This window comes from Massilia atriviolacea, from assembly GCF_003953935.1.
GTDB lineage: Bacteria > Pseudomonadota > Gammaproteobacteria > Burkholderiales > Burkholderiaceae_D > Telluria_A > Telluria_A atriviolacea.
Window position 1 is genome coordinate 1 of sequence record NZ_RXLQ01000028.1, and the last position, 56,604, is coordinate 56,604.

The 56,604-nt window shown below is 63.0% G+C and carries 51 protein-coding genes and 1 pseudogene (1 of these 52 only partly in view); 28 read left to right on the forward strand and 24 right to left on the reverse strand.

Annotation, left to right across the window (positions count from 1 at the left end; genetic code table 11):
- Positions 1–229: 229 nt before the first annotated feature.
- Complete coding sequence (locus tag EJB06_RS29920; RefSeq protein ID WP_126077681.1) at positions 230–826, forward strand: hypothetical protein; 597 nt, start codon at positions 230–232, stop codon at positions 824–826.
- Here the strand turns inward: EJB06_RS29920 and EJB06_RS29925 are convergent.
- On the reverse strand, positions 823–2,184 hold the full coding sequence (locus EJB06_RS29925; protein ID WP_126077729.1) for a sodium-dependent transporter: 1,362 nt from the start codon (positions 2,182–2,184) through the stop codon (positions 823–825). The two genes, EJB06_RS29920 and EJB06_RS29925, sit on opposite strands and share 4 nt — an antisense overlap.
- 116 nt (positions 2,185–2,300) lie before the next feature.
- Between EJB06_RS29925 and EJB06_RS29930 the strand changes: the two genes are divergently transcribed.
- The 4 genes from EJB06_RS29930 (at position 2,301) to EJB06_RS29945 (ending at position 6,804) form a co-directional block, all read left to right on the forward strand.
- On the forward strand, positions 2,301–2,990 hold the full coding sequence (locus EJB06_RS29930; protein WP_126077682.1) for a response regulator transcription factor: 690 nt from the start codon (positions 2,301–2,303) through the stop codon (positions 2,988–2,990).
- Positions 2,977–4,221 carry a sensor histidine kinase gene (locus EJB06_RS29935; protein ID WP_126077683.1) on the forward strand — a complete coding sequence of 415 codons (1,245 nt, stop codon included), beginning with the start codon at positions 2,977–2,979 and terminating at the stop codon, positions 4,219–4,221. Before EJB06_RS29930 ends, EJB06_RS29935 begins: the two co-directional genes overlap by 14 nt.
- Before the next feature lie 91 nt (positions 4,222–4,312).
- The gene (locus EJB06_RS29940; protein ID WP_229427353.1) at positions 4,313–5,932 is read left to right on the forward strand and encodes a phosphoethanolamine transferase; all 1,620 of its coding nucleotides are present in this window, start codon (positions 4,313–4,315) and stop codon (positions 5,930–5,932) included.
- A 359-nt stretch (positions 5,933–6,291) separates the two neighbouring features.
- Positions 6,292–6,804 (forward strand): DUF3455 domain-containing protein, encoded by a 513-nt coding sequence (locus tag EJB06_RS29945; RefSeq protein ID WP_126077684.1) that lies wholly within the window; start codon positions 6,292–6,294, stop codon positions 6,802–6,804.
- Here the strand turns inward: EJB06_RS29945 and EJB06_RS29950 are convergent.
- The 8 genes from EJB06_RS29950 to EJB06_RS29985 all read right to left on the reverse strand — a co-directional run bounded on the left by EJB06_RS29950 (position 6,789) and on the right by EJB06_RS29985 (position 14,018).
- Positions 6,789–7,634 carry an alpha/beta hydrolase gene (locus EJB06_RS29950; RefSeq protein ID WP_126077685.1) on the reverse strand — a complete coding sequence of 282 codons (846 nt, stop codon included), beginning with the start codon at positions 7,632–7,634 and terminating at the stop codon, positions 6,789–6,791. The genes EJB06_RS29945 and EJB06_RS29950 overlap by 16 nt on opposite strands.
- A complete protein-coding gene (locus tag EJB06_RS29955; RefSeq protein ID WP_126077686.1) occupies positions 7,634–7,978 on the reverse strand; it encodes a DUF1840 domain-containing protein in 345 nt (114 codons plus the stop codon). The genes EJB06_RS29950 and EJB06_RS29955 overlap by 1 nt, the downstream gene beginning before the upstream one ends.
- Before the next feature lie 86 nt (positions 7,979–8,064).
- Complete coding sequence (locus EJB06_RS29960) at positions 8,065–9,618, reverse strand: hypothetical protein (RefSeq protein WP_126077687.1); 1,554 nt, start codon at positions 9,616–9,618, stop codon at positions 8,065–8,067.
- Complete coding sequence (locus EJB06_RS29965; protein WP_126077688.1) at positions 9,618–10,355, reverse strand: ABC transporter ATP-binding protein; 738 nt, start codon at positions 10,353–10,355, stop codon at positions 9,618–9,620. Before EJB06_RS29965 ends, EJB06_RS29960 begins: the two co-directional genes overlap by 1 nt.
- Positions 10,352–11,644, reverse strand: coding sequence for an MFS transporter (locus EJB06_RS29970; protein ID WP_126077689.1), 1,293 nt, complete (start codon positions 11,642–11,644; stop codon positions 10,352–10,354). Before EJB06_RS29970 ends, EJB06_RS29965 begins: the two co-directional genes overlap by 4 nt.
- Positions 11,613–12,158 (reverse strand): hypothetical protein, encoded by a 546-nt coding sequence (locus EJB06_RS29975; protein WP_126077690.1) that lies wholly within the window; start codon positions 12,156–12,158, stop codon positions 11,613–11,615. The genes EJB06_RS29970 and EJB06_RS29975 overlap by 32 nt, the downstream gene beginning before the upstream one ends.
- Before the next feature lie 37 nt (positions 12,159–12,195).
- Positions 12,196–13,059: a class I SAM-dependent methyltransferase gene (locus EJB06_RS29980; RefSeq protein ID WP_126077691.1), complete on the reverse strand. Its 864-nt coding sequence runs from the start codon at positions 13,057–13,059 to the stop codon at positions 12,196–12,198.
- A gap of 149 nt (positions 13,060–13,208) precedes the next feature.
- Positions 13,209–14,018: a metallophosphoesterase gene (locus tag EJB06_RS29985; protein ID WP_126077692.1), complete on the reverse strand. Its 810-nt coding sequence runs from the start codon at positions 14,016–14,018 to the stop codon at positions 13,209–13,211.
- Positions 14,019–14,733: 715 nt separating this feature from the next.
- Here EJB06_RS29985 and EJB06_RS29990 point away from each other — a divergent pair.
- The gene (locus EJB06_RS29990; protein WP_126077693.1) at positions 14,734–17,466 is read left to right on the forward strand and encodes a TonB-dependent receptor; all 2,733 of its coding nucleotides are present in this window, start codon (positions 14,734–14,736) and stop codon (positions 17,464–17,466) included.
- Positions 17,467–17,564: 98 nt separating this feature from the next.
- On the forward strand, positions 17,565–18,098 hold the full coding sequence (locus EJB06_RS29995) for a hypothetical protein (RefSeq protein WP_126077694.1): 534 nt from the start codon (positions 17,565–17,567) through the stop codon (positions 18,096–18,098).
- Here the strand turns inward: EJB06_RS29995 and EJB06_RS30000 are convergent.
- The 3 genes from EJB06_RS30000 to EJB06_RS30010 form a co-directional block, all read right to left on the reverse strand.
- On the reverse strand, positions 18,037–19,551 hold the full coding sequence (locus EJB06_RS30000) for a YifB family Mg chelatase-like AAA ATPase (protein ID WP_126077695.1): 1,515 nt from the start codon (positions 19,549–19,551) through the stop codon (positions 18,037–18,039). The genes EJB06_RS29995 and EJB06_RS30000 overlap by 62 nt on opposite strands.
- 434 nt (positions 19,552–19,985) lie before the next feature.
- Positions 19,986–21,941 carry a UvrD-helicase domain-containing protein gene (locus EJB06_RS30005; protein WP_126077696.1) on the reverse strand — a complete coding sequence of 652 codons (1,956 nt, stop codon included), beginning with the start codon at positions 21,939–21,941 and terminating at the stop codon, positions 19,986–19,988.
- Complete coding sequence (locus EJB06_RS30010; protein WP_126077697.1) at positions 21,934–24,240, reverse strand: ATP-dependent nuclease; 2,307 nt, start codon at positions 24,238–24,240, stop codon at positions 21,934–21,936. The genes EJB06_RS30005 and EJB06_RS30010 overlap by 8 nt, the downstream gene beginning before the upstream one ends.
- 646 nt (positions 24,241–24,886) lie before the next feature.
- Between EJB06_RS30010 and EJB06_RS30015 the strand changes: the two genes are divergently transcribed.
- Positions 24,887–25,105 carry a hypothetical protein gene (locus EJB06_RS30015; protein WP_126077698.1) on the forward strand — a complete coding sequence of 73 codons (219 nt, stop codon included), beginning with the start codon at positions 24,887–24,889 and terminating at the stop codon, positions 25,103–25,105.
- A 70-nt stretch (positions 25,106–25,175) separates the two neighbouring features.
- Positions 25,176–25,691 (forward strand): SRPBCC family protein, encoded by a 516-nt coding sequence (locus EJB06_RS30020; RefSeq protein ID WP_126077699.1) that lies wholly within the window; start codon positions 25,176–25,178, stop codon positions 25,689–25,691.
- Positions 25,692–25,759: 68 nt separating this feature from the next.
- Here EJB06_RS30020 and EJB06_RS30025 read toward each other — a convergent pair whose 3' ends face one another.
- Together EJB06_RS30025 and EJB06_RS30030 are read right to left on the reverse strand one after the other, a co-directional pair.
- Positions 25,760–26,725 (reverse strand): TerC family protein, encoded by a 966-nt coding sequence (locus EJB06_RS30025; protein ID WP_126077700.1) that lies wholly within the window; start codon positions 26,723–26,725, stop codon positions 25,760–25,762.
- 27 nt (positions 26,726–26,752) lie between these two features.
- On the reverse strand, positions 26,753–27,148 hold the full coding sequence (locus EJB06_RS30030) for an HPF/RaiA family ribosome-associated protein (protein WP_126077701.1): 396 nt from the start codon (positions 27,146–27,148) through the stop codon (positions 26,753–26,755).
- A 109-nt stretch (positions 27,149–27,257) separates the two neighbouring features.
- On the opposite strand from EJB06_RS30030, the gene nhaR reads away from it, so the two are divergent.
- Together nhaR and EJB06_RS30040 are read left to right on the forward strand one after the other, a co-directional pair.
- Positions 27,258–28,166: a transcriptional activator NhaR gene (gene nhaR / locus EJB06_RS30035; RefSeq protein ID WP_126077702.1), complete on the forward strand. Its 909-nt coding sequence runs from the start codon at positions 27,258–27,260 to the stop codon at positions 28,164–28,166.
- A 735-nt stretch (positions 28,167–28,901) separates the two neighbouring features.
- Positions 28,902–29,837 carry a hypothetical protein gene (locus tag EJB06_RS30040; RefSeq protein ID WP_126077703.1) on the forward strand — a complete coding sequence of 312 codons (936 nt, stop codon included), beginning with the start codon at positions 28,902–28,904 and terminating at the stop codon, positions 29,835–29,837.
- Positions 29,838–29,847: 10 nt separating this feature from the next.
- On the opposite strand, the gene fes is transcribed toward EJB06_RS30040, so the two are convergent.
- Both fes and EJB06_RS30050 read right to left on the reverse strand, forming a co-directional pair.
- The gene (gene fes / locus EJB06_RS30045) at positions 29,848–31,449 is read right to left on the reverse strand and encodes an enterochelin esterase (protein ID WP_126077704.1); all 1,602 of its coding nucleotides are present in this window, start codon (positions 31,447–31,449) and stop codon (positions 29,848–29,850) included.
- 1 nt (position 31,450) lies between these two features.
- The gene (locus EJB06_RS30050) at positions 31,451–33,448 is read right to left on the reverse strand and encodes a TonB-dependent receptor domain-containing protein (protein WP_126077705.1); all 1,998 of its coding nucleotides are present in this window, start codon (positions 33,446–33,448) and stop codon (positions 31,451–31,453) included.
- A gap of 135 nt (positions 33,449–33,583) precedes the next feature.
- Between EJB06_RS30050 and EJB06_RS30055 the strand changes: the two genes are divergently transcribed.
- Entirely contained in the window at positions 33,584–34,576 is a 993-nt protein-coding gene (locus EJB06_RS30055) for a helix-turn-helix transcriptional regulator (RefSeq protein ID WP_164558076.1), read from the forward strand.
- Positions 34,577–34,813: 237 nt separating this feature from the next.
- Here the strand turns inward: EJB06_RS30055 and EJB06_RS30060 are convergent, their stop codons facing one another.
- Entirely contained in the window at positions 34,814–35,068 is a 255-nt protein-coding gene (locus EJB06_RS30060; protein WP_126077707.1) for an accessory factor UbiK family protein, read from the reverse strand.
- Between the two features lie 267 nt (positions 35,069–35,335).
- Here EJB06_RS30060 and EJB06_RS30065 point away from each other — a divergent pair, with 267 nt between their 5' ends.
- From EJB06_RS30065 to EJB06_RS30130, 14 genes are all read left to right on the forward strand, one after another.
- Positions 35,336–36,088, forward strand: coding sequence for a TorF family putative porin (locus EJB06_RS30065; protein ID WP_126077708.1), 753 nt, complete (start codon positions 35,336–35,338; stop codon positions 36,086–36,088).
- Positions 36,089–36,098: 10 nt separating this feature from the next.
- Positions 36,099–36,437, forward strand: coding sequence for a P-II family nitrogen regulator (locus tag EJB06_RS30070; RefSeq protein WP_054266216.1), 339 nt, complete (start codon positions 36,099–36,101; stop codon positions 36,435–36,437).
- 15 nt (positions 36,438–36,452) lie between these two features.
- Entirely contained in the window at positions 36,453–37,994 is a 1,542-nt protein-coding gene (locus EJB06_RS30075; RefSeq protein ID WP_126077709.1) for an ammonium transporter, read from the forward strand.
- 258 nt (positions 37,995–38,252) lie between these two features.
- A complete protein-coding gene (locus EJB06_RS30080) occupies positions 38,253–39,359 on the forward strand; it encodes a hypothetical protein (protein ID WP_126077710.1) in 1,107 nt (368 codons plus the stop codon).
- A 200-nt stretch (positions 39,360–39,559) separates the two neighbouring features.
- Positions 39,560–40,861, forward strand: a complete 1,302-nt coding sequence (gene gshA / locus EJB06_RS30085) for a glutamate--cysteine ligase (RefSeq protein WP_126077711.1) — start codon at positions 39,560–39,562, stop codon at positions 40,859–40,861.
- 280 nt (positions 40,862–41,141) lie between these two features.
- Entirely contained in the window at positions 41,142–41,669 is a 528-nt protein-coding gene (locus EJB06_RS30090; RefSeq protein WP_229427354.1) for a PEP-CTERM sorting domain-containing protein, read from the forward strand.
- 103 nt (positions 41,670–41,772) lie between these two features.
- A complete protein-coding gene (gene gshB / locus EJB06_RS30095; protein ID WP_126077712.1) occupies positions 41,773–42,720 on the forward strand; it encodes a glutathione synthase in 948 nt (315 codons plus the stop codon).
- Positions 42,721–42,732: 12 nt separating this feature from the next.
- Positions 42,733–43,140 (forward strand): PTS sugar transporter subunit IIA, encoded by a 408-nt coding sequence (locus EJB06_RS30100; RefSeq protein ID WP_126077713.1) that lies wholly within the window; start codon positions 42,733–42,735, stop codon positions 43,138–43,140.
- A gap of 63 nt (positions 43,141–43,203) precedes the next feature.
- Positions 43,204–43,473, forward strand: coding sequence for an HPr family phosphocarrier protein (locus EJB06_RS30105; RefSeq protein ID WP_126077714.1), 270 nt, complete (start codon positions 43,204–43,206; stop codon positions 43,471–43,473).
- A gap of 32 nt (positions 43,474–43,505) precedes the next feature.
- Complete coding sequence (gene ptsP / locus EJB06_RS30110; protein WP_126077715.1) at positions 43,506–45,257, forward strand: phosphoenolpyruvate--protein phosphotransferase; 1,752 nt, start codon at positions 43,506–43,508, stop codon at positions 45,255–45,257.
- Between the two features lie 142 nt (positions 45,258–45,399).
- Positions 45,400–46,521, forward strand: coding sequence for a homoserine O-succinyltransferase MetX (gene metX, locus EJB06_RS30115; protein WP_229427355.1), 1,122 nt, complete (start codon positions 45,400–45,402; stop codon positions 46,519–46,521).
- Positions 46,518–47,132: a methionine biosynthesis protein MetW gene (gene metW / locus EJB06_RS30120; RefSeq protein ID WP_126077717.1), complete on the forward strand. Its 615-nt coding sequence runs from the start codon at positions 46,518–46,520 to the stop codon at positions 47,130–47,132. The genes metX and metW overlap by 4 nt, the downstream gene beginning before the upstream one ends.
- Before the next feature lie 89 nt (positions 47,133–47,221).
- Positions 47,222–48,127: a M48 family metallopeptidase gene (locus EJB06_RS30125; protein ID WP_126077718.1), complete on the forward strand. Its 906-nt coding sequence runs from the start codon at positions 47,222–47,224 to the stop codon at positions 48,125–48,127.
- Positions 48,128–49,036, forward strand: coding sequence for an RluA family pseudouridine synthase (locus EJB06_RS30130; RefSeq protein WP_126077719.1), 909 nt, complete (start codon positions 48,128–48,130; stop codon positions 49,034–49,036).
- 147 nt (positions 49,037–49,183) lie between these two features.
- Here the strand turns inward: EJB06_RS30130 and EJB06_RS30135 are convergent.
- A pseudogene (locus EJB06_RS30135) lies at positions 49,184–49,945 on the reverse strand (exodeoxyribonuclease III); the annotation flags it as partial.
- Positions 49,946–50,012: 67 nt separating this feature from the next.
- Here EJB06_RS30135 and pyrE point away from each other — a divergent pair.
- Complete coding sequence (pyrE, locus tag EJB06_RS30140; protein WP_126077720.1) at positions 50,013–50,675, forward strand: orotate phosphoribosyltransferase; 663 nt, start codon at positions 50,013–50,015, stop codon at positions 50,673–50,675.
- A 39-nt stretch (positions 50,676–50,714) separates the two neighbouring features.
- Here the strand turns inward: pyrE and EJB06_RS30145 are convergent, their stop codons facing one another.
- The 6 genes from EJB06_RS30145 to gatC all read right to left on the reverse strand — a co-directional run bounded on the left by EJB06_RS30145 (position 50,715) and on the right by gatC (position 55,601).
- Positions 50,715–51,101 (reverse strand): hypothetical protein, encoded by a 387-nt coding sequence (locus EJB06_RS30145; protein ID WP_126077721.1) that lies wholly within the window; start codon positions 51,099–51,101, stop codon positions 50,715–50,717.
- A complete protein-coding gene (locus EJB06_RS30150) occupies positions 51,098–51,493 on the reverse strand; it encodes a hypothetical protein (RefSeq protein ID WP_126077722.1) in 396 nt (131 codons plus the stop codon). Before EJB06_RS30150 ends, EJB06_RS30145 begins: the two co-directional genes overlap by 4 nt.
- Positions 51,494–51,572: 79 nt before the next feature.
- A complete protein-coding gene (locus tag EJB06_RS30155) occupies positions 51,573–52,115 on the reverse strand; it encodes an endonuclease V (RefSeq protein WP_126077723.1) in 543 nt (180 codons plus the stop codon).
- 124 nt (positions 52,116–52,239) lie between these two features.
- On the reverse strand, positions 52,240–53,700 hold the full coding sequence (gene gatB / locus EJB06_RS30160; protein ID WP_126077724.1) for an Asp-tRNA(Asn)/Glu-tRNA(Gln) amidotransferase subunit GatB: 1,461 nt from the start codon (positions 53,698–53,700) through the stop codon (positions 52,240–52,242).
- A gap of 57 nt (positions 53,701–53,757) precedes the next feature.
- Positions 53,758–55,233 (reverse strand): Asp-tRNA(Asn)/Glu-tRNA(Gln) amidotransferase subunit GatA, encoded by a 1,476-nt coding sequence (gatA, locus tag EJB06_RS30165; protein WP_126077725.1) that lies wholly within the window; start codon positions 55,231–55,233, stop codon positions 53,758–53,760.
- A 65-nt stretch (positions 55,234–55,298) separates the two neighbouring features.
- Complete coding sequence (gene gatC, locus EJB06_RS30170) at positions 55,299–55,601, reverse strand: Asp-tRNA(Asn)/Glu-tRNA(Gln) amidotransferase subunit GatC (RefSeq protein WP_126077726.1); 303 nt, start codon at positions 55,599–55,601, stop codon at positions 55,299–55,301.
- Between the two features lie 327 nt (positions 55,602–55,928).
- Here gatC and EJB06_RS30175 point away from each other — a divergent pair, with 327 nt between their 5' ends.
- A protein-coding gene (locus tag EJB06_RS30175; RefSeq protein WP_126077727.1) for a rod shape-determining protein crosses the window boundary here: on the forward strand, positions 55,929–56,604 show its 5' portion. 368 nt of this gene lie beyond the right edge of the window; the window shows 676 of its 1,044 coding nt (coding positions 1–676); its start codon is at positions 55,929–55,931; its stop codon lies beyond the right edge, outside the window.

Sequence of the window (56,604 nt, forward strand, 5' to 3'; positions counted from 1 at the left end):
CGCTTGGTGCAAACCGGGGTTTTTTTTCGTCCGCGTTTTTGCATCAATCCCGATTTTTTCTGCGACCGGATGCAGGATGTTGATCCAGATGAGATCATGGCCGGCTGGAGCGCCTTCACACACGCGATGGGGCAGTCTCGCTAGCGAGAACAGCTGAAAGAAGAGACACGTGCATTCCAGAAAATCACATCAGATCGCCCCCCTTCTGCACTGTTCCGTTGCGGAACTCATGCGCATCTATATCGAAGAGGGACTGGTAACGCGCCCGGCACTGTTCGGCTTGCCTGATTTTTCCAGCGCGACCCTGATCGAACATGGTTTCGACTGCGTCGGCGATAGCGACGACCAACTGTACGAAAAGCCTTACCGTTTCGCGGGCTGCGCCATCGAGCTCGGCTTCAAGGTGTATGTCGAGAATGGCGCGATCGATTCCAACGGCGTCGAGCTGGGGGGAAATATGCGATTGGAAACTGAATTGCAGCGGCTGGCATCCCTGCTTGCCCCGGACGCGGTCCGCTCCATCGAGTTGCTGGTCTTCGACAACTTGCGTGAAGCAACGCTGCTGATCAACGACAGCGTCAACCTCCATCTCCATCGTTACGGCAAAAAACACGGGCGCAGCAAGTTCAGCATCGGTGCAATCTCGACCGATGCCGGCTTCCGGCCCGCGTCGGAGGAACGCAAGGTGAACACGCGCTTCGCGCGTGCGATGTGCGACGGCACCGTCGGCCCGCAGCCGCGCGGCAAGTACGCGCGCAATCCCGCCCTTTGCAGCTTGAGCGCATGCCTGGTACGCTTGTTCGGCAGCGCTTTTCGCGCCGCTTAAAAGACGTTCAAGCCTTTGAGCATGACCAGCAAAATCAGCAAGGGCGACACGTAGCGCAGCAAAAACAGCACCACGCGCGCGGTCGCCGCGTTCGACAGCGTGCCTTTGTTGGAGATGGCATCGTTGAACCGATCCGCACCCCATACCCAGCCGGCAAACAGCGCGAGCAGGATGCCTCCCGCCGGCAGCAGGATATTCGACGATACGAAATCGAAGAGGTCGAACAGATTCAGGCCGAACACCTTGACGCCGGCCAGCACGTTATTCGTCAGCGCGCACGTGGAGCCGAGCAGCATCAGGCAGGCAATCGTGATCAAGGTCGCTTTCGGACGGCTCATGCCAAGGCGCTCATGCAAAATCACCACCGGCACTTCCATGAGCGAAAGCATCGCTCCGGTCGCCGCGACCGCCGCCAGCACAAAGAAAACGATCATCAGCAGGTGGCCACCCGGAATCTGCGAGAACACGGCGGGAATCGTCATGAACACCAGCGCGGGACCGGCCGACGGTTCGAATCCGAAGGTGAAGACGGCCGGGAAGATCGCGATCCCCGCCAGCATGGAAACGCACAGATCGGCGGCCATGACCCGCAAGGCTGTTTGCGGAATATTCTGATCGTCGCGAAAATACGAACCGTAGGTCATCATCGTTCCCATCCCCAGCGACAGCTTGAAAAACGCCAGGCCCATTGCAGTCAACACCACGCCAGCACTGATTTTGCTGAACTCCGGGCGCAGCAGGAACGCCAGGCCGTCGGCGGCCTTGTCCAGCGACAGGCTGACCCCGCACAGCAACAGCAGCAGTACGAACAGGACCGGCATTAATTTCTTGGTCAGCCCTTCAATGCCCTTGGTCACGCCCAGCAGCAAAATGCCGCCGATAAAAGCCAGCACAAACCATTGCCACAGCAGCGATTGCACCGGATCGCCGATCAGCGCGCCGAAGGCGCTTTCCGCCACGCGCCGCTCGCTGCTGAGAATGGAACCGTCGATGGCCTTGATGACATACGCAAACACCCATGCGACCACTTCCGAATAGAACGACAGGATCAGGAAAGCCGCAGCCATGCCTGCCACGCCAATCAGCCACCACGGCGCTTTGCCGGGATTTAACCGCTGCAGCGCGGTGATCGGATTGGCCTTTGCCGCGCGCCCCATCGTGATTTCCGCGATCATGACGGGGATGCCGACCACCAGGGTGGCGAGCACATAGATCAGCAAAAAGCCGGCGCCGCCGTTCGCGCCCGTCAGATAGGGGAATTTCCAGATATTGCCCAGTCCAACGGCCGAGCCGAGTGTTGCCGCCAATACCCCGAAACTGGAACTGAAGCCGCCGCGCTTGATGGAATCCTGAGTCATTGCTGCAATCTGCCAAATCGAAAAAGGCAGTGATTGTAGCAGTTGGCAACATACTGTCGCCGCAGCCGCCGCCGGCCGGTCCCGCCGCAACCGGCGCAGTGCACTAGAATAGTCCCATGCGCATCCTCATCATCGAAGACAATCCCGACATCGTGGCCAACCTCTACGGTTTCCTGGAACCCAAGGGATACATCCTCGACTCGGCCGCCAACGGCTATGCCGGCCTGGCGCTGGCCGCGCAAAACACCTATGACGTCGTGGTCCTCGACGTCATGCTGCCCGGCCTGACCGGCCTGGAACTCTGCCAGAAACTTCGTGGCGAACTCAACAGCAACATTCCGGTCCTGATGCTGACCGCGCGCGACACGCTGCAGGACAAGGTCGCCGGCTTCGACAGCGGCGCCGACGATTACCTGGTCAAGCCATTTTCCCTGGTCGAGCTCGACATCCGCCTGAAAGCCCTGCTGCGCCGCGCCAGCGGTGCCGTCGCCGGGGCCGCCATCCTGCGCGTGGGTGAACTCAGCTTTAATACGGGCACCTACGAAGCCGCGCGCGCCGGCCTCCCGCTGGCCCTGACCAAAACCGGCTACACCATCCTCACCTGCCTGATGCGCGCCTCGCCCAGGGTCGTGCCGCGCGCCGTGATCGAGCAAGCCGTCTGGGGCGACGACCGGCCCGACAGCGATGCCTTGCGCACCCACATCCATGCCCTGCGCCAGGCCCTGGACAAACCCTTTCCGGTCCCCATGCTGCGCACCGTGCCCGGCCTCGGCTTCAAACTGGTGAGCACAGATGACCCCGCCTGATTCCCTGCGCCGCCGCATCGCCGTCGCCTACCTGCTGTTCGCGCTCGGCTCCTCCGTGTTCCTGGCGGCCATCGCCATCGCGGCGGTCGAAGGGATCGAGGTGCAACTGGTCGATAACCGCTTGGCCGAGGCCGCCGCCTGGGCGGTACCGCGCCATGCCGCCGGCCTGCCGGTCGCCATGCCCGCCGGCCTGAGCTTCCACCACGGCGACGCCATTCCGCTGCCGCTGCGCACGCTGCCGCAAGGCGTCGGCGAAGTGCACGTCGACGGCGTCGGCCTGCACGTCCTCGCCGGCAAGGACGATACCGGTCCCTACGTCGTGGTCGACCACGAAAGCGATTACGAGAAGATCGAACTGGTCGTATATTCGATGTTCGGCCTCGGTTTCCTCGGCATCATGTTGTTTTCCCTGTTTTTGGGCGGCTTCATCGGGCGCCGCTTCGTCACCCCGATTACCGCTTTGGCAACGGCGGTGCGCGAAAGTTCCGTCGAATTGCCGCTGCTGGAGCGCGGCGACGAACTCGGCGTGCTGGCGCGCGCCTTTGCCGCCCACACCAGCGAACTGCGCACCTATCTCGAACGCGAGCGCCTGTTCACCGGCGACGTCAGCCACGAATTGCGCACGCCGCTGACCGTCATCACGGGCGCCGCCGAGATCATCGTCGCCCAGCACGATGCCAATCCCGCCACCGCCGCCGCGGCCGAGCGCATCCTGCGCGCCGCCAACGAAGCGTCGGCCTGCGTCAACGTGCTGCTGACCCTGGCGCGCTCGCGCGACCGCATCGCCCATCCCGTCACCAGCGTCGAGCAGCTGGCGCGCGCCGAAACCGAACGCTGCCAGTCGCTGGTGGCCGGCAAGCCGGTCGCGCTGCGTTTCCTCGGCGGCCCCGCCTTTTCCCTTGCCGCCCCGCCCGAACTGCTGGTCGCCGCCATCGGCAACCTGATCCGCAATGCCTGCCAGTACACGGCGCAGGGCGACGTCGTGGTCCGGCTCGGCGCTGGCGCGGTGCTGGTGGAAGATACCGGCCCCGGCCTGCCCCTGGCGGTGCGCGCCAGCTTCGATCCGCAGCAGGGCGCGGCGGCGGGCAAGGGTTCCGCAGGCGCGGGCCTCGGCCTGGCCCTGGTGCGGCGCATCTGCGAGTACCTCGGCGCCACGCTGGTGTTCAGCGAACGCGCGGGCGGCGGCAGCATCGTCGAAATCCGCTTCCATCGCGCTTTAACAGAATCTTAACGCCCGCTTGACGCGGGCTTGATGTCCAGGCCGGTATCTTCGCCAGCGTGTGCCGCCTTGCCGCGCGGCGCCGCCGACCCTGGAGATTCTGTTGAGATTGAACACCGCACCGCGCATCCACGCTTCCCTGCTCATCCTGGGCGCCTCGGTCTTCCTGCTGGCGGCCTATAACGGCAACTTCTGGCGCACGTTCTTCAGCGCCACCGGCGGCCTCGGCCTGTCGCAGCTGCCGCTGCACCTGGGCAGTTTCGCCTTGCTGGTGCTCCTGTTCAATGCCTGCCTGAACCTGATCAATTTTCGCTTGATCGTCAAACCGGTGCTGGTGGTGCTGTTCATGGCGACCTCGGCCACGTACTACTTCATGAACGAGTACGGCACCGCGATCGACAAGTCGATGATCCAGAACCTGCTGGAAACCGACGTCCACGAAGCCTTCGAACTGCTCAACTGGAAGCTGATCCTGACCATCGGTTTATTGGGAATCGTGCCTTCGGTGCTGGTCTGCCGCGCCCAGGTCCGCTTTTGCGCGGGCAAGCGCGGGCTGGTGCTGCAGGCCGCCAATATCGGCGGCTCTTTGCTGGCGGCCGCGATCCTGCTGTTCCTGTTCTTCAAAAGCCTGGCGCCCGCCCTGCGCGAACACCGCGAACTGCGTTACCTGCTGGCGCCGACGAATTACATCCAGGCCATCAACGGCTACGTCAAACAGAAGCGCGCGCAGGCGCTGGTGGTCGCGCCGCTGGGCATGGATGCCACCCGGCACGCCGGCGCAAGCGGCAATAGCCGGCGTTCTGTCACCCTGATCGTGGTCGGCGAAACGGCGCGCGCCGCCAATTTTTCGCTCAACGGCTACGCCCGCGTCACCAATCCCGAACTGGCGCGCCAGCCCGACCTGCTCAATTTTACCGACGTCCAATCCTGCGGCACGGCCACCGCCGTGTCGGTGCCCTGCGTGTTTTCCTCCCTGGGACGGGAAAATTATGCCGACGACAAGGCCCATGCGCAGGAAGGCTTGCTCGACGTGCTATCGCATGCCGGCTTCGGCGTGCTGTGGCGCGACAATAATTCCGGCTGCAAGGGCGCCTGCGACCGCGTCCAGTACGAAGACCTGTCGGCCTGTGCCGGCGGCGAATGCGATGACGAGCGCCTGCTCGACGGCTTGCCCGAGCTGATCCGCAATGCGCGCAAGGACCTGGTCATCGTGCTGCACCAGAAGGGCAGCCATGGCCCCGCGTACTGGAAGCGCGCGCCCGCCGCCTTCCAGCGCTTCGGCCCCGTATGCCGGACCAACCAGCTCGAATCGTGCTCGCGCGAATCGATCGTGGCCGCCTACGACAACTCGATCCTGTACACCGACCACGTCCTCAACCAGGCCATCGAATTGCTCAAGGCCAGCGGCGAGAAGGAGCAGGTCAACACCGCCATGCTGTATTTCTCCGATCACGGCGAATCGCTCGGCGAACACAATCTGTACCTGCACGGCGCACCGTATGTGATTTCTCCGCTGGAACAGCGCGCCGTGCCGTTCATGCTGTGGCTGTCGGAGGGCTTCCGCTCGCGTTACGAAATCGATCAGCGCTGCCTGACGGCCCGCACCGGCCAGCCGTTCTCGCACGATAATGTGTTTCACTCGGTGCTGGGCATGCACCGCATCGCCACCGCCGTCTACAATCCCGGCCTCGACATTGTCGGCCCGTGCACGCATGAGGCATAAGCGGCTTGACCTCGCGCTGGCCGGCAGCGCATGCGTCATCGCCTGGATCAACGCCTGCACCGACCTCGGCCTGATGCTGGCGCAGGCCCTGCCGTGTGCGGCGCCGCCATGCTCTGTTGCGGTTTTGCCCTTGGCTGGGTGCAGCAACTGCGCGGTGCGCACTTTCTCACGCACACCTTATGGTCGATGTGGTGGAGCTGCCTGATGGTCCGTATATTGTATGGACTGCTGATCGAGCGGCAGCGCCTGCCCGTCCGGAATGCAAGTGTTCAACTTTCTTGAATCCGGCAAGGGCCGTCTTGCGTATATCGCTGTGTGCCGCGCATGTTGCTCGGCCGTACCACACCTGGGAGAACCCGATGAAACGTATTTCCGTTGGCCTGATTGCCGTCCTGTTGTCGTCCAGCTCGTTTGCCGCCGACCCGGCGCCGATCGCCGTCCCGGCCGGCCACACCCTGGCCCTGACCGTGCTCGGCACGGGCGAGCTGGCCTATGAATGCAAGGCCAAGGCCGGCACCCCCGGCGCCCACGAGTGGGTGTTCGCCGGTCCCACCGCCGTCCTGTACGATAAAACCAGCAAGGCCGCGATCGGCAAATACTACGCCGGCCCGACCTGGGAAGCGAACGATGGCAGCAAGGTCGGCGGCAAGCAGCTCGGCGTGAGCCCGTCGGCCAACGCCGCCTCGATTCCGCTGCAACTGGTGCAGGCGGCCCCGTCCACCGGCAGCGGTGCCATGAGCGGCATCACCTATATCCAGCGCATGCATACCAAGGGCGGCATCGCCCCGGCCGACGCTTGCGGCGCGGACAACCTGGGCGCCAAGAAAATGGTCAGGTACGAAGCCGATTACCTGTTCTACAAGGCTTCCTGAGCAGCCAGCCAGGCGCGCAGGTCCGCCAATGGGCGGGCCGCGTCCAGCTCGTTAAAAATTTCGTGATACAAGCCGTCGTACACATGCAGCTGCGCCAGGCCGGGCGGCAAGTGCGCGGCGAAGCGGCGCACGCCCTCCGGGTCGACCAGATGGTCGTCGCCGGCCGCCAGCAACAGCGCCGGCATGCCGAGCTTGCCGGCGTGCGCGTGGCAATACGCGATCGAGCGCAGCATCGAGCGCATCAGGCGCGCGCTGATCTTGCCGTGCACCAGAGGATCGGCCGTGTAGGCCGCCACCACCTTCGGATCGTGCGACAGAAAGCGCGGCGGCAGCCCGTTCGGCACCGCCAGCGATGGCGCCAGCGCATGCAGGGTATCGAGCAGCAGCAGTTGCAGGCGCGACAGGCGCAGGGCCAGCGCCGGCGACGACAGGATCAGCCCGCGCAAGGGCGAAACGCCGGACAGGGCGAAGCGCGCGGCGAACAGTCCGCCCATGCTGTGGCCGAACAGGAAGGGCGGCCGCCGAAAGCGCCTGGCAAACTCGTCGATAACGATTTCGGCATCCTGCAGCAGCGGATCGCCGTTGATGACGTCGCCCCGCCTGCCTTCCGAACGGCCGTGGCCGCGATGGTCGTAGCAGCGCACCGACAGGCCGCATTCGTTGAAGAAGGCGGCCAGGTGGCGATGGCGTCCGCCATGCTCGCCCAGGCCGTGCATGATCACCACGCTGCCGCGCAGCGGCGACGCCGGCAGCAGGTAGTCGCTGACATGGAGCAGGGTGCCGTCGGCGGCGGCGAGCTGGTGGCTCTGTTGCGCCACCAGCGGCGGCATTACACGCCCCAGACGACGTCGTGTCCGCCGGCCTTGGCCGCACGCAGCATTTCCACCAGCGGGTAAGCGCGGGTCGAGAAACTGACCTGCTCGATCTGCTCGTGGTTGGCGTCGTCGCCGTCGTCGTTGTGATGCGCATGCACATCGCGCTCGACGTCTTCGGAGACCGCATGCTGGCGGCTCTCGGCGATTTCCTGTTCGAGAACCTGCAAGGCATGCGGTGCTTCCGCCGCCGTAATGACGCCCTGGTCGACATCTTTATGGAGGAGGTCGAGGATGCGTTTTGCGTGTTCCTTGTACATCAAGACTTCTGATGCTGCTTTGGAGGTGAAGGTAATTAACATAGGAACTTTCTAATTATGCGTGCATGGTGAAACGATAACACGAACCGGCGTTTCCGGTCGTGCTCCGGGGTCTCCTGTGCGCCGGCTCAAGCCGGTTTCACCCGGAAAAAGCGCGCCGTTGCCGCGAAGGCAATCAGCAGCAGGACGAGCATGACCGACCCGACCACCACCGGCGGTTTCCAGCCATCGACGACGCCAAGCACCAGGGTGAAGGCCATACCCGCCCAGCCGGCGCAACTCAGCAGTTCGAAGACGGTGGACGTCAGGTTGGACTTGCCGCGCCGCTTGAAGTCGCCGCGCGCCGCCGGCCGGCTGCACCAGGCCACCACCAGCGCGCAGTGGAAGGCGCACAGGGCGCAGGCGAGCAGCATGGCGCACGCCGCCGCCGGCTGCCGCAGCGCCAGCCAGCACAGCGGCAGCAGCGCCACCGCCAGCGGCGGCAGCGCCACCGCGGCCAGCTTGGCGCGCCGGATCGTGCCCTGGCTGCACGGCGCGGCGCGCAGCAGGTCGGGCGCGTCTTCCGCCGCGATCACGATCCAGCCCAGCGAGGCGCTCAGGGAGCCGCACAGGAACACCAGCGCCGCCGCCACCGCCGGCAGCGAGACGGTGCGGCCGAACAGCAGCGGCGCGAGCAGGGGCAGCAGGTACAGCAGTTGCAGGCCGACCTGCGCGATCAGCTGCGGGTCGCGCCAGATCAGGCGCCATTCCTTGACCATGACGGTGCGCGCGAGGCCGCGCCCGAAGCGAAAGCGCATGCCGGCGGCCGGCGCCCTGGCCACCCGCACCGCACCGGCCGCCTGCTGCACGCTGCGCACGAAAAAACCATGGGCCAGGCGCACCGTCAGCACGAACACCGCGGCCCCGGCGGCGAGCAGCAGCAGCGCCGGCAAGGGTTCGCCCAGCGCCGCCCTGGCGGGCAGCCAGGCCAGGCTGCCGGCGTCCTGCGCCGCGCCGCTTCCGGACAGGGTCGCCAGGCGCCCGACGATGCCGCGCAAGGCCGGCCCGAACGGACTGTTCGATGCCTGCGCCAGCAGAAACAGCGCCGCCCCGGACAGCGCGCCAAGCACCTGCGCCGTCACGCGCGTGCGGCGCACGCCCAGCGAGCGCACCAGGCCCAGGGTCAGCAGCATCGAGGCCGACGAGGACACCAGCGTCAGGCCGACGATGGCCGGGTACAGTCCCAGCCAGCGCAACTGCCCGAGCACGATGCCGGCATGCGCGAACGGCGCCAGGAAGAACAGGTACAGCGCGGCGCTGCCGGCCGCAATCGCCGCCAGGCGCACGCTGAACACGCTGCGCGACGGGATGGGGGAAGACAGCAACAGGTCGAGGTCGCCCCGTTCGAACAGCGCCGTCACGCTGGCATTCAGGCCGCTCGACATCATCATCGTGAACACCCCGATCATCAGCACGCTGACCGTCTGCAGCAGCGCATAGGGCGGCGGCCCGGCAGCCATCCTGGCGTTGGCGAGCACCATGTACGCGAAGCCGTGCATCAGCGCGCCGAGGATCAGCCAAACCGCGACGGTCTTCTTGCCGATGCCGGTGGTGGCCGCCTCCTTGCGCATGCCCAGCAGGTGGAACAGGACCAAGCGCAGTTCGTGCCGCAGCAGCCACAGGGCGCTGCCGGCGCGCGCCATCAGCCTTTCCCCGTCAGGTGCAGGAACACGTCTTCCAGCGTGCCGCCCTGGGAGCGGGCGCGCAGCTCATCGAGCGTGCCTTCGGCGATCAGGCGCCCGTGTTCGATGATGCCGATGCGCTGCGCCAGCCGCTCGGCCACTTCCAGGATGTGGGTGGTGAGGATGACGGTGCCGCCGCCGTCCACGTGGGCCAGCAGCAGGTCCTTGACCTGGCGCGCGGCGGCCGCGTCGAGGCCGGTCAGCGGTTCGTCTAGGATCAAGAGGCGCGGCTCGTGGATCAGGGCCCCGGCCAGCGCGAGCTTTTGCTTCATCCCGCGCGAAAAGCCTTCGGTCAGTTCGTGCGCGTGCGCGCTCAGGTCGAGCCAGTCGAGCAGGCGGCGCGCGCGCGGCTCGGCCTCATCGGCTTCGATGCCCCACAGGCCGGCCACGAATTCCAGGTACTCGGTCGGTTTCAGTTTGGCGTACAGCATCGGATCGTCCGGCAGGTAGGCCATGCTGCGCTTGGCCGCGGCCGGGTCGCGTCCGAGGTCGGCGCCGAACACCTCGATGCGGCCGGCGTCGGGCGCCAGCAGGCCGGCCACCATGCGCAAGGTGGTGGTCTTGCCGGCGCCGTTGGGGCCGAGCAGGGCATACAGCTCGCCGCGCCGCACCGTCAGGTCGAGCTGGTCGACCGCCGGACGGCCGAAGTGTTTGCTCAATGCCGTGAGCTTGAGGGCGTCGCCGCTGTCTGGATTCATGAGGTCGATGTGTCGGCTTGTGCGCGGTTGAAGGTGAAGAACGCCAGTGCGCCCGCCTGCAGCACGATGGCGATGGCGAGCGTGGCGCGAAAGGCGTCCGGCGCCGGCATCCCGTGCGCCTTGAACAGGTCGACCGCCACCCCGAAACCCCACTGGGTGGCAAAGGCGCCGATAAACAGCTGCAGGTTGTAGGCGGCGTTGGCGCGGCCCGCCAGCGCGGCCGGGAAGGCCAGCGCGACGTGCGACTGCACCAGGGTGGTGACCGGCACGCAGGCCGCCAGGAGCAGCCAGAGCAGCCAGGCCGAGGGCGCGCTGGTGGCCAGCATGGCCGCCTGCGCCAGCACCATGCCGCCGATCCCGATGCCGATGATGCGGTGCGTGTTCCAGCCGCGCGCCACCAGGCGCGGCGCGGCCCAGCCCAGCGCCAGGTAGGACAGCAGCAGCACCAGGTTGAACGCAAACAGGATGCGGCCGGTCTGCTGCGTGCTTTTGCCCAGCACCGTCGTCATCCACGGTCCGGCCCACAGCGTTTGCAGCGCAAAGAAAATGCCGTGCACGAGCAGGCCCGGGACGCCCATGCGCCAGAAATAGGCGCTGCCGAAGATGCGCCGGTAGCCGCCATCGGCGGCCACCGGGCCACCCTTGGCCGCGCCGCCGCCGAACTGGCGCTCGACCCCGCGCAGCGAAAAGAAGATGGCGCCGGCGACCGCCAGCAGCAGGGCTGCCACCACCCAGAAAATCCCGCGCCAGCCGAGCGCCGGCAGCGCCATGGTCACCGGCACGGTGGCGGTCAGCGCGCCCGAGGTGCCGGCCACCAGCATCCAGCTGGCCAGCTGGCTCTGGCGCTCGGCCGGGAACCACTGGCGGTAGGCCTTGAAGGCGGCCATCAGGCAGGCCGACACGCCGATCCCGATCAGGGCGCGCCCGAGCCACAGGCCGGCCAGCGAACTGCTGCTCGCAAATACGGCGGCGCCCAGGGCGGCGCACAGCAGCAGGGCGGACTCGGTGCGGCGCGCGCCGTATTTGTCGAGCCACACGCCGAGCGGCAGCTGCATGGCGCCGAAGCTGACGAAATAGGCCGACGACAGCAGCCCCAGGTCGGCGTTCGACAAGCCCATGTCGGCCACCAGGGCCGGCGCGATGACGGCGTTGACCGCCCGCAGCGCGTACGACAGCAGGTAGCCCAGTGCAAAGCACAGGAAGACGCGCGCGGCGCGGGCGCCGGACAGGGTCGCAGTCAGGCTGTTAATCGCGCGCTCACTGCAGCTTGAACGAGGACATGAACATATCCACCTGGTCTTGCGAGATCTTTTTTTCCGGACCCATCACGATGACCTGGTAAAAGCGCTTGTTGCGCGACTCGAAGTGGCCGACCAGGCGCATCGGCGTGCCTTTCTGCGTGCCGGCGGCGTCGATGTCGATCGCGCTCGCGCGCGCGCTGGCGCTGCCGGCGGCGGCCGAGGACTTGCCCTGCTTTTCGCTGCGGATGGTGGCGCCGATATTGCGCACCAGCGCCGTCTTCATGGCGCCGACCGCCGCTTCGGCCTTGTCGGCGTCGGGCGCTTCGGCGCTGCCGACGGCGAACATGATGCCTTCGACCTGGGCCGCCGTCATGGTCATCTTGACCGTCATGCCGTTCAGGTCGACATCGCGCGCATGGGTGGCCGGCTTGTCGGGGAACATCACGCGGAAGGGCGCATCCTGGCTGCTGTAGTCGCGCCAGTTGAATTGGGGGCTGCACGCGGCCAGGGTAACGCCGGCCAGCAGGGAGAGTAGGAGGGGCTTGAAAGAAGAGGTTCGCATTCCTGAATGTTAGCAGGAATGCGCGCCGGCTTGAGCGCTATGCTTGCGCCTTGCTGGTGCGCAGCAGGGCATACATATTGTCGCTGAAGGGGGTGGTGTCGAGTGCGCTCATGCGCACCACATCGAGGCCGGCGCGCGCGGCCATCGCGCGCAAGGTCTTGGGCGTGAAATAGTTAACGTGGTCGGGCCAGCGAAAGCCGCTCCAGCGCGGGCCGCGGATCATCCGGTTGTAGCAGGCGAAGTTGGGCACCTTGACGATGATGGTGCCGTTCGCCTTGAGCCGCTTGCGGCAGTTTTCCAGCACGGCCAAGGGACTGGCTTCGTGTTCGAGGTAGGACGCCATGACGATCACGTCGAAATAATCTTCCTCGAAGCGCAGCACGCCTTCCTGGGCCGAGGCGTGCACGCAGCGGCCGCCGAGCGGGCGCAGCTTGTCGTCCGACAGGGTCGACAACGCCCGCGAAATTTCCACCCCGTGCGGCGCGACGCGCCCGCGCAGGGCTGGCGGGAGCGAGGTCATCAGCGTTTGCAGCAGCTCGCCCCAGCCGCAGCCGACGTCGAGCACGTTGATGCGCGCCGACGGCGAGGCGGCGATCAGCTGGTTCAGGATGCCCAGCACCTTGTTGCGCTTGAGTACTTTTGCGCGAAAGCGCTTGAGCATGGTGCTGAAAGCGTAGCGGATCGGCTCGGCCTTTTTGCGCGCGGCCGATTCCTTGCTGAAGGTCACTTCGTAGGCGTAGGTTTCGCTCAGTTCCTCGTAGGCGGGCGGATTGGCCAGGAAGATGATGTCGGTCTCGGCGCATTGCTTGAGCACCCAGGGCGCCGGCGCATAGTCCAGATCGTGTTCACGGCCCTGGACGGCCAACAAAGGAGAAATGCGCAACGGCGTGGCTTGAACCAAGATCAGGTCCTCCGGCTAGGTTGTCGGGCCGCTGGCGGATGCTGGGCGGGCACGGGGGCCGCACCGGTCCGGCGCCGTGCCCGATGTGCATACTAACACCAAGAAATCTTCCGCGCATGCAATTGTGCAAACCGCTTTCGCGTGATGCTTTAGAGCACTAATGGAGCTTTGGGGCGCTCGTCAAGCTCGACGATGAAGCAGGGATCGAAGCGGGCGTTTTCGGTGCCGCCGCTGCGTGTTTTGTAGCCGCAGGGGTTCGACACGACCCGGCATTTGCCGATCGTGTAGTCGACCGGATCGTGCATATGCCCGTGCACCCACAGGTCGGCCTGGCTGACCAGGGCATCCAGGCGCGAGGCGTACGCGGCCGAGAAGCGCGACGTGGCGTAGTCCTCCGACACCGACTGCAGCGACGGCGCCATGTGGGTGACGACCACCGTCGGCCCGTCGAAGGGCGCGGCAAGCCGGATCCGCAGCCAGGCCACCTGCAGCGCGTGGAAGGTGGCGGTATCGGCCGCGCGCAGCTTGCGGTAGTTTTTCCCGGCCAGGCGGATGCGGCGGTAATCGTTCATCACCGCCTCGGCTTCGCGCATGGCGGCCTGGCGGTCGTCGTCGCCGAACAGGCGGAAATCGGTCCACAAGGTGGCGCCCAGGAAGCGCACATTGCCGATGATTTTTTCGTCACAGGAAAGAAAGTGCACATTGCCGGACGCTTCGCTGGCCGCTTGCAATTCGGCTTGCACGGTGTCCAGGTTGTGGCCGTAGCCTTCGTGGTTGCCATGCACGTAGAGCACCGGCAAGCCGGCGAAGTTGCGCGCCGCCCAGCTCACCGCTTTGGCGCCGGTATCGATGTCGCCGGCCAGGATGACGACATCGGGCCGGCTCAGGGCCGGGTCGATGCGCGGCGCATCGTCGCGCCAGAGTTCGTGATGCAGGTCGGAAAGGATGAGCAGGCGCATGGAACGGCGAATCGAAGCGGCGATGCGTTCATACTAGCCTATCGGGCGCAGGGCCGGAACCCGGCGCACTGCTCCTTACCCGCATTTGCAACAGGGCCGGGGAGCGGTAAACAGCTGTTTTTCCCCCTTCGGCGCGCTGCTCCGGAGAGTGCCGCAATCCCCCGTTCAGGTAATAAACCAGGCGCTGTAAAACGGCGCTGTAAATGCGCGCAGCGCCATTGTTTGGATACCCCGGAGCGAATGGGGTATTTACTTTTCGTCTAATGGGCGCGAATTAGGGGAATCTTAACGAACGCAGCTCCGGCGAAAATGAGGCTTATCGAAAGGGCAAGATGGCGCCTGCACCAGGGAGGCGCAGCCGCGCTAATTGTCGCCAACTGACGGCGAACGTCGCCGATGTGGGACGTATCGCGCAGTCTTTCCGCACCCGATTAGTGCATGTGCGAAAGGAAGGCAAGCAGGGCTGCGGCACCAATTGTTGTTTTCTAGATATATGTACAAGATGAATAATTGACAGGAAAGAGTACGTAATGGTTATATATGTGATCGAGGATTTGAATTTCCGGCAAATCTCGTGCACACGTCCGAGAGACGATTACAAATATAAATAATCGGTGGCCGTTTTGCCTCACGAGAGCATAACGGTTCAACTACTTACAAAATGAGGAGCTTTGCAATGATGGTGGAGACAAAATTGTCGCGGTCGATTCGTGTGATGTTTATTGGCGGCGGCATGGCGCTGAGCATGCAGATGGCCAATGCGCAGACCGCGGCCGACGGCATCCAGAAGGTGGAAATTACCGGTTCGAGCATCAAGCGCGCCGAAGCGGAAACCATCTCGGTAGTCCAGACGCTCAGCCGCAAGGACATCGAGCAGACCGGTAAGACCTCGATTGCCGAAGTCGTGCGCAGCATTTCCGCCGACAACAATGGCAGTATCAGCGGTTCCTTCACCAACGGCTTCGCCGGCAGCGCATCGGGCGTGTCCCTGCGCGGCCTGAGCGTGAGCTCGACCCTGGTCCTGATCAACGGCCGCCGCACCGCGCCTTACGGCTTCGGCGATGACGGCCAGCGCAGCTTCGTCGACTTGAATTCGATCCCGCTCGACGCGGTCGATCGCATCGACATCCTGAAAGACGGCGCATCGGCCATTTACGGTTCGGACGCGATCGCCGGCGTGGTCAACGTGATCCTGCGCCAGAACTATGTTGGTAAGACCATTTCCGCCAGCACCGGCATCTCCGGCGAGCGCGACGGCAACGTGAACAGCATTTCGGGCGCGATCGGCTTCGGCGACCTGGAAAAAGAAAAATACAACGTCTTCATGACGGTCGACGCGAAACAACAGAAGCGGATCGACCAGAACAGCCGCGACAAGTGGCTGGGCCAGGCCGATGCGCGTCCATGGGGCGGCCGTGACCAGCGCGCCGGCCACACCAGCGCCGGTAACGCGGGCGGCAGCAGCTTCCTCGGTACCCTGCGTCCGGTCAACGCCGCAGGCGCGCCTAACGGCAACGTCACCAACCTGCCAGGCAGCTGCGATCCGATCAACCTCGATCCAACCGGCGGTACCGCGCACGACAACACCCGTGGTGGTTGCTTGTGGGATCCGGTCGATTTCGCCACCATCCAGCCAGAAACCAAAAACCTGAACGTGTTCGCCCGCGGTACCCTGGCCCTGGGTGAAAACACCCGCGCCTACACCGAAGTCGGCGTGTTCAAATCGGAAGCGAAAACCTACACCACCCCATCCGGCCTGACCGGCGCCGGCTTCGACCTGGTCAATGCCCGCGTGAACAACACCGGTTCGGGTCCCGACCAGCTGCTGATGCCTGCCAACCACCCGGACAACATCCTGGGCGTGGCGGCACGTCCGCGCTGGGTCGACGCATCGCGTCCCCGCGCTTCCGACATGGAAACGACGGTCACCCGCGTCCTTGCGGGCGTGAAAGGCACCGTTGCCGACTGGGATTACGACACCGGCGTGCTGTACGCAGAAAGCAAGACCGACAAGACGCAGAACGGCTACTACCGCACCAGCGCGCTGCGCACGGCGCTCAATAACGGCACCTTCCGCATCGGCAAGGGCGTTGTCAACAAGCCTGAAGTGCTGGCGCTGGTATCGCCAACCCTGTTCAACACCGGCACCACGAAGAGCACCTCGTTCGACTTCAAGGCCTCGCGCGAACTGATGGAACTGCCTGGCGGTAAGATGGGCATCGCCGTCGGCGCCGAGTACCGCAAGGAAAAAACCGACAGCCAGGCAACCCCGTTCACCGACACCAACGATATCGCCGGCCTCGGCTATTCGGCATCGAAGGGTTCGCGCGACGTGACCGCGCTGTACACCGAGCTGGCCGTGCCAGTGCTGAAATCGGTGGAACTGCAGTTCGCGCTGCGTTCCGATGATTACTCCGATTATGGCCGTTCGACGACGCCGAAAGTCGGCTTCAAGTTCACTCCGACCTCGACCATGGCATTCCGCGGTACCTACGCCGAAGGCTTCCGCGCACCGAGCGCCGCCGAAAACGGCGACAGCGCGGTAGCGGCGTTCACCAACATCGCCAACGATCCGATCCGTTGCCCGGTCACCAAGCTGGCGCTCGACTGCTCGACCCAATCGGTCGGCGCGATCACCATCGGCAACAAGAACATCAAGCCGGAAGAGTCGAAGAGCTACAGCCTGGGCCTGGTTCTGGAACCGATCAAGAACGTGAACCTGTCGCTGGACCTGTGGCAGATCGTGCGTACGGGTGAAATCAACGGTTCCGATCCTGGCGCCGTGGTCGACAACCCAGCCGGCTACCCTGACGCGGAAATCGTGCGCGGCGAGCCGACCACCAACTTCCCGAACCTGCCAGGCCAGATCCTGATGGTCAAGGCACCGTACCTGAACGCTGGTGAAACCAAGACCTCGGGCGTCGACCTCGACCTGCGCGGCCGCTACAACATGGGCGCCAACGGCAAGCTGACCTCGGGCGTGACCGTGACCTACATGAAAGAGTTCACCCGTACCAATGCCGACGGCACGAAACTGGAATTCGCCGGCACCCACGGCGACATCAACCTGTCGGGCAACGGCGGTACGCCGAAGACCAAGGTGCGCTTCACCCTCGGTTGGGAAAATGGTCCGTTCCAGGTCACCGGCAACGTCAACTACGTCAGCAGCATCAGCAACACCAACCAGGTTGGCGGCGAGTGCCTGGACGTGGACGAAAACGACGTGCCGCTGCTGGGCTGCCGTATCGCTGCGTTCACCACGCTCGACACCTTCGGCAAATGGGCTGTCTCGAAAAACTTCGAGCTGACCGCATCGATCAGCAACCTGCTGAACAAGAAAGCACCGCTGGACGTGCAGACCTACGGCCGCATCAACTACAACCCGTCGCTGCACCAGACGGGCGCGGTTGGCCGTTACTTCACCCTGGCAGGCCGCTACACGTTCTAATTGCCAGTTAGCAGGACCGCAGCCGGAGCGGCTGCCGTCCACCCTGCGGGGTGAGGCGGCGGCGGCTCCGGTTTTTTTTGTCCACACGATGCCTCGCTATGTTTACTGTAAAAACTGTTCTAAAAAAAGGACAGGCGTTTATTCCCATCGAGGAATGGACGGGACGTGTCGACGACAGCGATTATGTCGGAGGCGCACTGGTCCTTAGTCTGGACGGCCTCATTCTCCTGGATGAGACGCTATGGGACGATATCAACTGGCTATGGCCCTACATCGCCGATGGCCTGCCGGATCTCCTCGACGGCAAGGATTGGAAGACTGGCTTTCCCGATCAGCCCGTCACCTTCAGTGTCGGGCACGTCGACAAGGAATGGATTCGCCTGCATGTGTTTAGCGACGGCCATGACTTCGTCAGGAAGAAAATCAGGAAGCGCGCGTATTTGACCGAAATGACGCGCGCCGGGATCGATTTCTTCACACGCTTCGACGCCATTGCGCCGAAGGATTATTCGGCGGCCGTCTATCTGCCGCTCTTGAACAGCATTGCCGATCAATTGCAGAACGCCGGCGTCAGGGTTCGCGCAGCCCCCGCCGCAGCTGGATCGCCTCCGAAACGTGGTCGGCCAAAATAACGCGCGCGTCGGCCAGGTCGGCGATGGTGCGCGCGACTTTCAGCACGCGGTGATAAGCGCGCGCGGACCAGTTCAGATGCAGCATGGCTTTGCGCAGCACCGCCTCGCCTGCTTTATCTGGCCGGCAATGCCGTTCCACTTCCCCCGTCATCAAGGCCTGGTTCTGCTTGCCCTGGCGCGCCAGCTGGCGCTGGTGGGCCAGCGCCACGCGCGCGGCGATGGCGCTGCTCGGTTCACCGTCGGCATCGGCCAGCAGGGTGTCCGGCTGCAGCGCCGCCACTTCGATTTGGATATCGATGCGGTCGAGCAGCGGCCCGGAAATGCGGCCCTGGTAACGCAGCACCGCGTCGCTGGTGCAATCGCACTTGCCCGATGGATGGCCGAGGAAGCCGCAGGGGCAGGGGTTCATCGCCGCGATCAATTGAAAGCGCGCCGGAAAGTCCGACTGGCGCGCCGCCCGCGAGATCGTGACCCGGCCCGATTCCATCGGCTGGCGCAGCACTTCCAGCACGCGCCGGTCGAACTCGGGCAATTCGTCGAGGAACAGCACGCCGTAATGCGCGAGCGAAATTTCCCCAGGGCGCGGCACCGCCCCGCCGCCCACCAGGGCCACGCCGGAAGTCGTGTGATGCGGGCTGCGAAACGGCCGCACCTTCCAGTTGTCCGCCGAAAAGCCGCCGGTGAGCGACTGCACCGCCGCCGATTCCAGCGCTTCCTGGTCGCTCATGGGCGGCAGCAAACCGGGAAAGCGCGAGGCCAGCATGGTCTTGCCGGCGCCGGGCGGACCGACCATCAGCACGCTGTGGGCGCCCGCCGCCGCCACTTCCAGCGCGCGCTTGCTGGAGCGCTGGCCTTTGACATCGCAAAAATCCGGATAGACGGGCAGGTGGGCGAACGCACGCGGCTGGTGGCGGGCGAGGCGGCAGGCGTCGTCGCTGGCGGCAAAATGGGCGCATACCTGGAGCAGGGTGGCGGCCGGATAAATGACGGCCTCGGCCACCAGCGCCGCCTCGTCGGCATTGGCTTGCGGCAGGATGAAGCCGCGATGCCCGCCGGCTTCGCGCTGCATGGCAAAGGTGATCGCCAGCGCGCCCCGGATCGGGCGCAGCTCGCCCGACAAGGACAGTTCGCCGGCAAACTCGTAGCGTTCCAGTCCGCGCGACGGAATCTGGCCGGAGGCGGCCAGGATGCCGATCGCCATCGGCAAGTCGAAGCGCCCCGATTCCTTGGGCAGGTCGGCCGGGGCCAGGTTGACGGTGATGCGGCGCGCCGGGATCTGGAAGCCGGCGTTTTGCAGGGCGGCTTGCACGCGGTCTTTCGATTCGCGCACTTCGGCGTCGGGCAGGCCGACGATGGTGAACTTCGGCAAGCCGTTAGCGAGATGCACTTCGACGCTGACAGCGCGCGCTTCCATGCCGGCCAGGGCGCGGCTGCGTAAGACGGCGAGGCTCATGGGATTCCTGATGAATGCGTGGAAGCGCCGATGGTGCAGCCTGCCGTGCCTGTTCCGTTTGATGCGAGCCAAAGGTGCGCGCGAGGATCGCCGATGTGGGCATTCTGGCCGGCATTGCTCGATGCAAGCACAAGCTCAGCCTCATACGGCTTTCTGCAGAATCGTCGATCTCAGCCCGTCAAACTGCACTACTTGATAGAACTTAACGTTGCTAGTACCGTTCCCAACTTGCGTATTTTCGCGCCACAGCCATTGGTGCCTAGGATAAAGTATCCTATCAAAAGTGCCGATCGCCCGCTACTAATGTAAAGCCATATGATGCATTCAAATTTTTAATCCCTGCTAGCACTGCCATGGCTGAATTCGATTTAGCCTGCCCCTGTCCAAACTTGCACTCGGATACTCTGTCGCACAATCATACGAACGCGAATTGCCTATGCTCCCAGTAAGACGGCTGCCGTGTGAATCGCCTCAGGTTCAAAAAGTTCAAGCTGACGTATATGTACCTTTGCTTGCTCAACATCTGCCGTGAAGAGAACGACCGCTAAGTCTTTCAACGCCCTTGTGCAGCTCACATAAAATAGTCGGCGCGTTCGATCCACAGTTGTTTCTTCGCCTGCGGCAATGTGTTTTCGGTCGGTATCTGAGAGTTCTTTTAGACCTAGGTATTTTTCGTAGGAGAACTGGAAGTGAGTACTTTCGGCATCGTCCAAGACGACAAGCACTCTATTGAATTCGGCCCCTTTTATGCCTTGCTGAGTCCAAAAAGGTGAACGTTCCGAAATATAGGTGTGGTATGCCAACAGCTGGTTAGCAGGACACGCTAAAAAAGCATCCATTGCGGCCAATTCCTTGCCTGATTCATCGTCTTCGTCAACGTCGTCGTCAATGTCATTGGTCTCGTTTGAATCGGGCAGCATAGGCACAGGTGCATTCGGATCGAGGTACGAAACCAACGATGGGTCGAGGACTAGTAACTCAGAGTTATGTACCTGTTTCAGAAGGTCGCCGATCGTTGCGCCCGAATTCCCAGCGATACCTGCTGAGATTGAAGCAACCAGATCGCCCAATTCTTTAAGTCGCTCAGCGACGCTCACCCCGACAAGGGAATCTTTGTCGAGAAGGGGGGAGTAAGCTCGGATCAGTTGCATCACATCAAGCTGTCGACCACGGTTGTGAGCGATAGCGATGGGGATCAAAAATTTTACACATGGAGAAATTGGCCACGCGGAACCGTCTAGAAATCCATCTTTGAATGCTGACGGAGCCTTGGAATTGAGCGCTGCGTAGAGGTCTCCAAATCCCAAGCGTCGTGCGGCCATCTGGTGAACAATAACGAGAAGCTTTACTCGCTCTTGGTCATCATCCCCTGGTCGCCAATAATTATCTCCGGTTTGCGCCGCCATCCACTCGCGTACCAAAATCAAATTTGCGTCCCGCGTGTCGTCCGCAGGTAGAATGAAAAGATGTGCCGAACCTTCAGGGGTTGGAACGATGCCATCAGGACCTAGACGCTGACCAAGGGTTTGAACGAGGTCATCACCAGAACGGCGAATGGAGTTCGCAAGATTCAGAACTTTCGTTGAGCACCGAAAGTTCTCTGGCTTCGGAATGTCAGCCCACTTGGCGCCTGCTTCAACCTGTCCAGACCCCGTTGCGTAGATTCGTTGCATCGGATCGCCAAAAAAACCCAGACAAAATGTAACGCCGGGTTCACGCTCAACAGTCTTTAAAGCTTCGACGATCTCGGTAGTAGTGTCCTGGCTCTCGTCCACGAATACAAATGGAAACTGGCGCGCGAAAAGAGTTCGGAAGCGAGGGTGTTCGGCAATAAGATGGGGCACGAGTTTCAGAATATCATCATGTCCCAGAATGCCCTTTGCGTAGTTGCTGCCAGTTCCATACCGGAACACTTTGGCCGCCGCGATCCTCCCCGACTGTCGACGAAGGCGCTCTAAATCTCGAGTATCTTTGTCCTTCGTGCGCTGTTGAACCCTAGGACCATAGTCTTTCTGCTTTCCTTCAAGCGCCTCAATTTTTTCCACGATGCGTCTAGATACCCAGACACGAATGTCGTTCTGAAATGGCTTAACTAGCAGCCACATGAAGCTGTGGATTGTCGAGACGTGAACTAGGGGGTCACTGCCCACGTCCCTCCATATCTCTCCGGCTGCAATCTCAGTATAAGTAATACAGGCAACTCGCTGACGCGTCTTCCTCAGCCTGCTTCCGTGCATGTGAATGACTGATGAAAGGCCCTTGATGAGGGAAGTAGTTTTTCCGGAGCCAGCACCAGCCTTCATTATAAAGCTGCGCGGTGGAATATTTCCAAGGCAGTCTCGTAGTTCAATGTCGGCCTGCGTGTCCGGCTTATTCGCCCGGCTACTCATGTTCGCCCCTTATCACGACGTCTTCTGCGATGAGAAGGGGCTCAGGAAGAACGGCCTCAAGTTCAATCCGCACTTCGTCCTTCAGCCAAACAAGTCCATCGCGGATATAAGCAGGAACGTTCCACGCAAGCTCGTCTTCAGTTAGAACCGCGAGAGCGAATTTCGTCTTATCAAAATTTTTTCGGGAAACCTTCTCATGAAGAGCTTGGGCAAGCGCGACAGGACCCGCAGCTCCTCCTTTCACAATCAGGCCCAGAGGCTTCCTCGACATGGCTTGCGACCATGCCGGGTTTTCGAGACCAAAGTCCTCTTCTAGTGTACGCCCGCAGAGGGTTTCAGTCGCCCCGTTCCAAGTAATGGCTCGTTCAATTTGATAGACGACGCGAACCTTCGCATCGTCTCCAAGCACTTTAGTCTTGTCCGCTTCCGATGCGTTACGCAACTCTTCTATAGTGCGCTTTCCAGGAAGCCATTTAATGAGTGTTTGGTTCGACGTCGCAGCGCCCGGTTTACTGGGCAAACAGGCCTTGCCGTATTTTTTCTTCGGCACTGGGACCACAGGCTTCCCCAATGGAGCATTGTTCTGGAAATGAATAGCGGCCTCTTCGTCTGCGTCGACTGGAACATAGAATTCCTCGACTTCCTCTTCATCTATGGCATCGTCGGCCGCCGGTGTCACAAGGGTGACGCTATCAATGTCTGTAATAATCAGGGTCGTAAGACCCAGAAATTCAATAAGCGATTGGAAACGGTGGCCAAAGGCGCCGCCGACCTCTAAAATGCATAAGCAAGCTGATCGGAGAGGCTTTGCGACCTTCCGAATCATTATGGGTAGGAGCAATCTCTCAACATTGCCTTCAACGAGGATAGCTGCATCTGAGAAAAATAGATCGCAGTGAGTCAGTTTAAGATATCGTTCTAGGAAGTCACGATCATCTGGTTGTGCCTGATAAAACGCGGATAAATTCAGGACTTCCGTTATCTGCTCGTTGCCGACGTTCTTACGTCGGAAATAACGGATTGGCTTGAAGCCTAGCTCGTATAGGATATGTGGCGAGTGAGTAGTGATGACCATTTGACTACCGAAAATACTACCATCGTCACCCTCTACTTTCAAAAGCTCAAGAACATTTCGGATGAATACCTGTTGGAGCTGAGCGTGCAGATGGGCCTCTGGCTCCTCTACGAAAATCAGGTGCAGCGGAGGGCGATTTTCCATAGCCGCCCACCTAGCTTGCGCATCAAGAATCTCCACAACCATATAGATCAGATTTTTGAAACCAAGCCCATTATAACTGTCGGGAAGTGTCGTGATGTCCTCGCCTTCACCTATCTGATAGTGGACCCGTGCGTCTTGACTCATGACGTGGGCGGGGTCTAAGGCCGACATAATCTTCAGTCGCGGATTATTGATTCCCGGGTAACCAAGCTTGGCGAGCCTATCTAGCGTGGGTTTAAATACCCCATCTAGATGAAGATTTAACGCTTGTTCTGATTCGAATAATGCCTTAAGTGCAGTGTGATCGTCTTGTCGCTGATTTAGGTTGCGCTTGTAGAAACGACTCAGTCGTTTAGACAGATCTTCCGATCTGGCGCCAGCTTCAGGGTTAGGATCAGTAAGGTGCCGCTGAGCCCCTAGGTTGTCTATATGAATAAGCGATTTTAAAATCGCCCCGCCGCCTGGTTCCCCACCTAATTCATCGGGAACATACTTGCCGATTTCGCAAAAATTCTCATCAAATTGGCTGCGGTCTAATATGAAATAGCGTAACTCATATTCGCTCTTGAAATTGCGCTGGAGATAGTCTGTCATGCAACGAGGCCAGGGAACATATTGCGAATCGAGGGGGAGCTGCGCAGCTCGCTCAGTCCCTTTGGCCTTCGCCTCTTGATAGTTTTGAATAAGATTAGTAGCACTTCGAGCGGTCAGAGAGATTCGGATGCCAACCTTAGTTCCTTCCCACGCTGTACTTGGAAGCAAGGGAATTACTAGATAGAGGTCCGGCGCGTCAACCTCGAACCAGAGGTCAAGGTCTATGCTTGGAAGTGCAAAACCCTCGGGGATATTCGCGGCTAGGTTGATATTTGCAGCCTCGTCGAAAGTTTTCCAGCACGTAGAGCTGAAATCATAGAGGCTGAGACGATCCCTTCCTCCTGTGACGAATGCATGGATGGCTTGAGTTGCTGACGTTTTTCCGCTGTTATTAGAACCTACAAATATTGAAATGTCGTCAGCCAGCTCAATATGAGCATCCTTCAACCGTCGATAGTTTTTTAAGCGATATGAATGAAGGTGCACGAAAATATCTCCTAATTTTTTATTTTAATTGACTAATATATTTATCATGAGAAGCATTAATTTAAGCCGCTGCCGGACAAAATCGGATTTGAAAAATTCTCAAATTTCTTGATGGGATTGCCTCTAATTTAGTTATTCTGCGCTCAACATCTGAGGTTGTAAACTACACTTTTCGAACAGGCTGTTGTTTTTCTATTTTGTGTGCGGGAGACCGATATTTTTCGATCTCCTTGACATTGGGCTTCATAACTGATACCGAGGTTGGAGTGGAAAAACTTATCACTACTCGAAGATGATGAAGTCATTTTAGTTGCAGAAATCTACGTCAAGATTATCTTGTACGGATTTCCATGCGGGAATGCGTGAAGAGAAGACGTGCTTGTAGTTCTAGGAAAAGGCATTGCGAATTGAATTTCACCATCCCGATTTTTTCTCGCTATGCATGAAAGTGATAATGAGCGTGAATCTATTTAGTATGTGGTTTTCACAGCAATAACTTAATGCGTATTGACTGCTGTACAGCATGGCCGATGACCGAGGCCATTCCGAAGAAGGGGCGGCCGTATCCCAAGATCTCGTTCAAAAAGGCGCTTCGCTCGCTGGACGCAAGCGCGTTGGAACAGGCGTTCGACGATGGCTCGGGCGCATGAAGTATATTCTGGACACGAACGTCTTTAGCAAGATGGCGCGGCAGCGCGCGAAGAATGCGAACAATCTGGCGATCGGATCGGTACCCGGCGGGATCGCCTTGACTCGACATCTCATCGATGTTCGCCACAACGGGACCCGGGTGTTGAATTCCTGTAGCCATCCAGCCGCGCAATTCGACGACATGGAAACATCATTCGTAAGGCATTTTTGCTAACAGAAACCGACGCAGCTTGGCTGACAGGCCAGGTGTCATCCTGTTGTTCCTACCTTGAGAAGTTGACCCGATGGCGCACGACCGTATTATTTTCCCCATGCCCGCCTCGTGCGAAGTCGTGTTCGACGTCTTTCACTACCATCACTGGCGCGCGCGCTGGGACAGCCTGGTATCGCACACCGAGCTCGATGGCGGCGCACCATGCCCGTCGGTCGGCGCGGTCAGTGCCAGCACCGGCGGCGGCCTGCTGCGCGCCCTGTCGATGCGCACCGAATTCGTCAGTTACCAGCGCCCGCGCCTGGCGGCGGCGCGCATGGTCGGCACGTCCTTTCCTTTTTCCAGGTGGGCGGCGTCGATGAAGCACGAGCGCGCGGCCGGCGGCGGTTCGCTGCTGATCTACACCTACAACATCGAAGCCGGTCCGCGCCTGCTGCGCTGGCTGATCGAACCCGTGGTCCACCACGTGTTCCGGCGCCAGACCGTCAAGCGTTTCGCGCGCATGCATGCTTTCCTGTCGGCCCATGCCGCCGAGGTCGAAGCGTGGCAGCGCGCTTATCACGGCGCCCGATGCGGCGACCCGCTATAAGCGGAGCGTGCGACGCAAAAAAAGAGGTCCGGCGAACCGGACCTCCTTGACTTCCCGCGTTTTACTGATTACTTCTTGTCATCCTTGGGCGTGATGAACAGGCTGGCCACACAGCTTGCCGTAATCAGCACCGCCACCACGGCCAGCGACGCTTGTACCGGCACGTGATACCACGGCATGATCAGCATTTTCGCGCCGATGAAGGTCAGTACCATGGCCAGGCCATACTTGAGCAAATGGAAGCGGTCGGCCACATCCACCAGCAGGAAGTACAGCGCCCGCAAGCCCAGGATAGCGAACATGTTCGACGTGAACACGATGAACGGGTCGGTCGTGATGGCGAAGATCGCCGGAATCGAGTCGACCGCGAACACCAGGTCCGTCACTTCAATGAGCAGCAGCACCAGGAACAGCGGCGTCACGTAGCGCAGTCCATCCTTGGCGACGAAAAACTTTTCGCCGTGATCGCCTTCGGCCACACGCAAGTGTTTGCGTGCGAAGCGCAGGATCGGGTTGTTCGCCACATCCGGTTCCTCGTCGACCGCCACCAGCATGCGCAGGCCGGTAAAGAGCAGGAACGCGCCGAACAGATACAGTACCCAGCTGAACTCGCTGACCACCCATGCACCCGCCGAGATCATGATTGCACGCATCACGATCGCCCCCAGCACGCCGTAGATCAGGACGCGGCGCTGGTATTGCTGCGGCACCTGGAAGGCGGTAAAGATCAGCAGGAACACGAACACGTTATCGACCGACAGCGCTTTCTCGATCAGGTAGCCCGAGAAGAATTCCAGCGCTTTCTGGTCCGCGATCTCCGAACCGACCGTGCCCTTCAGGTACCACCACAGGCCGCCGTTAAACAGCAGCGCCAGGCTGACCCACACCGCCGACCAGGCGCCGGCCTCCTTGACGCTGACCTTGTGCGCCTTGTTGCCCCCGAATACGAACAGGTCGAGGGCCAGCATGACCAGCACGAAGCCGACGAATCCCGCCCACATGGGGGCGCTTGCAATAGTTTCTAATCCGTTCATAAAATGCTCTCAGTCATCGTTAGTCGCTTAGCGCGCCGCGTCATCGCGGCGCTCCCCTGCATCGTCGCCGGAGGTCTCCTCTTCCGCAGAGACGGCCGCCGGCAGGCGGGTGTGGGCAAAATCGCGCTTGCGCTCGACCTGGCGCACCACGGCGCGGTCGGCGCGGTCGGCGGCGCGGTCGATGGCCACGTACAGGTCGGCTTCGGTATCTTCGATGATGACTTCCTTGCCGCCGCCGAGCTGCACCTGGATCTTGCAGCGCTTGTCGATGCCGCCGCGCGGACCGTTAATGTCGGACAGCGACACGGCCAGCTTGCGCATGTGCTGTCCGGCCCAGCCCAATGCCATGCCCAGCCGCTGCTCGGTGTACGAGCGTAATGCTTCGGTGAGTACAAATCCGTTTGCCTGGATGGTGACGCGCATGATTTTCTCCTGTTGGGTTAGTGGATTCACTATAGGCCGCACGAATGCATCGTACAACTCGAATATAATGTGCTGAGAGATCGAATAAATCGATGTATTGAAAGGTAACATGTCTTCTTTGAATTTCAAGCACCTGCGCTATTTCTGGATGGTGGCGAAAACCGGCAGCATCGCCAAGGCGGCCGCCCAGCTGCACCTGACGCCGCAATCGATCTCCGGCCAGCTGAGCGAATTTGCCGATACGCTCGGCGTCGAACTGTTCCGGCGTGTCGGGCGCAACCTGGAACTGACCGAGACAGGGCGCCGCATCCTCAGCTACGCGGAAGACATCTTCAGCACCGGCGACGAACTGCTGGAGCTGGTGCGCGACAAGACCTTCACCACCACGATTTCGTTCCGGGTCGGCTGCGCCGATTCGGTCTCCAAGCTGATCGCCTGCCAGCTGGTGGAGCCGGCCCTGGACCTGCGCGAGCCGGTCAAGCTGATCTGCCGCGAAGGCCGGCTGGCCAGCCTGGTGGCTGACCTGGCGGTGCACCGGCTCGACCTCATCATTGCCGACCGCCCCATGCCGAGCCACCTCAGCGTGCGCGGCTACAACCACCTGCTCGGCGAAAGCGGAATGACCGTGTTTGCCACGGCGGAGCTGGCGAAGAGCCTCGGCGAGGACTTTCCCGCATGCCTGAACGGCGCGCCCATACTCTTGCCGGGAGAAGACTTCGCCATCCACCAGCGCGTCCTGCAGTGGCTGGAAAAAAGCCAGGTGCATCCGCGCGTGGTCGGCGAGTTCGACGACAGCGCCATGATCAAGGCTTTCGGCCAGTCGGGCGCGGGGGTCTTCTTTGCGCCGACCGTGATCGCGCGCCAGGTCTGCGATCAATACCGCGTGGTGGCGCTCGGCCAGGTCGATTCCCTGGTCGAACAGGTGTATGCCATCACGACCGAGCGCCGCATGAGCCATCCCGCCACCTTGGCGATCAGTAACATGGCGCGCGACAGCCTGTTCGCCAGGGTTGCGTGATGACAGGACGGAAGCAGGCACATCGTCGGGCCTTGACGTCGCCGCATGGGCATCCCGGACCGGCCGGCCCCGCTGCACACTGGCCTGGTGCGCGAATGCAAACAAGTCAAGCCGCAGGCACTGCCGGGACAAACGTTGGCAAGCGCGCACTTGGCGCATACTGTGCATCCACACCCGCTTTCAGAGAACAGGAACATCGATGGATTTTGACGTAGCCGCATGGGAAAAAGAAATCGGCCGCCCAGTACCACCCCTGATGGCCAAATTCTTCACCTGGCTCGCGCCCTATGAGTACGGCGACCTCGGCTACTTCGAGCTTTCCCCGCAAAACCTGGCCGGCGGCAACGACTGGGAAGGCATGGAGCGCTGGGGCGAACACACCTGGGGCTTCATCGGCCTGCCCGACGGTTCCCTGGTCGGCCTGTGCGAAGCGGTCGCGCCGCCCGCCGTCGTGTATATCGGCTCCGAAGGCGAACTGCGCACCATCGCGGAATCGTTCGACGCCTTCCTGCTGGCCATCGATGCGGGCGACACCGGGACCGAGATCGATCTCGACGACGACGAGGACCCCGAACCCGAACAGGTGGCCGCGCGCAAGGCGTTCCGCTCCTGGCTCAAGAAAAGCAGGATCGCCGCCCCGCCGTCAGCGGCCAATTCGATTTCTCCGCCTACACGGCGGGCGATCCGCCCGAACGCCGCGCGCCGCCCAGCCAATCGGACGCCGGCGCGGTGGGCATGCCGGCAGGCTACCTGGACCACATCGAGGGCATGGGCGAGCGGCTCAAGATGCTGTGCAGCATGGTCGGGCGCACCGCCGACGATCCGGCACTGTGCGCCCTGGCGGAAGCGACTTTCGGCAAGGCGCCGCCGCAATCGATCGGCAACGCCAAGCACGACGACACGGTGTGGATGTCCGCGAAACAGGCCGATGTCGAGCTGCTCTTCAGCCGCATGGTGGTGAACCGGTCGTATCCGCCCAAGCCGGTCGGCAAAAAAGCCATCTGCCCGGTCCTGCAGCACGTCGGCTTCGGCAGCGCCTACCGCGACCCGGTCCTGTTCGGCGTGCACGGCGACGCCCTGTGGGATGCGGTGGCCGCGCGCATGCCCGAGCACTACAGCGAAAAGACGCATGAGAACGGCATCTTCGAAAAACGCTTTACCCTGATGCTGGACCCCGGGCGCGATATCGAGCTGCTGCTATGGTCGTACCACGGCCGCACCAACGGCCGCGTGCAGATCGTGCAAGGCCGCGAGTTGACGTCGTTCCATTTCGTGAAGGATATTCACAGCGGCGCCGGCCTGTTCGTGCAATGGGCGCTGGAACGCGGCTGGATCGAGCGCAGCATGTTTGCCGGGCACGAGGACCTGCTCGACGCCATGCTGCGCAGGCAAACGCGGCCGTCGCAGCTGGTCGCGCTGGCGCTGGAACGCGGCCTGTGGGATACGCATCTCGTCAATGCGCCAGGGCTGCGCCAGTTTGCCCATACCTACTTTCATCACTTCGACGGCATCTGGCTCAACACCGACCTCAAGACCATGTTCGGCAAGCGCGAAGGCAGGTACGGGCATGACGAGCCGCTGCTGGACGACGACCCGGCCACGATCTACGATGCCTTGTTCGCCGTCGTCGACCAGCAGTTCGCCGACTGGAAGGCCAGGCATCCCGGCTGAGGCGCCTGCCTCATTGGCCGTCAGCCCTGCCATCGCCCTTGCCGATCAGCGCGACCAGTCCGTCGGCCAGGCTGCCGCGCCAGTGGTAGTAATCGTGGCCGCTGGCGAACTCGCGGTGCGTGACCTTGTAGCCTTTGGCGCGCAGCACGTCGCGCAGGTGGCGGTTGGAATCGAGGATGCCGGCTGCGCCGTTGCGCCCGGTTTCGAACAAGCCCGCTTCCAGCAAGAATTCCACCGGCCGCGACGGCGTTTCGACGAAGCGCCGGGTCAGCCATTCCGCCTCGGACTCGCGCCCTTTCCCTTCGGGCGACCACCAGAACGAGCCCGACTGGCTGTACACCTTGCCGAACAGTTCAGGATGCATGAAACCGGCATACGCCGCCGCCAGCCCGCCATAGCTGGCCCCGGCGATGACGGTCTTGTCGGCCGTGGCCCAGATGCCGCGCTGCTTCGCCCAGGGCATCAATTCTTCCGCTAGAAAGCGCGCAAACAAGGGATTCGGCGGCAGCTCGGCCGAGCGCGTGGCATTGCTCGGATTGGCGATCAGGATCGCCGCCGTCGATGGCAGCGCGCCGGCCGCGACCAGGTTGTCCAGAATGGTCGCGCTCGGCACTTCGCTCAGATACGTTTCCGCATCGAACAGCACGGCCAGCGCATTGCTTGCCGCGCCTGGCTGGTAACCGTGCGGGCGGTACAGATAGATCTCGCGCGTGTTGCCCAGCGCCTTGCTGGCCAGGCGCACTTTTTCCACGCTGCCTGGCGTCACGCCGGCGCGCGGCGCCACCCACGCTTGCGGAGCCGCGCCCGGCAGTTCCAGCACCGAGGCGCCGTCGAAGTGGTCGAGCGGCTTGTCCGGAAAGCTCAGGCGGTTGAGCGGATCGCGCTGGGCCGTGGCCAGGATGGCGCGCCGGCGCACGTTCGGCGGGCTGTCGAGCTGGGGCACGTCGGGCGCCAGCCGGTAGCTCAGGCGCGTGCCGGGCGGCACCGCGTAGCTGCGGAACCACACGTCGCTCTCGCCCAGGCGCGCCATCTCGTCATGGTCGGACGACGGCCCGCCCATGATGCGCACGTTCTGGCGCGCGCCGCGCCACAGGAAGGTGACCAGCGGTTGCGTTTTGTCCGGCCCGGTCATCTCGACCAGCGGCGTGCCGGCGCGCTCGACCTCGCGCCAGAAGGCGCCGCTGTCGCCGCCTTCCCCGAGCGTCTGGCGCAGCGCCTGCAGGCGCGGGCTGGCAATGTCTTGCTGGGCGGCGCGCTGGGCCGCGCGGGGCACCAGCTGCAGCAGTTTCAGCTGGTAGGCGCCGCTCTCGGGCGCGCGCACGTCCAGCGTGTAGGGGCCGTTGGCGCCGGCCACGAACATGAATTCCTGTTCGTCGCGCTTGCCCTTGGCCAGGATCTGCGCGCGCTTGCCCTGCGCGTCGAGCAGCACCAGGCGCATGCCGGGGCCGCTGATGGTGCCTTGCACGTAGTCGCCTTCGGCCAGGGTGAGCGCATGGGCGCGCGCCTGCTGCGCCTGCAAGTTGCCGCTGAATGCAGGCAAGGGCGCTGCCGCCTGCGCCGCGTGGGTGAAAAAGAGGACGGCCGCAGCCGCCAGGATCGTTGAACGCAGCATCTTAAAACCTCGCCATCATCGACAGGAACACGCGCCTGCCTTCTTCGTTGAAATCGGCCGCGCTGTCACGCTGGCGGCCCTTGTCTGCCAGATTGAGCACGCCGGCGCCGAGCGTCGCGCCGTTGCCGAAGCGGTACGCCGCGCTGAGGTCGGCCACCTGGTAGGCTTGCTTGCGCACCAGGTTCTGCCCGTTCGACGGCACGCTCAGGTATTGCTCGCCGATATGGCGCACGGTGAAGCTGGACGACCATTGCGCCGTCGGGCGCCAGTCCACGCTGACGTTGGCGTTCTGGCGCGGGCGGTAGACCAGCGGCAGCGCGCGCGCGTTGCTGGCGTTTTTGGCGTCGGTGTAGGTGAGATTGGCGCGCGCCGACCACTGGCGCGAGAATTCGGTGCGCACATGGGTTTCCACGCCCCGCGTGCGGACCTTGGCAATGTTCTGGTAGGTGAAGATCGGCCGTCCGTCCGGCAGGAAACCGGCAAAGTTGGCGTAGGTCTGCGCCAGCGCCTTGTCGGAAGTGCGGCTGCTGATGTCGATCATGTCGCTCAGCTTGTTGTCGAAGAGGGTTATGCCGCCGCCGACGCGGCCATCGTCGAACTGCATGCCGAGTTCCTTGCTGGTGCTGGTCTCCGGCGACAGGCCGGGGCTGCCGATGATGTAGCAGCCCACCGTGGCGCTGCCGCACGACACCGAGCCCCAGTTGGCGCTGCCTTGCAGCAGGGTCGGCGCGCGGAAGGCGCGCGCCCAGCCGCCCTTGATGGTGATCGCAGGCGTGAGCTGATAGACCAGGTAGGCGCGCGGGCTGTGGTGGCCGCCGAAGTTCTCGTGGTGGTCGTAGCGGTTGCCGAGCGTCAGTTTCAGGTTCTCGCGCACGCTGATTTCATCTTCGGCGAACAGGGCGTACTGCGCGATCTCGATATTGGGGTCCTGGCGGTAGCCGGCGGTGCCGGGCAGGCCGGTGATGTTGGCCGGGTCGTGCAATTGTTCGCGCCGCAACTCCCCGCCCACGGTGACGCTCTGGCCGGCCTGGTCGAAGGGCAGGATCAGCTTGCCGTCGAGGCTGCTGGTGCGGGCCTTGTTCGGGTTGGCCTGGCCGCTCACGGTGCCGACCAGGTTGCGTGTCGTGTCCAGGTTCAGGGTCGCTTCCGAGCGCGCCTCGCCGTAGCGGCCGCGGTGGCTGAGCGAGGTCGCCTCGCGTTCGAGTACCGTGCCGCCGTGGTCGCGCCGGCTGGTATCGTGCCCGAGCTTGACGTCATGGCCGCTGCCCGGCGTCCATGCCAGGGCGGCGCCGAGCGCACGGTTGGCGATCAGCGGAAAGCCGGGCTGGGCCACGCCGTCGACCGGGGCGTTCAGGCCCGCGTCGCGCTTGCGCTTGTCGTACGAGGAGCTGACGCGCAGGCCCAGCACGTCGGCGATCAGGGGGCCGCTGGCGCTGACGCTGGCCGAGCGCGTGTCGCCGGCGCCGTCGTTGCCGGGCTGGACGGTGTCGAGCTTGAGCGAGCCGCGCCAGGTCTTGCCGATCTTGCGCGTGATGATGTTGACCACGCCGCCGATCGCGTCCGAGCCGTACAGCGAAGACATCGGCCCGCGCACCACCTCGATGCGCTCGATGTCCGCCGTCGGCACCCAGCCGGTGTCGAAGTCGTTGCCGCGAAAACTCACATTGCTCGAATTGACGCGCTTGCCGTCGACCAGGAACAGGGTGTAGGCCTGGCCCAGGCCGCGCAGCTGCACCCCGGCCACCTGGTTGCCGTTGCGCGAGAGCGACACACCTTCGATGCTGCCGAGCATGTCGGCCAGTTCCAGCACCGGACGTTTTTCCAGGTCGGCGCGGGTGATGACCGAGACGCTGGCCGGCGCATCTTTCACGGTATGTTCCAGCGAGGAAGCGCTGACCACCACCACCGGCAGCGGTGCGGGATCGGCATGGGCGGCGCCGGCAGGCCGGGCCAGGGACAGGGCGGCGCACGCGAGCGTGGCCAGGGCGGGGGACTTCATGGGATTCTCCACAGACAAACAAACACGCGCAATCAAATGCGAATGATTCCTATTACGAGTAAGGCAGGATTATGTCACACTGGCAATCTTCAAAGCTTTGCAAAAACCAGAAAAATGTTTGATTCAGCAAATTTCATGTCCGCAACGCCAAACCCCGCGCGGCTGGTCACGCGCGCGGACCTGGTGCGCAGCGCCGGCCTGCTCGGCTCCGGCTATCACTTCGGCGACAGCGGCCCGCCCGACGAAGCGCTGCTGCACGGCCAGTTCGACACCTTGCACCTGCGCCCGGGCCTGATCCTGCACGCGGCCGCCGTGCGCGACCTGCGCGATCTGGAAACCAGTAACAGCCTGCATCCAGGCATCAAGATCGTGGTGGTGATCGAGGGCTGCACCGATCTGTCGTACGGCCACCGCCGTTTTGCGCTGGGGCCGGACAGCGCCGATCCGGGCACCCGCGCGGCGGGGGCGCTGGTCAACCTGGCCGAAGCCGATGGCTTCAGCCGGCGCTGGCGGCGCGGCCGCCACGAGAAAAAGGTGAGTTTGACGCTCACGCCGGAATGGATGGCGCTGGCCGGGCTCGACGCGCACGCCGCGCCGCCGGCGCTGCGCGGCTTCCTGCGCGAGCACCTGGCGTGCCAGCCGTGGACGGTGTCGGCGCGGGCGCGCCGGCTGGCGGCGGACATCCTGGCGCCGGCGGCGCTGGCGCCGGGCTTGCAGCGCCTGCGCCTGGAAGGGCGCTGCATCGAGCTGGCCAGCGAGGCGCTGGCGGCCTTTGCCCCGGTCGCGCAGGCGGCGCCGCTGCGCGCCGCCGACCGGCGCCGGCTGGCGCGCCTGGACGAGCTGCTGCGCAGCGAACAGGGCGCGCAACTGTCGATGGCGGAGATCGCGCGCGAACTGGGCACCAACCCCAGTTCGCTGCAGGCGCTGACGCGGCGCGCCTGGGGCGCGAGCGTGTTCGAACGCCTGCGGTGGCTAAGCATGGAGCGCGCGCGCCGGCTGTTGGCGGACGGGGCCGGCGTGGCGCAGGCGGCCGAGGCGGCCGGCTATGCGGGGGCGAGCAATTTCGCCACCGCCTTCAAGAAGCGGTACGGAGTCAGCCCGCGCCAGGCGCATACCCTTCCAGGCTGAGCCGGCCGGGCAAAAAAAAGCAGCCGGAGGATTTCCGGCTGCGCGTGTCTGGTGCCGGTGTTCGAGGTCACCGGACTAACCTGTGGGAGATGCAGGGGCATGTCACCAACAGGGTCAGAATAATCCTCCCAGATGACGGGAGCATGACGCAAGGCCAATCGGAACAAGGTTTTTTTGCTAACAAATTGCTTGGCAAAACATCCGCGTTCCGGCCTCGGGCGCCGGCCTGGCTCCCGCTCAGGCTTGCGGCTTGGCCGGGTTGAGGCGCTCTTCCAGTTCGGACACGCGCTGTTCCAGTGCTTCGAGCTTGGCGCGGGTCTTGGCCAGCACCTGGGCCTGGATGTCGAATTCCTCGCGCGTGACCAGGTCGAGCTTGGAAAAGCCCTGGGTCATCATGCTCTTGACGTTCTTTTCGATGTCCTTGGCCGGCGAACTCTCGATGGCCTGGTTGATCTTGCCCTGCAAGTCGTTGAAAAAGCTGTTCATATCCATCGCAATCCTCGTGAAATCGGTAGCGCACCGCTGCGGTGCGGCAGGTGGGCCAGTTTGGTGCATATAGGCCGGCCGCGACAGGAATCGCGGAAATTTTACTGTTTATTAACAGCAAGTTGGGGACGCCCGCAGCAAAATCAAGTCGCGTCCGGGCGTACGCGGAGCTGGCACGACTTCTGCTAATGGGTAAATAAGCAGTGTGCATGCTCCAGGCTTCATTTTAAACCCCAACCGCCGTCTCTGTTAAAAAACCATAAGGGAACCGCCATGAATAAGCTGTCTACTCCGTCGTCTCTCGCCGCTGCGCTGACTCTGGCGCTGGCAAGCCTGGGAGCCCCGCTGGCCCAGGCCGCCGATGAGCCCGTGCCCGACCATGTAGTGAGCTTCAACGCCGCCGTGACCAGCGACTACCGCTACCGCGGCCTGTCGCAAACCCGCATGAAGCCGGCAGTGCAGGGCGGCGCCGACTACACCCACAACCCGAGCGGCGCCTACGCCGGCATCTGGGCCTCGACCATCAAGTGGACCAAGGACCTGGGCGGCGACGGCGATGTCGAAATCGACCTGTACGGCGGCAAGCGCGGCGAGATCGCCAAGGGCGTCAGCTACGACGTGGGCGGCCTGTACTACGCTTACCCATCCAACGGCCTGAACCCGAACGCCAACACCTTCGAGCTGTACGGCCAGGTCGGCATGGGCCCGGCCTACATCAAGTATTCGCACTCGACCACGAACCTGTTCGGCACCACCGACAGCAAGGGCAGCGGCTATCTCGACCTCGGCGCCAACCTGGAACTGGCCACCGGCCTGGTGCTCAACCTGCACGTCGGCCGCCAGCGCGTGGCGCACAACGATGCACTGAGCTACAACGATGCCAAGATCGGCCTGACCAAGGACTTCGGTGTTGCCTCGGTCGCGCTGGCCGTCATCAGCGCCAACACCGACATGTACGTCAGCCCGGTCAACGGCAAGGACCTGGGCCGTTCGCGCGCCGTGCTGACCGTGTCCAAAACTTTCTGAGAGGCTCGATATGAAAATGATCACCGCGATTATCAAACCCTTCAAGCTGGACGAAGTGCGTGAAGCGCTCTCGGCCATTAACGTGCAGGGGATTACCGTCACCGAGGTCAAGGGCTTCGGGCGCCAGAAAGGCCACACCGAGCTGTATCGGGGCGCCGAGTATGTGGTCGACTTCTTGCCCAAGACCAAAATCGAGGCGGCGGTGGACGACGCCATCGTCGAACAGGCCATCGAAGCCATCGAAGGCGCCGCGCGCACCGGCAAGATTGGCGACGGCAAGATTTTTGTCTATAACCTGGAACAGGTCGTGCGTATCCGCACCGGCGAAACCGGCAACGAAGCACTTTAATCTGAGGGAATACTGATGAATAAAACGATCACAACATGGCTGGCCGGACTCGCGCTCATGTGCGCCATGGGCGCCGCCCTGCCTCTGCCGGCCTCGGCCCAGGATGCGCCTAAGCCTGATACGGCGGCCGCCGTCGTCGCCCCGGTCGACGCGCCGGCCACCACCGCAGTCACGCCCGCGCCGGCCAGCGCCAGCGTGGCCACGCCAGCACCGGCCGCCGCGCCGGCGCCGGTGCCGCAAAAAGGCGACACCACCTGGATGTTCATCGCCACCGTGCTGGTGATCCTGATGACGATTCCCGGCCTGGCCCTGTTTTACGGCGGCCTGGTGCGCACCAAGAACATGCTGTCGGTGCTGATGCAGGTATTCGTGGTGTTTGCGCTGATCATCGTGCTGTGGTGCATCTACGGCTATTCGGTCGCGTTTACGCCGGGGAACGCCGTCATCGGCGGCTTCGACCGGGCCTTGCTGACGGGCATCTGGGATCCGGCCAAGGGCGCCTTCGCCTACGCCGCCACCTTCAGCAAGGGCGTGGTCATTCCCGAGTTCATCTACGTGGCCTTCCAGGGCACCTTTGCCGCGATTACCTGCTGCCTGATCGTCGGCGCCTTTGCCGAACGCATCAAGTTTGCCGCCGTGCTGGCCTTCATGGTGCTGTGGTTCACTTTCGGCTACCTGCCGATCGCCCACATGGTCTGGTTCTGGACCGGTCCCGACGCCATCACCGATGCCGCCACCCTGGCGACCGAAACCGCGAAAGCCGGCTGGCTGTTCCAGAAAGGTGCGCTCGATTTCGCCGGCGGCACCGTGGTGCACATCAATGCGGCGGTGGCCGGCCTGATGGGCGCGATCCTGATCGGCAAGCGGGTCGGCTACGGCCGCGAAGCCATGGCGCCGCACTCGCTGACCATGACCATGATCGGCGCCTCGCTGCTGTGGGTGGGCTGGTTCGGTTTTAACGCCGGCTCGGCCCTGGAAGCGGGCGACATCGCCGCGCTGGCCTTCATCAACACCCTGCTGGCAACCGCCTGCGCCACCCTGTCGTGGGTGCTGGGCGAGTGGGTCACCAAGGGCAAGCCATCGATGCTGGGCGCCGCCTCCGGCGCGGTGGCCGGCCTGGTGGCGATCACCCCGGCCGCCGGCTTCGTCGGCCCGATGGGCGGCCTGGTGATTGGCTTGCTGGCGGGTATCGTCTGCCTGTGGGGCGTGAACGGCCTCAAGCGCCTGATCGGCGCCGACGACTCGCTCGACGTGTTCGGCGTGCACGGCGTGGGCGGGATCGTGGGGGCGCTGCTGACCGGCGTGTTCGCGGCGCCGTCGCTGGGCGGCCAGGGTATCTTCGACTATGTTGCGAACAAGGCATCGGCGGACTATTCGATCGGCGGCCAGGTGCTCACCCAGCTGACCGCGGTCGGCACCACCATCCTGTGGTCGGCGCTGGTCTCCTTCGCTGCCTACAAGCTGGTGGACCTGGTGATCGGCCTGCGCGTGCCGGAAGAAGAGGAGCGCGAAGGGCTGGACATCACCAGCCACGGCGAGTCGGCCTACCACGGCTGAGCGGCGACGGCATGGCCGGTCCTTGCGGCCGGCCTGCACATACAGGCGCAACAGCGGGCCCCACAAGTTGGCAACGACTTCTGGGGCCCGCTGCATGTTGTCGGCGGCATGTTGCATGGGCCCTGCCTGGCGGGAGGCATCGTTGCCAGTTCCTCATGGAACCGATGCCGGCCCGGCGCTACTCACTCGATGACAGTCGATCGCTCCGCCAAGGCGCCGCCTTGGTCCCTGCCATACCCCTCTTGTTAAGGTCAACAAATGCGTGCAGCCCCAGTCAATCATGCCGCCTCTCGCCAAGTCGTCAGCCCCATCCAGACCTCTCCGATTGCCGACGCAGCCGGAACCCAGGCCGCGCATCCCGACAATAGCGCCGCCGCCAGCCGACCGTCCCAGCGAACGCCAGTGTCCGCGCGCGACAGGAATATGCAGCGACGGTTGATCGACGAAATGGTGACCGAGGATTTCAAGAGGTTAAAAACCGGGCACCCCAATCGACTGTTCGGCGCAGGCGTGTCCAGTCTTTCGCATCCCGCCCTCATCGATAACTTCGTTGCTCAAATGAACGCAGTGAATGCCGATTGGGCCGAGAAATCCTCCGAGCAAAAGATCGAACATTTTCAAAACGTCATCACCGGCCACTTTGAAGCAGCCGGCATGCCGCCCCCGCGCATCAAACTGATGGAGCCAGGCGGCGGGCGCAGTGGCGAGTTCGACTCGAAAACCTGGAGTATGGGAATGACGGCGGAAAACCTGGAAACCAGGTCGATGGCCGAGACCGCCGGGACGGCATACCACGAATCGCGCCATGCACAACAATTCTTCATGATCGCCAAATATATTGCCCAGGAAGGAATACAGCCGCCACATTCCAAGCAAATTCCCGATGACATACTGGAAAAGGCAACGTTGGCTGTCAAGGAGTCGCCCATGTCCCCAGCCGAGAGCGCCGAAGCAGCGTCCTACCATACAAGCGTGTATGGCGCAGATCGCGAGAAACGCAACGCCACGCTCAGAAATCTGGCACTTCATACCCCAGCCCGGTTGTTGCAGACAGGTGCTGAGTTTTCGAATGCGAAGGCCGCCCACGAAGCGGCGCTTGCAACGCTCGAAACGTATAAAGGAGAACAGACCCCGGAGTTCAACGAGCGTCGGGAGTTGAGGGAGCAGGACCGGACGTACATGGGCCTCTTCGAGACGAAAAAAACCGCGGCAAAGGAGTTCAACCGGGCACTGGCTGCCACCAACGCGGAAAAAGTGGCGTTCGACGCCGCGCAAAAAGCCTATCACGCCTTGCCCGAGGAGGCAGATGCCTTCGCTGTCGGCGACGCCGTCACCGCCAAGCTGTCCGTGCCCGCAAGCACCTGAGCCCCGCTGACGGCAAGCGGGAGGCGGGGAGCCGCACCGGGTGTGGGCAAGGGATCGGGTGAGCAAGCTCGTTTTTGCCTGGCAAGGCCATGGGACTTTAAAATACGGATTTCGCCCCGATGTGGTGTTCTCGCACGGTAATATAGCGAATTCTGCGTGCCTTGGAGGGTCGCCCTCCCGCATCATTTAAGGAAGTAACCATGGTTCCCCACCTCGTCACGGCCCTGACCGGACCGCTGCTCGACCTCGAAAAGAAAATCCTGGCGGCCACGCCCGCCATTGAGCGCTGGTTCCGCATGGAGTGGCAGGAACATACGCCGCCGTTCTATTGCTCGGTCGACCTGCGCAACGCCGGCTACAAGCTGGCCCCGGTCGATACCAATCTGTTTCCTGGCGGTTTTAACAATCTTGCCACCGAGATGCTGCCGCTGGCGGTGCAGGCCGCCATGGCCGCGATCGACAAGTATTGCCCGGACGCCCGCAACCTGCTGCTGGTGCCGGAAGGGCACACGCGCAATCCGCATTACCTGCAGAACGTGGCGCGCCTGATGCAGATTTTCCGCCAGACCGGCTTGCATGTCCGGCTCGGCTCGCTGTCGCCCGAAGTCACCCAGCCCACGCCGCTGGCTCTGCCGGACGGGAACATGCTGGTGGTCGAGCCGCTGGTGAGGTCAAGCAACGGCCGCCGCGTGGGCCTGAAGGATTTCGATCCTTGCACGATCTTGCTCAATAACGACCTGTCGGCGGGCATCCCGGCGATCCTGGAAAACGTGCACGAGCAATCGCTGCTGCCGCCGCTGCACGCCGGCTGGGCCCTGCGGCGCAAGAGCAACCACCTGGCCGCCTACGATGAAGTGGCCAAGAAGTTCGGCAAGCTGATCGACGTCGATCCGTGGATGGTCAATCCCTTCCACAGCAAGTGCGGCGCCATCAATTTCGACGAAGACCAGGGCGTGGAATGCCTGGCCGACAATGTGACGATGCTGCTGGCCAAGATCCGCAAGAAGTACAAGGAATACGGGATCAAGGAGCAAAAACCGTTCGTGATCCTGAAACCCGACGCCGGCACGTACGGCATGGGGATCCTGACCATCAAGGACGCCAGCGAAGTGCGCGAACTGACCCGCGCGCAGCGCCAGAAGATGTCGGTGATCAAGGATGGCGTGGAAATCAGCGACGTCATCATCCAGGAAGGCGTGCCGACCTTCGAGAGCATCAAGGACGCCGTGGCCGAGCCGGTCGTGTACATGATCGACCGCTACGTGGTGGGCGGCTTTTACCGCATTCACGCCGAGCGCGGGATCGACCAGAACCTGAACGCGCCCGGCTCGCAGTACGTGCCGCTGGCGTTCGCCCAGCAGCACGCGGTGCCGGACCTGAAGGCCAAGCCGGGCACGGCGGCGCCGAACCGCTTCTATGTGTATGGCGTGGTGGCCCGGCTGGGCCTGATTGCGGCCTCGCTCGAGATGGAGCGCACCGATCCGAATCCCGAAGTGTATTGACGATTGACGCGCCAGCCGGGGCACGGGTCCGCCGCCCCGTGCCTGCGCTGCGCTCCACGCACCCGCGCGGCCGCGCAGCCTCGCAGTCGCATCGTCCTTGTTGCCCGGCCCGCCCGTCCAGGCTGGCGGGTTCCCGCAGCTCCCATGGTCGAGCAATCGGCCCGCATGGGTCCCTCCTCCGGCAGCGCCATCCCCCGATGTGTTTGCAAACCTCGGCTTGATGCACAAATGTCAATTCGTGTTAGTATGTCAATTTTACAATCTTTCGAAATGGACAATCATGAAGACACTCTTCGCCGGCGCGGCGTTGCTGGCCTGCCTCACCCCGATCCAGGCGGCCGAGCAGCAATTCGATTGGTCGTTCCGCTATTTCGGCGAATCCTGGCAAAGCGATTCGACCGTGCTGGATCAGACAATCAAGGGCACGTTGACTGTCGATGACGTCAACGCCGACGGCCGCTTCGACATGTCGGAGCTCAAGTCCTTGAACTATTCGGGAAAAGACTACGTTTCCTGTGCCGGATGCATGGTGAAACGGTTCTCGTTCGTCCCGGGCGGCGCCCTGGACTTCAACATTGAAGGAAACTGGTACTTCGATTGGGGCAGCACCAGCAACGCGGTCGATGTCGGCCGTGTATGGTACGAATCAGCCACCTATGACTGGACTGGCGAGCCGCATTATTATTCGCGCCACTTCGTGAGCCAGACTGTGGCCACGGTCAATGCCGTGCCGGAACCTCAAACCTGGCTGATGCTGGGCGCCGGCCTGCTGGCACTCGGCGCTGTCGTCAAGCGCCGCAAGGGATAATCGACAAGGGGGCAGGGCGCCCCCGCTCACTCATCCGGCCTCATCCCAAGCCAACATCGGCGTTTCCGGCTAAAATCAGGCATTACCCTGAATGGAATCGCCCATGAAAATCGCTTTCCTCGCCGATCCGCTGTCCGGCTTCAAGACGTACAAGGATTCGACCTTCGCCATGATGCGCGAGGCGGCCCGGCGCGGCCACGCGGTCTACGCCTTCGAGCAGCGCGACATGGCCCTGGAAGAGGGCGTCGTCAGCGCCGATATCGCCCGCATCGCCCTGACGGGCGAGGCCGACGACTGGTATCGCGCCGAGCCGAAGGCCGCGATGCGCCTGTCCGAGTTCGACGCCGTGATCCAGCGCAAGGACCCGCCGTTCGACATGGAGTACGTGTACAGCACCTATCTGCTCGAACTGGCCGAACGCCAGGGCGCGCGCATCTTCAACAAGCCGTCGGCGATCCGCGACCATAACGAAAAGCTGGCGATCGCCCAGTTCACCGAATTGACCTCGCCCACCCTGGTCGCCTCGGACCCGGCGCGCCTGCGGGCTTTCCACGCCAGGCATGGCGATGTGATCTTCAAGCCGCTCGACGGCATGGGCGGAGCCGGGATCTTCCGCATCGGCGCCGACGGCATGAACCTCGGCTCGGTGATCGAAACGCTGACCGACAACGGCGCCCGGACCATCATGGCGCAGCGCTACATCCCCGAGATCGTCAAGGGCGACAAGCGCATCCTCGTCATCGACGGCAAGCCGGTACCGTTTTCGCTGGCGCGCATCCCGCAGGGGACGGAAATTCGCGGCAACCTGGCCGCCGGCGGCATCGGCGTGGCCCAGCCCCTGAGCGCGCACGACCTGCACATCGCCGAGAGCATCGGTCCGGTGCTGGCCGAGCGTGGCCTGTTGCTGGTAGGATTGGACGTGATCGGCGAGTGTCTCACCGAAGTCAACGTCACCAGCCCGACCTGCTTCCAGGAGATCTTCGACCAGGCGGGCTTCGACGTGGCGGCGATGTTCATCGACGCCGTCGAGCGTCGCAGCAAGGGAAAGTAAGGCGAACATATTATGGTAGGCATTCTGTTGATGACCCATGCGCCGCTCGGGCAGGCATTCATCGCCGCGGTGGCGCACGTGTTCCGTGGCCCGACCGAGCATTTCGAGGCGATCGACGTCACCGCCGACCAGGACCTGGCCGAGGTGAACGAACTGGCGCGCGAAGCGATCTGCCGCCTCGACGACGGCACCGGCGTGCTAGTGATCACCGATATCAAGGGCGGCACGCCGGCCAATTGCTGCAATTGCCTGGCCGATGCCGGGCGCGTCGAAGTCATCGCCGGCATCAGCCTGCCGATGCTGCTGCGCGCGATCACCTACCGACGCGACACGCTCGACGTGGTGGTCGAGATGGCGCTGGCGGGGGCGCAGAGCGGCGCGGTGCGGGTCGACAATCGCATCAGGGTAGGACCGGCGTAAAGGTTTTTTTGGCGGTGGCTGCGGCCACCAGGTGTGCGATCCGAGTGAAGAGACGACTACAACATGATTCAACAAGATCTTGAAATTATCAACAAGCTGGGTTTGCATGCGCGCGCCTCCGCCAAATTCACGCAGCTGGCCGCGAAGTTTTCGAGCGACGTCTGGCTCACCCGCAATGCGCGCCGCATCAACGCCAAGTCGATCATGGGCGTGATGATGCTGGCCGCCGGCAAAGGCGCCAGGGTTACCCTGGAAGCCGACGGCGCCGATGAAAAGGAATGTGTCGAAGCGCTCACCGCGCTGATCAACGACAAATTCGGCGAAGGCGAGTAATGCCGGTCGGACGCACCTCTGCCGGCATGTCCATGGCATCGTTCACGCTGCACGGGATTCCCGTCTCGCGCGGGATTTCGATCGGCCGCGCGCACCTGCTCACGCCCGCGGCGCTCGACGTCAAGCACTACCTGGTGGCGGAAGAACAGCTGGAAGCGGAGGTCAAGCGCCTGCAGGACGCGCTGGCGGAAGTGCACCGCGGCTTGCAGGCGCTGTGGACCGACCTGCCCAAGGATGCGCCGACGGAGCTGGGCGCCTTCATCGACGTGCATGCGCTGATCCTGTCGGACCCGATGATTTCGGAAGCGCCGCTCGACATCATCCGCACGCGCCACTACAACGCCGAGTGGGCGCTGGTGACCCAGATCGACGAGCTGTCGGCGCAGTTCGACGAGATCGAAGACCCTTACCTGCGCGAGCGCAAGGCCGATATCCAGCAGGTGGCCGAACGGGTGCTCAAGGTCCTGATGGGCACCGCCCAGCTGGCCCCGGCGCCGGTGACGGACGAAGAATTCCAGCCGCAGATGATCGTCGTCGCGCACGATATCTCGCCGGCCGACATGCTGCAGTTCCGCGACCGCTCGTTCATCGGTTTCGTCACCGACGTGGGCGGGCAGAACTCGCACACGGCGATCGTGGCGCGCAGCCTGGATATTCCGGCGGCGGTGGGGATGTCGCAGGCCTCGCAGCTGATCGAGCAGGACGACTGGGTGATCATCGACGGCGACGCCGGCGTGGTGATCTGCAATCCGAGCACCCTGGTGCTGGAACAGTACCGGGCGCGCCAGGCGGCCATGCTCAAGGCGCGCAAGAAGCTCTCCAAGCTCAAGAAAACCCCGGCTGTCACGCGCGACGGCACCGTGATCACGCTGCTGGCCAACATCGAGCTGCCGGACGACTGCCCGCACGCGCTCGAATGCGGGGCCGAAGGGGTGGGCCTGTTCCGCTCCGAGTTCCTGTTCATGGGACGCGCCGGGCACGCCCACAAGATTCCGAGCGAGGACGAGCAGTTCGAACAGTACCGCAAGGCGGTGGTGGCGATGAAGGGGCGGCCGGTGACGATCCGCACGCTCGACATCGGCGCCGACAAGCCGCTCGACCAGACCGAGCACACCGCGCTCAATCCGGCGCTGGGACTGCGCGCGATCCGCTATTGCCTGGCCGAGCCGCAGTTGTTCCTGACCCAGTTGCGCGCGATCCTGCGCGCGTCGGCGTTCGGCAAGGTGCGTCTGCTGATTCCGATGCTCTCGCACGTGTTCGAGATCGACCAGTGCCTGGCGATGGTGGAGCAGGCCAAGGCGCAGCTGCGCGAAGCGGGGCAGAAGTTCGATGCGGCGATCGATGTCGGCGCCATGATCGAGATTCCGGCGGCGGCGCTGTCCTTGCCGATGTTCGTCAAGCGCATGAATTTTCTGTCGATCGGGACCAACGACCTGATTCAGTACACGCTGGCGATCGACCGCGTCGATTACGAAGTGGCGCACCTGTACGATCCGCTGCATCCGGCGATCCTGCAGTTGATCGCGATGACCATCTCGGCCGGCAAGAAGGCCGGGATCGACGTGGCGGTGTGCGGCGAGATGGCGGGCGACGTGAAGCTGACGCGCCTGTTGCTGGGCATGGGATTGCGCGAATTTTCGATGCATCCGGCGCAGCTGCTGTCGGTCAAGCAGGAGATCCTCAATTGCGACCTGACGACGATCACTGCGCAAACGCGCAAGATCCTGCGCACCACCGAGCCGCACGCGATCGTGGAGGCGGTGCGGCAGTTGCAGGTGGTTTGAGTCGCTGCTTGTGCCGCTTTGACGTCGTTCCCCACCCCAGTCGCGTCGTTCCCGCCTGCGCGGGAACGACGGTTTTAAGTTTAGCCGTTTTATCCATTTTTAGAATCTCATGTCATCCATTGGAATAGTCTCCCCGCAAGCGATGCGCTTTGCCGAACCGCTGCGGTTGCAGGGCGGCGGCGCCCTGGCCGAGTACACCCTGGTGTACGAAACCTACGGCACCCTGAACGCCGACAAATCGAACGCGGTGCTGGTCTGCCACGCCCTGAACGCTTCGCACCACGTGGCCGGCACCTACGAGGGCGACCCGAAAAGCACCGGCTGGTGGAACAATATGGTCGGTCCGGGCAAGCCGCTCGACACCGACCGCTTCTTCGTCATCGGCGTCAACAACCTCGGCTCCTGCTTCGGCTCGACCGGCCCGATGCACCCGAATCCCGCCACCGGCAAACCGTACGGCGCCTCCTTCCCCGTGGTGACGGTCGAAGACTGGGTCGCCGCGCAGGCGCGCCTGGCCGACGCCCTCGGGATTGCGCAATTCGCCGCCGTCATGGGCGGCTCGCTCGGCGGCATGCAGGCGCTCGCGTGGAGCATCATGTTCCCCGATCGCCTGCGCCACTGCGTCGTGATCGCCTCCACCGCCAAGCTGTCGGCGCAGAATATCGCCTTCAACGACGTGGCGCGCCAGGCCATCCTGTCGGACCCGGATTACCGTGGCGGCGACTTCTACGCGCATGGCGTGGTGCCCAAGAACGGCCTGCGCGTGGCGCGCATGGTCGGCCACATCACCTACCTGTCGAACGACGACATGGCCGAAAAATTCGGCCGCAAGCTGCGTAACGCGGCCGAGAACAACGACTACAAATTCGACTTCGGCATCGACTTCGAAATCGAATCCTACCTGCGCTACCAGGGCGACAAGTTCTCGGAATACTTCGACGCCAATACCTACCTCCTGATCACCAAGGCGCTCGACTACTTCGATCCGGCGCGCGAATTCGGCGGCTCGCTCACCCGCGCGCTGGCCGGCACCAGGGCCGACTTCTTCGTCGCCTCGTTCACCACCGACTGGCGCTTTTCGCCGGAGCGCTCGCGCGAGATCGTCGAGGCCCTGGTCTGCAACCGGCGCCGCGTCACCTATGCCGAAATCGATGCGCCGCACGGCCACGACGCCTTCCTGCTCGAAGACGAGCGTTACATGAACATGGTGCGCGCCTACTACCAGCGCATCTGGGAAGCCATGCCGGTGAAAGGACAAGCATGAATTTCGAAGACCTCTCCAGCCTGCGCCCCGACCTGGCCTTTATCGCGCACTGGGTGCCGCAACAGGCGCACGTGCTCGACGTGGGCTGCGGCGACGGCGCCATGCTGCGCTATCTCCAGAGCGGCAAGGGCTGCACCGGCTACGGCATCGAAATCGCCGACGACTCGCTGCTGGCCAGCGCGCGGCGCGGCATCAACGTGATCCAGCAGGACATGGAAAAAGGCCTCGGCCTGTTTTCCGATAATTCCTTCGACACGGTCCTGTGCCTGTCGTCGCTGCAGATGATGCAGCACGTCGAGGCGCTGCTGCGCGATATCGTGCGGGTCGGGAGCGAGGCGATCGTCTCCTTCCCCAATTTTGCCTACTGGCCGCACCGGGTGGCGCTGCTCAAGGGCCGCATGCCGGTCTCCAAGTCGCTGCCGTACCAGTGGTACGACACGCCCAACGTGCGCTGCGCAACCATCTACGATTTCGAGGAACTGGCGGAAGAATGCGGCCTCGAAGTGCTGGAGCGGGTCGCGCTGGCCGACGGCAAGCCGGTCTCGTTCCTGCCCAACCTGCGCGGCAGCCTGGCGGTATTCCGGCTGCGCAAAAAGTCGCGGCCGGCGTAGGCGGCCGGCGGCATGATGCATATCGTGTGCGAGTTTACGCAATTTCCTGCGATGATGATGTTATCAAATACACAGCACGGACACCTTCCATGAAACAAATCAAACCAATCTTGCTGGCCGTTACGCTGAGCCTGGCGACCGTCGCCAGCGCCCAGCAAGCGCTGCCGGCGCCCATCAAAAAAGACGCGGCGGCGGTGCAGGACGGCATCCAGGTGCGGCCGATGCCGCGCTACCGCGTGCTGGCCTCGGCCGAACGCATGGACGAGGAAGCGGCGCAGCAATACACGCAACTGATGGGCCAGGCCCAGCAGAAGGGCGCGCTGGTGCCCGACAACCATCCGCAGGTGGTGCGCCTGCGCGCCATCGCCAAGCGCATCATTCCCTACGCGACGCGCTGGAATCCGGAAGCGGCCAAGTGGAAGTGGCAGGTCAACCTGCTCGAATCGGACCAGGTGAACGCGTTTTGCATGCCGGGCGGGCGGATCGCGTTTTTCAGCGGCATCCTGACCAGGCTGAACCTGACCGACGATGAAGTGGCGGCCATCATGGGCCACGAAATTTCGCACGCGCTGCGCGAGCACGGGCGCGAGCAGACGGTCAAGTCGACCGCGACCAACGTCGGCGCGCGCCTGGGCGGCGCGATCATCGCGTCCGTGTTCGGCGTCGATCCGAATATGACCGACACCATCGCCCAGTACGGCGCGCAGTTCGCCTCGCTCAAATTTTCGCGCGACGACGAACGCGAAGCCGACCTGATCGGCCTGGACCTGGCCGCGCGCGCCGGCTTCGACCCGCGCGCCGGCGTCATCCTGTGGCAAAAAATGGCGGCGCAAAACAATGGCGCGCCGCCGGCCTGGCTCTCGACCCACCCGGGCGGCAAGGAACGCATCCGCCAGATGGAGGCGCACATGAACGTGCTGCTGCCGCTGTACGCGCGCAGCAAGAACACCTCGGTGGCGCAACTGCCGCCGTACCGCACGGCCGCGCTCAGGTAAATGGGACGCCAGGCCGACGCCAACGCGCACGTTCCGCTGCCCATCCGCGATGGCGTCGCGCCCAGCTATGTGTGGCTCGACGCCACCCCGGCCGGCGCTGCGCTGGCTTTTCTGACATCGCATTTTGCCAAGGTGGGGGAGGCGCTCTGGCGCGACCGCATGGCGCGCGGCGAGGTGGTCGACGCCGGCGGCAACGTACTCGGGCCCGACAGCGTGCTCAAGCGCGGCATGCGCATCTGGTATTACCGCGAGCTCGACGCCGAAACGCCGATTCCTTTCGAGGAACAGATCCTGTATCAGGACGCGCACCTGCTGGTGGTCGACAAGCCGCATTTCCTGCCGATGACGCCCGGTGGACGCTTCCTGCACGAAACCTTACTGGTGCGGCTGAAGAACAAGACGGGGCTGGCGCATCTCACCCCGATCCACCGGCTGGACCGCGAAACGGCCGGGGTGGTGATCTTTTCGCACCAGGCAGCGACCCGCGGCGCCTACCAGTCGCTGTTCCAGAAGCGCAGCGTGCAGAAGGAATACGAAGCGCTGGCCGCGCCCTTGCCGTCGCTCGATTTTCCGCTGGTGCACCGCAGCCGCATGGTGGAAGGACATCCGTTTTTCCGCATGCAGGAGGTCGAGGGCGAAGCGAATTCGGAAAGCGTGATCGATGTGATCGCGCCCCAGGGCGATGCCATGCTGTACCGCCTGCAGCCGCATACGGGGCGCAAGCACCAGTTGCGCGTGCACATGGCCGCGCTGGGCGCGCCGATCGTGAACGATGGGTTCTATCCCGAGGCGCTGCCGTGCAAGGGCGACGATTTCGCCAATCCGCTCAAGCTGCTGGCGCGCTCGATCCGCTTCGACGACCCTTTGACGGGGGAAGCGCGCCGCTTCGAGAGCGCGCGCGTCCTGTAGCGCTGGCGCGCTAAGTACTTGACCGGAAATAAATGTGAGTTTTGGCAAACAGAAACGGATGCGGTGCAAGGCGGCGAGTGCGCGGCAGTGCGAGCACTGCAAGCAGGAGCCAACGCAGCAACGCGCCGGTTCTGGCAGCCANATGCGGTAATCGATGATCAGGGGCGCATGGTCGGAAAAGCGCTCATCCTTATAGATGAGCACTTCCTTGGCCTGGGCCGCGATGCCGGGTGTTGCCACGTGATAATCGATGCGCCAGCCGACGTTCTTGGCGTAGGCCTGGCCGCGGTTGCTCCACCAGGTGTACTGCTCGGGGCGTTTGTCGATGCCGCGATGCACGTCCACGAAGCCGACTTCATCGAAAATCTTGCTCAGCCAGGCGCGCTCTTCCGGCAGGAAGCCCGAGTTCTTCTTGTTGCCCTTGAAGTTCTTCAGGTCGATCTCGTGGTGGGCGATATTCCAGTCGCCGCAGATGACCACTTCGCGGCCTTCGGCGCGCAGTTCGAGCAAGTGCGGCAGGAACAATTCCATGAAGCGGAACTTGGCTTCCTGGCGTTCCGGCGAGGAAGAACCGGACGGGCAATAGACCGAAATGATGGTCAGCTTGCCGAAATCGCAACGCACATAGCGGCCTTCGGCATCGAATTCGGGGCTGCCGAAGCCGGTGCGCACGGCGTCCGGTTTGACCCGGCTGTAGATGCCGGTGCCCGAGTAGCCTTTTTTCTCGGCGTAATGGAAATGGCCGTGATAGCCGCCCGGGGCCAGGAATTCCTCTGTCATGTCGGGCAACTGCGCCTTGAGCTCCTGGACGCAGATGAAATCGGCGGTCTGGTTCGCCATCCAGTTGAAAAAGCCCTTCTTGTGGGCGGAGCGGATCCCGTTCAGGTTTGCGGAAATAATTTTTGGCATGGTTCCAGGGGGTATGGAGGGTGGCGTAAAATAGCGCCACTTTTCTATATGAACAAATGAGGTCGTCGTGAATAATTTGCGCCAACAGTTTATCGCGTTTTCGGTGTCGGCGGGCGTGTTGCGCTTCGGCGATTTCACCACCAAGGCGGGCCGCCAGTCGCCGTATTTCTTCAATGCCGGCCTGTTCCATGACGGCGCCACCCTGGCCCAGCTGGCCCAGTTCTACGCCCAGACCCTGATCGATTCGGGCATCGAATTCGACATGCTGTTCGGACCGGCCTACAAGGGCATCACCCTGGCGTCGGCCACGGCGGTGGCGCTGGCGGGCAAGGGCCATAACACCTCGTTCGCCTACAACCGCAAGGAAGCCAAGGACCACGGCGAGGGCGGCACCATCGTCGGCGCCAAGCTGTCCGGCAAGGTCGTGATCATCGATGACGTGATTTCGGCCGGCACCTCGGTGCGCGAATCGGTCGACATGATCCGCGCCGCCGGGGCCGAGCCGTGCGCGGTGCTGATCGCGCTCGACCGCATGGAGCGCTCGGGCAAGGATGGCGAACTGTCGCCGAGTTCGGCGGTGCAGCAGGTCAGCCAGGAGTTCAATATTCCGGTGGTGTCGATCGGGAACCTGGACGATTTGTTCACGTACCTGAACGCGGCCGGGGCCGATCCGGAGATGGCGCAGTACAAGGATGCGGTGTCGGCGTACCGGACGCGCTACGGGGTGTAAGTAGCGCTGGGTGGGCGGCGCGGGCGGGTGCCCGTTGTTTCAGCCGGGTTCGGTTTGCTGCCGACGCGCCGTGAATAGGTAGCCCTGCTCGATGTTTTGCTGGAAGTAATGTCCGCGACGCATTTTCTTCACTTCGTGGTCGGCTTCGTATTGGTCGAGCACGTCGAGAAGGTCCGGATTGTCGGGCGCGACCGTCGCAATACGCATGATCCTGCCCCGTTCGGCCGGAGGGAAGGTTTTGTAGAGCTGCTTGGCGATGAAGTCGATTGCGTAGGCGATGTCGTGCTCGATCCATTCCGCACAGACGACCAGGTTCCAGGCGTCCACAACAGGATGTACTTTTAACACCGCAAACAGGATAAACGGGCCTTTTTTGCGTGCAATGCTTTCTTCCAAGGTCAGTAGCCTGCCTGTGAACGCGTTCATAGTCTGCTCACCAAAAGCGATGCGGCAGCCAGCATTTTCTTGGCGTAAGCCGCGTTAAGGGATCCTGGACGGCGATAGCGGTCGTCAGGCGACCATCCTGTCACGTCAGACCAGGCTTGGACATATTTGGTTCCCAATACATGGGTTAATCCTGCGAGGAACGCGAGTATTTCCAGGTCGTGGATCTTGAAGGACTGGAGTCCGTTGAATTCTGAACGCGTTTCCGGAAAACCTTCCCAGTTGAGTACCATGCAAATTTTTCCTTTGAGCGTCAGCTCTACGGCATATCCGCTGAGATATGCAGATCCGGAATATTCCTTGGCAATGAAAAGGGCGGTGGCCTCGCGCAGGCGCGTGCGGGCAAGCGTTTCAAGATCGGCGATGGTGAGCATGAGGGGGGCGTTTGCAGGATAGCGACCATTCAGTCTGACGGCGAAAAACGAACGCGCGTTTGCGCGCCCTCAATCGGATTCAGCTCTGCGGTGAATCGGGCGCAATGCCGGCCGTGACCGCCAGTGCCCGCTCGCGGCACATGCGATCCACCGTTTTCAGCAAGACCGGCATGCGGTGCGCTCCGTGCATGGCGGCGATGTGTGCCTTCGCCGCCGCCAGCTCCAGGCCGATGCAGGTGATGTACAAAGGCTTGATGCTGTCGCCGCGCAACAGTTTGTACTCGGCGCCGATGCCGGCGTAGGCCGTTTTCGCCACGCCGATAATCCTGGGCTTGCCGTCGAGCGCATCGTACAGATGCTTGCCCAGGCCGGCTTGCGCATGGCCGTCGAGGAACACGACACCATCGATGACGATAGTCTCGGGAAGCCCGTCGAGTTCGTCCAGCAGGGCGAGAATGCAGGGCAGCTCGCGCTTGTAGAATTCGCCGGGAACATCGTCGCCGACACCAGGCTGTTTTTTGCCGAGCGTCGCCACGGGCGACAGGGCATCCCAGCGCTCGAACAGCAGCCCGGCCGCATGGCCGCAATCCGCATCGTCGTGCACGTCCACGGCCAATATCATCAGGCAATTCTACTTGGGCAAAACGACGCCGGCCGCCAACGCTGCAAAACCGGGGCGTGCGCTGCCCGGTTTTTCAGGGTTGACGGCCGCTGCGAGGCGATCGTGCCGCCAGCGCGGCAGGGAATCAACCCGCCAGTTTCTTCTTGAGCAGTTCGGTCAGCTCGGCCGGGTTGGCCTTGCCTTTGGACGCCTTCATGGACTGGCCGATCAGCGCGTTGATGGCCGCTTCCTTGCCGGCACGGTATTGCTCGACCGATTTGGCGTTGGCCGCCAGCACCTCGTCGACGATCTTTTCCAGCGCGCCGCTGTCGGACATGGTCACCAGGTCTTTTTCCTTGATGATCACGTCGGCGATGTGTTCATCGGTCGACTTGGCTTCCCACATGCCCGCGAACACTTCCTTGGCGCTCTTGTTGGAAATCGTGCCGTCGGCGATGCGCTTGATCATCAGCGCCAGCTGCGACGCTTCCACCGGCGAATCGGCGATGTCGACGTTTTCCCGGTTCAGGGTCGAGGCCACATCGCCCATCAGCCAGTTGGCCACGGTCTTGGCCTGCTCTTTGCCCGTCTTGGCGACCACGGCTTCGAAGTAGGCGGCCATCGCTTTCGACGAGGTCAGGAACAGGCTGTCGTATTCGGGCAGGCCGTAGTCGGTGGTGAAGCGGGCGCGCATGGCGGCCGGCAGTTCCGGCATGTCGGCCTTGACGCGCGCGATCCATTCGTCGGAAATGAGCAGCGGCGGCAGGTCGGGGTCGGGGAAGTAGCGGTAATCCTGGGCGTCTTCCTTGGTGCGCATCAGGCGCGTTTCCTTCTTGTCCGGATCCCACAGGCGCGTGGCTTGCTGCACCTTGCCGCCTTCTTCGATCAACTCGATCTGGCGCCGCACTTCATAGGCGATCGCCTCTTCCATGAAACGGAAGGAGTTCAGGTTCTTGATTTCGCAGCGCGTGCCGAATTCCTGTTGCCCGACCGGACGCACCGACACGTTGACGTCGCAGCGGAACGAGCCTTCCTGCATGTTGCCGTCGCACACGCCCAGCCACACGACCAGGGTATGCAGCGCCTTGGCGTAGGCCACGGCTTCGGCCGCGCTGCGCATTTCCGGCTCGGAGACGATTTCCAGCAGCGGCGTGCCGGCGCGGTTCAGGTCGATGCCGCTCATGCCGGCATAGTCTTCGTGCAGCGACTTGCCGGCGTCTTCTTCCAGGTGGGCGCGCGTCAGGTTGACGGTCCTGGTCTGGAACTGGCCATCCTTGTCGAAGCCGAAGGTGATCTTGCCGCCGATGACGACCGGATCGGCGAACTGGCTGATCTGGTAACCCTTCGGCAAGTCCGGATAAAAGTAGTTCTTGCGCGCGAACACAGACTCGTTCGCGACCTTGGCGTCCACCGCCAGGCCGAAGCGGATCGCGCGTTCGACCGCGCCGCGGTTCATGACCGGCAGCACGCCCGGCAGCGCCAGGTCGACCGGGCTGGCCTGGGTGTTCGGCTCGGCGCCGAACTGGATCGCACTGCCGCTGAAAATCTTGGAGTTGGTCGTGAGCTGCACGTGGTTCTCAAGACCGATGACGACTTCCCATTGCATAGTGTTCTCTTTTCTTGTCAGGTTGCCGGTGCGCACCTGGTGCGCACCCGGCGAAAATCAGATGCCGGCCGGCGCGCGGGTGTGCCAGTCGGTGGCCAGCTGGTATTGGTGGGCGATATTGAGCAATTTCGCTTCGGCAAAGTAATTACCGATGATTTGCAGGCCCACCGGACGCTTGCCGTTCTTCTCGCCCTGGCCGAAGCCGCACGGGATCGACATGCCGGGCAGGCCGGCCAGGCTGGTCGACAGCGTAAAGATGTCGGCCAGGTAGTTGGCGACCGGATCGTTGGTCTTGTCGCCCAGGTCCCAGGCTACGCTCGGCGCGACCGGTCCCATGATCACATCGCAGCTGTTGCCCAGCGCGGCCTGGAAGTCGTCGGCGATCAGGCGCCGGATCTTCTGGGCTTGCAGGTAGTAGGCGTCGTAGTAGCCATGGCACAGCACATAGGTGCCGACCAGGATGCGGCGCTGCACTTCCGGGCCGAAGCCTTCGGCGCGCGACTTGCGGTACATGTCTTCCAGGTCCTTGTACCCGCTGGCGCGGTGGCCGTAGCGCACGCCGTCGAAGCGCGACAGGTTGGACGAGGCTTCGGCCGGGGCGATGATGTAGTAAACAGGGATCGACATCGCCGTCTTCGGCAGCGAAATGTCCACCAGGGTGGCGCCGAGCTTGACGAATTCGTCGAGCGCGGCGCGCACAGCCTGTTCCACGTCGGCCGCCAGGCCTTCGCCGAAGTATTCTTTCGGCAAGCCGATGCGCAAGCCCTTGAGCGGGGCGTTCAGGTCGCGCGTGAAGTCTTCGCGCACATTGCCCTGTTCGGCCGTCAGGCTGGTGGCGTCGCGCGGGTCGAAGCCGACCATCTCGTTAAGCAGCATGGCGCAGTCCTGCGCGCTCTGGGCGATCGGGCCGCCCTGGTCGAGCGAGGACGCGAAGGCGATCATGCCGAAGCGCGAGACGCGGCCATAGGTCGGCTTGATGCCGGTCACGCCGCAAAACGCGGCAGGCTGGCGGATCGAGCCGCCGGTGTCGGTGGCGGTGGCGGCCGGCGCCAGGCGCGCGGCAATCGCCGCCGCCGAGCCGCCCGAGGAGCCGCCCGGCACGGCCAGCGTGTCCCACGGATTCTTGACGGCGCCGAAGGCCGAGTTTTCGTTCGAGGAGCCCATCGCGAATTCGTCGCAATTGAGCTTGCCCAGGGTGACCATGCCGGCGTGATTGAATTTGTCGACCACGGTGGCGTCGAACGGGCTGACGTAATTGGACAGCATCTTCGAGCCGGCGGTCGAACGCCAGCCCCTGGTGACGAAAATATCCTTGTGCGCGATCGGAATGCCGGTCAGCGGGCCGGCATTGCCGGACGCGAGGCGCGCATCGGCGGCTTTGGCTTGCTCCAGCGACAAGGCTTCGTCGACTTGCAGGAAGGCGTTCAGCTCGCTCGCTTTGGCGCGCTGCAGGAAATGGGTGGTCAGCTCGGTGGCTGAGATCTGTTTCGCGTGCAGGAGCGCGGACAGCTGTTCAATGGTTTTTGTATGCATGGCGGATGCTCGGCTGACGTAGGTTCGGGATAGCTCAAATGGACTCGGCGACGGCGACAGCGACCTTATTCGATCACTTTCGGCACCAGGTACAGGCCGTCCTGGGTCTTCGGCGCCGGCGCCTGGTAGGCCTCGCGCGCGTTTTCCTCGGTGACGACGTCGTCGCGCAGGCGCAGCGGCAGCTTGCCCAGGATCGCGGCCAGCGGGTGCGACAGCGGCTCCACGCCGGTGGTGTCGATGTCCTTCATCTGCTCGGCCAGGGCGAAAATGCCGTTCAATTCCACCAGGGCAATCTCGGCGTGGGCGGCGTCCATCTCGAGCTGGGCCAGTTTGGCGATACGTTCTACTTCTGAAAGTGTCAGGGACATGGAATGTGCGCGGCGCGGGCCGCGTCGAATAAAGTGTGGACGAATAGTGAAGTTTCGATAACAGAGCGCTAAAGCCGATAAAAGCTTCCTAAAGGCCCTGATCTCACAGGGGGAATAGGCGCGCAAAACACCGGTTTTTCAGCGATTAACGCGCAAATTATAAGGTAGAATGGCGGGCTAATGCGTTGTCGGCGCCGAATAGGAGTGGCCGCAGCATGCAAACGGCCGTGCCGGTGCGGGAAGTCAGCGCGCGGCGGCTGTTTATTTCGTAGCGTTTCTCTACTCATTTTAATGCTTACGCGCAGCCCGTTGCGCATCAGGACACTCATGTTTGGTTTTTTACGCAGCTACTTTTCCAGCGATCTGGCGATTGACCTCGGTACGGCGAACACCCTGATTTATGTACGCGGACAGGGCATCGTCCTGGACGAACCTTCCGTGGTTGCGATCCGCCAGGAAGGCGGCCCGAACGGCAAAAAGACGATCCAGGCAGTCGGTAAACAGGCAAAACAAATGCTCGGCAAGGTGCCGGGCAATATCGAGGCGATCCGCCCGATGAAAGACGGCGTGATCGCCGACTTCACCGTCACCGAGCAGATGCTCAAGCAGTTCATCCGCATGGTGCACGATTCCAAGGTATTCCGTCCTTCCCCCCGCATCATCATCTGCGTTCCCTGCGGTTCCACCCAGGTCGAGCGGCGCGCGATCCGCGAATCGGCGCTCGGCGCCGGCGCTTCCCAAGTCTACCTGATCGAAGAACCGATGGCAGCGGCCATCGGCGCCGGCCTGCCGGTTTCCGAAGCGACCGGCTCGATGGTGGTCGACATCGGCGGCGGCACCACCGAAGTGGGCATTATTTCGCTGGGCGGCATGGTCTACAAGGGCTCGGTGCGGGTCGGCGGCGACAAGTTCGACGAAGCCATCGTCAACTACATCCGCCGCAACTACGGCATGCTGATCGGCGAACAGACGGCCGAAGCGATCAAGAAGGCCATCGGTTCGG

What these genes read in the sequence shown, in the direction of transcription:
- EJB06_RS29920 (WP_126077681.1), top strand. Translation starts at nt 230, where the DNA reads ATGCGCATCTATATCGAAGAGGGACTGGTAACGCGCCCGGCACTGTTC.
- EJB06_RS29925 (WP_126077729.1), bottom strand. Translation starts at nt 2,184, where the DNA reads ATGACTCAGGATTCCATCAAGCGCGGCGGCTTCAGTTCCAGTTTCGGG.
- EJB06_RS29930 (WP_126077682.1), top strand. Translation starts at nt 2,301, where the DNA reads ATGCGCATCCTCATCATCGAAGACAATCCCGACATCGTGGCCAACCTC.
- EJB06_RS29935 (WP_126077683.1), top strand. Translation starts at nt 2,977, where the DNA reads ATGACCCCGCCTGATTCCCTGCGCCGCCGCATCGCCGTCGCCTACCTG.
- EJB06_RS29945 (WP_126077684.1), top strand. Translation starts at nt 6,292, where the DNA reads ATGAAACGTATTTCCGTTGGCCTGATTGCCGTCCTGTTGTCGTCCAGC.
- EJB06_RS29950 (WP_126077685.1), bottom strand. Translation starts at nt 7,634, where the DNA reads ATGCCGCCGCTGGTGGCGCAACAGAGCCACCAGCTCGCCGCCGCCGAC.
- EJB06_RS29955 (WP_126077686.1), bottom strand. Translation starts at nt 7,978, where the DNA reads ATGTTAATTACCTTCACCTCCAAAGCAGCATCAGAAGTCTTGATGTAC.
- EJB06_RS29960 (WP_126077687.1), bottom strand. Translation starts at nt 9,618, where the DNA reads ATGGCGCGCGCCGGCAGCGCCCTGTGGCTGCTGCGGCACGAACTGCGC.
- EJB06_RS29965 (WP_126077688.1), bottom strand. Translation starts at nt 10,355, where the DNA reads ATGAATCCAGACAGCGGCGACGCCCTCAAGCTCACGGCATTGAGCAAA.
- EJB06_RS29975 (WP_126077690.1), bottom strand. Translation starts at nt 12,158, where the DNA reads ATGCGAACCTCTTCTTTCAAGCCCCTCCTACTCTCCCTGCTGGCCGGC.
- EJB06_RS29985 (WP_126077692.1), bottom strand. Translation starts at nt 14,018, where the DNA reads ATGCGCCTGCTCATCCTTTCCGACCTGCATCACGAACTCTGGCGCGAC.
- EJB06_RS29990 (WP_126077693.1), top strand. Translation starts at nt 14,734, where the DNA reads ATGTTTATTGGCGGCGGCATGGCGCTGAGCATGCAGATGGCCAATGCG.
- EJB06_RS29995 (WP_126077694.1), top strand. Translation starts at nt 17,565, where the DNA reads ATGTTTACTGTAAAAACTGTTCTAAAAAAAGGACAGGCGTTTATTCCC.
- EJB06_RS30000 (WP_126077695.1), bottom strand. Translation starts at nt 19,551, where the DNA reads ATGAGCCTCGCCGTCTTACGCAGCCGCGCCCTGGCCGGCATGGAAGCG.
- EJB06_RS30005 (WP_126077696.1), bottom strand. Translation starts at nt 21,941, where the DNA reads ATGAGTAGCCGGGCGAATAAGCCGGACACGCAGGCCGACATTGAACTA.
- EJB06_RS30015 (WP_126077698.1), top strand. Translation starts at nt 24,887, where the DNA reads ATGAAGTATATTCTGGACACGAACGTCTTTAGCAAGATGGCGCGGCAG.
- EJB06_RS30020 (WP_126077699.1), top strand. Translation starts at nt 25,176, where the DNA reads ATGGCGCACGACCGTATTATTTTCCCCATGCCCGCCTCGTGCGAAGTC.
- EJB06_RS30025 (WP_126077700.1), bottom strand. Translation starts at nt 26,725, where the DNA reads ATGAACGGATTAGAAACTATTGCAAGCGCCCCCATGTGGGCGGGATTC.
- EJB06_RS30030 (WP_126077701.1), bottom strand. Translation starts at nt 27,148, where the DNA reads ATGCGCGTCACCATCCAGGCAAACGGATTTGTACTCACCGAAGCATTA.
- nhaR (WP_126077702.1), top strand. Translation starts at nt 27,258, where the DNA reads ATGTCTTCTTTGAATTTCAAGCACCTGCGCTATTTCTGGATGGTGGCG.
- EJB06_RS30040 (WP_126077703.1), top strand. Translation starts at nt 28,902, where the DNA reads ATGCCGGCAGGCTACCTGGACCACATCGAGGGCATGGGCGAGCGGCTC.
- fes (WP_126077704.1), bottom strand. Translation starts at nt 31,449, where the DNA reads ATGCTGCGTTCAACGATCCTGGCGGCTGCGGCCGTCCTCTTTTTCACC.
- EJB06_RS30050 (WP_126077705.1), bottom strand. Translation starts at nt 33,448, where the DNA reads ATGAAGTCCCCCGCCCTGGCCACGCTCGCGTGCGCCGCCCTGTCCCTG.
- EJB06_RS30055 (WP_164558076.1), top strand. Translation starts at nt 33,584, where the DNA reads ATGTCCGCAACGCCAAACCCCGCGCGGCTGGTCACGCGCGCGGACCTG.
- EJB06_RS30060 (WP_126077707.1), bottom strand. Translation starts at nt 35,068, where the DNA reads ATGGATATGAACAGCTTTTTCAACGACTTGCAGGGCAAGATCAACCAG.
- EJB06_RS30065 (WP_126077708.1), top strand. Translation starts at nt 35,336, where the DNA reads ATGAATAAGCTGTCTACTCCGTCGTCTCTCGCCGCTGCGCTGACTCTG.
- EJB06_RS30070 (WP_054266216.1), top strand. Translation starts at nt 36,099, where the DNA reads ATGAAAATGATCACCGCGATTATCAAACCCTTCAAGCTGGACGAAGTG.
- EJB06_RS30075 (WP_126077709.1), top strand. Translation starts at nt 36,453, where the DNA reads ATGAATAAAACGATCACAACATGGCTGGCCGGACTCGCGCTCATGTGC.
- EJB06_RS30080 (WP_126077710.1), top strand. Translation starts at nt 38,253, where the DNA reads ATGCGTGCAGCCCCAGTCAATCATGCCGCCTCTCGCCAAGTCGTCAGC.
- gshA (WP_126077711.1), top strand. Translation starts at nt 39,560, where the DNA reads ATGGTTCCCCACCTCGTCACGGCCCTGACCGGACCGCTGCTCGACCTC.
- EJB06_RS30090 (WP_229427354.1), top strand. Translation starts at nt 41,142, where the DNA reads ATGAAGACACTCTTCGCCGGCGCGGCGTTGCTGGCCTGCCTCACCCCG.
- gshB (WP_126077712.1), top strand. Translation starts at nt 41,773, where the DNA reads ATGAAAATCGCTTTCCTCGCCGATCCGCTGTCCGGCTTCAAGACGTAC.
- EJB06_RS30100 (WP_126077713.1), top strand. Translation starts at nt 42,733, where the DNA reads ATGGTAGGCATTCTGTTGATGACCCATGCGCCGCTCGGGCAGGCATTC.
- EJB06_RS30105 (WP_126077714.1), top strand. Translation starts at nt 43,204, where the DNA reads ATGATTCAACAAGATCTTGAAATTATCAACAAGCTGGGTTTGCATGCG.
- ptsP (WP_126077715.1), top strand. Translation starts at nt 43,506, where the DNA reads ATGGCATCGTTCACGCTGCACGGGATTCCCGTCTCGCGCGGGATTTCG.
- metX (WP_229427355.1), top strand. Translation starts at nt 45,400, where the DNA reads ATGCGCTTTGCCGAACCGCTGCGGTTGCAGGGCGGCGGCGCCCTGGCC.
- metW (WP_126077717.1), top strand. Translation starts at nt 46,518, where the DNA reads ATGAATTTCGAAGACCTCTCCAGCCTGCGCCCCGACCTGGCCTTTATC.
- EJB06_RS30125 (WP_126077718.1), top strand. Translation starts at nt 47,222, where the DNA reads ATGAAACAAATCAAACCAATCTTGCTGGCCGTTACGCTGAGCCTGGCG.
- EJB06_RS30130 (WP_126077719.1), top strand. Translation starts at nt 48,128, where the DNA reads ATGGGACGCCAGGCCGACGCCAACGCGCACGTTCCGCTGCCCATCCGC.
- EJB06_RS30145 (WP_126077721.1), bottom strand. Translation starts at nt 51,101, where the DNA reads ATGAACGCGTTCACAGGCAGGCTACTGACCTTGGAAGAAAGCATTGCA.
- EJB06_RS30150 (WP_126077722.1), bottom strand. Translation starts at nt 51,493, where the DNA reads ATGCTCACCATCGCCGATCTTGAAACGCTTGCCCGCACGCGCCTGCGC.
- EJB06_RS30155 (WP_126077723.1), bottom strand. Translation starts at nt 52,115, where the DNA reads ATGATATTGGCCGTGGACGTGCACGACGATGCGGATTGCGGCCATGCG.
- gatB (WP_126077724.1), bottom strand. Translation starts at nt 53,700, where the DNA reads ATGCAATGGGAAGTCGTCATCGGTCTTGAGAACCACGTGCAGCTCACG.
- gatA (WP_126077725.1), bottom strand. Translation starts at nt 55,233, where the DNA reads ATGCATACAAAAACCATTGAACAGCTGTCCGCGCTCCTGCACGCGAAA.
- gatC (WP_126077726.1), bottom strand. Translation starts at nt 55,601, where the DNA reads ATGTCCCTGACACTTTCAGAAGTAGAACGTATCGCCAAACTGGCCCAG.